The 57,671-nt window shown below is 40.1% G+C and carries 54 protein-coding genes and 1 tRNA gene (1 of these 55 running past the window's edge); 28 read left to right on the top strand and 27 right to left on the bottom strand.

All coding sequences use genetic code 11. The features are described from left to right. Positions 1 to 33, top strand: the 3' portion of a protein-coding gene (locus A0J48_RS07740) for a chemotaxis protein CheB (protein WP_200321863.1). The gene continues 5,610 nt to the left of window position 1, outside the view; the window shows 33 of its 5,643 coding nt (coding positions 5,611–5,643); its start codon lies beyond the left edge, outside the window; it ends in the stop codon at positions 31 to 33. A gap of 4 nt (positions 34 to 37) precedes the next feature. Here the strand turns inward: A0J48_RS07740 and A0J48_RS07735 are convergent, their stop codons facing one another. From A0J48_RS07735 to A0J48_RS07725, 3 genes are all read right to left on the bottom strand, one after another. Further along, a complete protein-coding gene (locus A0J48_RS07735) occupies positions 38 to 1,063 on the bottom strand; it encodes an ABC transporter permease (RefSeq protein WP_200321861.1) in 1,026 nt (341 codons plus the stop codon). Positions 1,064 to 1,205: 142 nt separating this feature from the next. Continuing rightward, entirely contained in the window at positions 1,206 to 2,840 is a 1,635-nt protein-coding gene (locus A0J48_RS07730; RefSeq protein WP_411841121.1) for an ABC transporter substrate-binding protein, read from the bottom strand. 149 nt (positions 2,841 to 2,989) lie between these two features. Next, positions 2,990 to 3,148, bottom strand: a complete 159-nt coding sequence (locus tag A0J48_RS07725; protein ID WP_200321857.1) for a hypothetical protein — start codon at positions 3,146 to 3,148, stop codon at positions 2,990 to 2,992. Between the two features lie 694 nt (positions 3,149 to 3,842). Between A0J48_RS07725 and psbB the strand changes: the two genes are divergently transcribed. From psbB to A0J48_RS07695, 6 genes are all read left to right on the top strand, one after another. Continuing rightward, on the top strand, positions 3,843 to 5,372 hold the full coding sequence (gene psbB / locus A0J48_RS07720) for a photosystem II chlorophyll-binding protein CP47 (RefSeq protein ID WP_200321855.1): 1,530 nt from the start codon (positions 3,843 to 3,845) through the stop codon (positions 5,370 to 5,372). 106 nt (positions 5,373 to 5,478) lie between these two features. Further along, positions 5,479 to 5,586: a photosystem II reaction center protein T gene (locus tag A0J48_RS07715; protein WP_013192567.1), complete on the top strand. Its 108-nt coding sequence runs from the start codon at positions 5,479 to 5,481 to the stop codon at positions 5,584 to 5,586. Between the two features lie 365 nt (positions 5,587 to 5,951). Then, the gene (locus tag A0J48_RS07710) at positions 5,952 to 7,031 is read left to right on the top strand and encodes a 30S ribosomal protein S1 (protein ID WP_200321853.1); all 1,080 of its coding nucleotides are present in this window, start codon (positions 5,952 to 5,954) and stop codon (positions 7,029 to 7,031) included. 163 nt (positions 7,032 to 7,194) lie between these two features. Continuing rightward, positions 7,195 to 7,929, top strand: a complete 735-nt coding sequence (locus tag A0J48_RS07705) for an HAD family hydrolase (RefSeq protein ID WP_200321851.1) — start codon at positions 7,195 to 7,197, stop codon at positions 7,927 to 7,929. A gap of 38 nt (positions 7,930 to 7,967) precedes the next feature. After that, positions 7,968 to 8,534 carry a zeta toxin family protein gene (locus A0J48_RS07700; protein ID WP_200321849.1) on the top strand — a complete coding sequence of 189 codons (567 nt, stop codon included), beginning with the start codon at positions 7,968 to 7,970 and terminating at the stop codon, positions 8,532 to 8,534. Continuing rightward, positions 8,497 to 8,724, top strand: coding sequence for a hypothetical protein (locus tag A0J48_RS07695; protein ID WP_200321847.1), 228 nt, complete (start codon positions 8,497 to 8,499; stop codon positions 8,722 to 8,724). The genes A0J48_RS07700 and A0J48_RS07695 overlap by 38 nt, the downstream gene beginning before the upstream one ends. Before the next feature lie 34 nt (positions 8,725 to 8,758). On the opposite strand, the gene A0J48_RS07690 is transcribed toward A0J48_RS07695, so the two are convergent. Continuing rightward, positions 8,759 to 9,424, bottom strand: a complete 666-nt coding sequence (locus A0J48_RS07690; RefSeq protein WP_200321845.1) for a helix-turn-helix transcriptional regulator — start codon at positions 9,422 to 9,424, stop codon at positions 8,759 to 8,761. Positions 9,425 to 9,527: 103 nt separating this feature from the next. Here A0J48_RS07690 and A0J48_RS07685 point away from each other — a divergent pair, with 103 nt between their 5' ends. Further along, a complete protein-coding gene (locus A0J48_RS07685; protein WP_200321843.1) occupies positions 9,528 to 10,172 on the top strand; it encodes a DUF3386 domain-containing protein in 645 nt (214 codons plus the stop codon). 140 nt (positions 10,173 to 10,312) lie between these two features. Here A0J48_RS07685 and A0J48_RS07680 read toward each other — a convergent pair whose 3' ends face one another. The 3 genes from A0J48_RS07680 to A0J48_RS07670 form a co-directional block, all read right to left on the bottom strand. Continuing rightward, a complete protein-coding gene (locus A0J48_RS07680) occupies positions 10,313 to 10,714 on the bottom strand; it encodes a GFA family protein (protein WP_234300781.1) in 402 nt (133 codons plus the stop codon). A gap of 63 nt (positions 10,715 to 10,777) precedes the next feature. Then, a complete protein-coding gene (locus A0J48_RS07675) occupies positions 10,778 to 11,665 on the bottom strand; it encodes an alpha/beta fold hydrolase (RefSeq protein ID WP_200321841.1) in 888 nt (295 codons plus the stop codon). Positions 11,666 to 11,686: 21 nt separating this feature from the next. Continuing rightward, positions 11,687 to 12,193: a HugZ family pyridoxamine 5'-phosphate oxidase gene (locus A0J48_RS07670; protein ID WP_200321840.1), complete on the bottom strand. Its 507-nt coding sequence runs from the start codon at positions 12,191 to 12,193 to the stop codon at positions 11,687 to 11,689. A gap of 141 nt (positions 12,194 to 12,334) precedes the next feature. Between A0J48_RS07670 and A0J48_RS07665 the strand changes: the two genes are divergently transcribed. The 3 genes from A0J48_RS07665 (at position 12,335) to A0J48_RS07655 (ending at position 15,076) form a co-directional block, all read left to right on the top strand. Next, the gene (locus tag A0J48_RS07665; protein WP_200321838.1) at positions 12,335 to 13,819 is read left to right on the top strand and encodes a CIA30 family protein; all 1,485 of its coding nucleotides are present in this window, start codon (positions 12,335 to 12,337) and stop codon (positions 13,817 to 13,819) included. 23 nt (positions 13,820 to 13,842) lie between these two features. Beyond that, positions 13,843 to 14,193 carry a hypothetical protein gene (locus A0J48_RS07660; protein ID WP_200321869.1) on the top strand — a complete coding sequence of 117 codons (351 nt, stop codon included), beginning with the start codon at positions 13,843 to 13,845 and terminating at the stop codon, positions 14,191 to 14,193. A gap of 253 nt (positions 14,194 to 14,446) precedes the next feature. Then, the gene (locus A0J48_RS07655) at positions 14,447 to 15,076 is read left to right on the top strand and encodes a hypothetical protein (RefSeq protein ID WP_200321836.1); all 630 of its coding nucleotides are present in this window, start codon (positions 14,447 to 14,449) and stop codon (positions 15,074 to 15,076) included. 88 nt (positions 15,077 to 15,164) lie between these two features. Here the strand turns inward: A0J48_RS07655 and glgB are convergent, their stop codons facing one another. From glgB to A0J48_RS07635, 4 genes are all read right to left on the bottom strand, one after another. Further along, on the bottom strand, positions 15,165 to 17,456 hold the full coding sequence (gene glgB, locus A0J48_RS07650; protein WP_200321834.1) for a 1,4-alpha-glucan branching enzyme: 2,292 nt from the start codon (positions 17,454 to 17,456) through the stop codon (positions 15,165 to 15,167). Positions 17,457 to 17,667: 211 nt separating this feature from the next. Continuing rightward, the gene (locus A0J48_RS07645) at positions 17,668 to 17,982 is read right to left on the bottom strand and encodes a hypothetical protein (RefSeq protein ID WP_200321832.1); all 315 of its coding nucleotides are present in this window, start codon (positions 17,980 to 17,982) and stop codon (positions 17,668 to 17,670) included. A gap of 31 nt (positions 17,983 to 18,013) precedes the next feature. Beyond that, on the bottom strand, positions 18,014 to 18,682 hold the full coding sequence (locus A0J48_RS07640; protein ID WP_200321830.1) for a glutathione S-transferase family protein: 669 nt from the start codon (positions 18,680 to 18,682) through the stop codon (positions 18,014 to 18,016). 542 nt (positions 18,683 to 19,224) lie between these two features. Next, complete coding sequence (locus tag A0J48_RS07635; protein WP_200321828.1) at positions 19,225 to 19,521, bottom strand: hypothetical protein; 297 nt, start codon at positions 19,519 to 19,521, stop codon at positions 19,225 to 19,227. A 530-nt stretch (positions 19,522 to 20,051) separates the two neighbouring features. Between A0J48_RS07635 and A0J48_RS07630 the strand changes: the two genes are divergently transcribed. Further along, positions 20,052 to 20,720, top strand: coding sequence for a hypothetical protein (locus tag A0J48_RS07630; protein ID WP_200321827.1), 669 nt, complete (start codon positions 20,052 to 20,054; stop codon positions 20,718 to 20,720). Positions 20,721 to 20,891: 171 nt separating this feature from the next. After that, complete coding sequence (locus tag A0J48_RS07625) at positions 20,892 to 22,721, top strand: peptidoglycan D,D-transpeptidase FtsI family protein (RefSeq protein WP_200321825.1); 1,830 nt, start codon at positions 20,892 to 20,894, stop codon at positions 22,719 to 22,721. Between the two features lie 171 nt (positions 22,722 to 22,892). Here A0J48_RS07625 and A0J48_RS07620 read toward each other — a convergent pair whose 3' ends face one another. Then, complete coding sequence (locus A0J48_RS07620; RefSeq protein WP_200321823.1) at positions 22,893 to 23,990, bottom strand: glutamate--cysteine ligase; 1,098 nt, start codon at positions 23,988 to 23,990, stop codon at positions 22,893 to 22,895. 110 nt (positions 23,991 to 24,100) lie between these two features. On the opposite strand from A0J48_RS07620, the gene A0J48_RS07615 reads away from it, so the two are divergent. From A0J48_RS07615 to A0J48_RS07595, 5 genes are all read left to right on the top strand, one after another. Next, positions 24,101 to 24,760 (top strand): Mo-dependent nitrogenase C-terminal domain-containing protein, encoded by a 660-nt coding sequence (locus A0J48_RS07615; protein WP_200321821.1) that lies wholly within the window; start codon positions 24,101 to 24,103, stop codon positions 24,758 to 24,760. A 295-nt stretch (positions 24,761 to 25,055) separates the two neighbouring features. Next, positions 25,056 to 26,093, top strand: coding sequence for a GTPase ObgE (obgE, locus tag A0J48_RS07610; RefSeq protein ID WP_200321819.1), 1,038 nt, complete (start codon positions 25,056 to 25,058; stop codon positions 26,091 to 26,093). Positions 26,094 to 26,217: 124 nt separating this feature from the next. After that, on the top strand, positions 26,218 to 26,712 hold the full coding sequence (locus A0J48_RS07605) for an ureidoglycolate lyase (protein ID WP_200321817.1): 495 nt from the start codon (positions 26,218 to 26,220) through the stop codon (positions 26,710 to 26,712). A gap of 330 nt (positions 26,713 to 27,042) precedes the next feature. Beyond that, complete coding sequence (locus A0J48_RS07600) at positions 27,043 to 27,462, top strand: BlaI/MecI/CopY family transcriptional regulator (protein WP_200321815.1); 420 nt, start codon at positions 27,043 to 27,045, stop codon at positions 27,460 to 27,462. Between the two features lie 4 nt (positions 27,463 to 27,466). Further along, positions 27,467 to 28,306: a M56 family metallopeptidase gene (locus A0J48_RS07595; RefSeq protein ID WP_200321813.1), complete on the top strand. Its 840-nt coding sequence runs from the start codon at positions 27,467 to 27,469 to the stop codon at positions 28,304 to 28,306. A gap of 351 nt (positions 28,307 to 28,657) precedes the next feature. Here the strand turns inward: A0J48_RS07595 and nifH are convergent, their stop codons facing one another. The 5 genes from nifH to A0J48_RS07570 all read right to left on the bottom strand — a co-directional run bounded on the left by nifH (position 28,658) and on the right by A0J48_RS07570 (position 33,303). Next, positions 28,658 to 29,557 (bottom strand): nitrogenase iron protein, encoded by a 900-nt coding sequence (nifH, locus tag A0J48_RS07590; protein ID WP_200321811.1) that lies wholly within the window; start codon positions 29,555 to 29,557, stop codon positions 28,658 to 28,660. Positions 29,558 to 31,201: 1,644 nt separating this feature from the next. Then, positions 31,202 to 31,273, bottom strand: a tRNA-Asn gene (locus tag A0J48_RS07585). A 180-nt stretch (positions 31,274 to 31,453) separates the two neighbouring features. Then, positions 31,454 to 32,002, bottom strand: a complete 549-nt coding sequence (locus A0J48_RS07580) for an NYN domain-containing protein (RefSeq protein WP_200321809.1) — start codon at positions 32,000 to 32,002, stop codon at positions 31,454 to 31,456. 333 nt (positions 32,003 to 32,335) lie between these two features. Then, positions 32,336 to 33,013, bottom strand: coding sequence for an ABC transporter ATP-binding protein (locus A0J48_RS07575; protein WP_200321807.1), 678 nt, complete (start codon positions 33,011 to 33,013; stop codon positions 32,336 to 32,338). A gap of 14 nt (positions 33,014 to 33,027) precedes the next feature. Beyond that, on the bottom strand, positions 33,028 to 33,303 hold the full coding sequence (locus A0J48_RS07570; RefSeq protein ID WP_200321805.1) for a hypothetical protein: 276 nt from the start codon (positions 33,301 to 33,303) through the stop codon (positions 33,028 to 33,030). Between the two features lie 347 nt (positions 33,304 to 33,650). Between A0J48_RS07570 and psbD the strand changes: the two genes are divergently transcribed. After that, positions 33,651 to 34,706 (top strand): photosystem II D2 protein (photosystem q(a) protein), encoded by a 1,056-nt coding sequence (psbD, locus tag A0J48_RS07565; protein WP_200321803.1) that lies wholly within the window; start codon positions 33,651 to 33,653, stop codon positions 34,704 to 34,706. After that, positions 34,690 to 36,075, top strand: coding sequence for a photosystem II reaction center protein CP43 (psbC, locus tag A0J48_RS07560; RefSeq protein WP_200321801.1), 1,386 nt, complete (start codon positions 34,690 to 34,692; stop codon positions 36,073 to 36,075). Before psbD ends, psbC begins: the two co-directional genes overlap by 17 nt. A 171-nt stretch (positions 36,076 to 36,246) precedes the next feature. Here psbC and A0J48_RS07555 read toward each other — a convergent pair whose 3' ends face one another. From A0J48_RS07555 to fabI, 4 genes are all read right to left on the bottom strand, one after another. Then, a complete protein-coding gene (locus tag A0J48_RS07555; protein WP_200321799.1) occupies positions 36,247 to 37,677 on the bottom strand; it encodes an SLBB domain-containing protein in 1,431 nt (476 codons plus the stop codon). A gap of 418 nt (positions 37,678 to 38,095) precedes the next feature. Continuing rightward, positions 38,096 to 39,076, bottom strand: coding sequence for an ABC transporter ATP-binding protein (locus A0J48_RS07550; protein ID WP_200321797.1), 981 nt, complete (start codon positions 39,074 to 39,076; stop codon positions 38,096 to 38,098). 129 nt (positions 39,077 to 39,205) lie between these two features. Next, entirely contained in the window at positions 39,206 to 39,802 is a 597-nt protein-coding gene (gene hisB, locus A0J48_RS07545; RefSeq protein WP_200321795.1) for an imidazoleglycerol-phosphate dehydratase HisB, read from the bottom strand. Positions 39,803 to 39,904: 102 nt separating this feature from the next. After that, a complete protein-coding gene (gene fabI, locus A0J48_RS07540) occupies positions 39,905 to 40,681 on the bottom strand; it encodes an enoyl-ACP reductase FabI (protein ID WP_200321793.1) in 777 nt (258 codons plus the stop codon). A gap of 695 nt (positions 40,682 to 41,376) precedes the next feature. Here fabI and ntcA point away from each other — a divergent pair. The 3 genes from ntcA (at position 41,377) to A0J48_RS07525 (ending at position 44,603) form a co-directional block, all read left to right on the top strand. Beyond that, on the top strand, positions 41,377 to 42,048 hold the full coding sequence (ntcA, locus tag A0J48_RS07535) for a global nitrogen regulator NtcA (RefSeq protein ID WP_190564903.1): 672 nt from the start codon (positions 41,377 to 41,379) through the stop codon (positions 42,046 to 42,048). A gap of 356 nt (positions 42,049 to 42,404) precedes the next feature. Then, positions 42,405 to 43,895: a DUF3084 domain-containing protein gene (locus tag A0J48_RS07530; protein ID WP_200321791.1), complete on the top strand. Its 1,491-nt coding sequence runs from the start codon at positions 42,405 to 42,407 to the stop codon at positions 43,893 to 43,895. 270 nt (positions 43,896 to 44,165) lie between these two features. Further along, the gene (locus A0J48_RS07525) at positions 44,166 to 44,603 is read left to right on the top strand and encodes a pre-16S rRNA-processing nuclease YqgF (protein ID WP_200321789.1); all 438 of its coding nucleotides are present in this window, start codon (positions 44,166 to 44,168) and stop codon (positions 44,601 to 44,603) included. 11 nt (positions 44,604 to 44,614) lie between these two features. Here A0J48_RS07525 and A0J48_RS07520 read toward each other — a convergent pair whose 3' ends face one another. The 3 genes from A0J48_RS07520 to A0J48_RS07510 all read right to left on the bottom strand — a co-directional run bounded on the left by A0J48_RS07520 (position 44,615) and on the right by A0J48_RS07510 (position 47,843). After that, positions 44,615 to 44,878 carry a DUF3146 family protein gene (locus tag A0J48_RS07520; protein WP_062287265.1) on the bottom strand — a complete coding sequence of 88 codons (264 nt, stop codon included), beginning with the start codon at positions 44,876 to 44,878 and terminating at the stop codon, positions 44,615 to 44,617. 488 nt (positions 44,879 to 45,366) lie between these two features. Beyond that, positions 45,367 to 45,585 (bottom strand): hypothetical protein, encoded by a 219-nt coding sequence (locus tag A0J48_RS07515; protein WP_234300780.1) that lies wholly within the window; start codon positions 45,583 to 45,585, stop codon positions 45,367 to 45,369. Positions 45,586 to 45,686: 101 nt separating this feature from the next. Next, positions 45,687 to 47,843 carry a polyribonucleotide nucleotidyltransferase gene (locus tag A0J48_RS07510; RefSeq protein WP_200321787.1) on the bottom strand — a complete coding sequence of 719 codons (2,157 nt, stop codon included), beginning with the start codon at positions 47,841 to 47,843 and terminating at the stop codon, positions 45,687 to 45,689. Between the two features lie 150 nt (positions 47,844 to 47,993). On the opposite strand from A0J48_RS07510, the gene A0J48_RS27715 reads away from it, so the two are divergent. From A0J48_RS27715 to A0J48_RS07485, 5 genes are all read left to right on the top strand, one after another. Beyond that, entirely contained in the window at positions 47,994 to 48,137 is a 144-nt protein-coding gene (locus tag A0J48_RS27715; protein ID WP_200321785.1) for a helix-turn-helix domain-containing protein, read from the top strand. Between the two features lie 290 nt (positions 48,138 to 48,427). Then, positions 48,428 to 48,601 carry a transposase gene (locus tag A0J48_RS07500; protein ID WP_200321783.1) on the top strand — a complete coding sequence of 58 codons (174 nt, stop codon included), beginning with the start codon at positions 48,428 to 48,430 and terminating at the stop codon, positions 48,599 to 48,601. A gap of 345 nt (positions 48,602 to 48,946) precedes the next feature. Continuing rightward, positions 48,947 to 52,189 carry a DEAD/DEAH box helicase gene (locus tag A0J48_RS07495; protein ID WP_200321782.1) on the top strand — a complete coding sequence of 1,081 codons (3,243 nt, stop codon included), beginning with the start codon at positions 48,947 to 48,949 and terminating at the stop codon, positions 52,187 to 52,189. After that, positions 52,186 to 53,037 carry an SWIM zinc finger family protein gene (locus A0J48_RS07490; RefSeq protein ID WP_200321781.1) on the top strand — a complete coding sequence of 284 codons (852 nt, stop codon included), beginning with the start codon at positions 52,186 to 52,188 and terminating at the stop codon, positions 53,035 to 53,037. Before A0J48_RS07495 ends, A0J48_RS07490 begins: the two co-directional genes overlap by 4 nt. 422 nt (positions 53,038 to 53,459) lie before the next feature. Further along, positions 53,460 to 54,302, top strand: coding sequence for an SPFH domain-containing protein (locus A0J48_RS07485; protein ID WP_200321780.1), 843 nt, complete (start codon positions 53,460 to 53,462; stop codon positions 54,300 to 54,302). Between the two features lie 33 nt (positions 54,303 to 54,335). Here the strand turns inward: A0J48_RS07485 and folP are convergent, their stop codons facing one another. The 3 genes from folP to A0J48_RS07470 all read right to left on the bottom strand — a co-directional run bounded on the left by folP (position 54,336) and on the right by A0J48_RS07470 (position 57,342). Then, on the bottom strand, positions 54,336 to 55,199 hold the full coding sequence (gene folP / locus A0J48_RS07480; protein ID WP_200321779.1) for a dihydropteroate synthase: 864 nt from the start codon (positions 55,197 to 55,199) through the stop codon (positions 54,336 to 54,338). Positions 55,200 to 55,360: 161 nt separating this feature from the next. Next, the gene (tpiA, locus tag A0J48_RS07475; RefSeq protein ID WP_200321865.1) at positions 55,361 to 56,107 is read right to left on the bottom strand and encodes a triose-phosphate isomerase; all 747 of its coding nucleotides are present in this window, start codon (positions 56,105 to 56,107) and stop codon (positions 55,361 to 55,363) included. Between the two features lie 41 nt (positions 56,108 to 56,148). Beyond that, positions 56,149 to 57,342, bottom strand: a complete 1,194-nt coding sequence (locus A0J48_RS07470; RefSeq protein WP_200321778.1) for an IS110 family transposase — start codon at positions 57,340 to 57,342, stop codon at positions 56,149 to 56,151. Positions 57,343 to 57,671 lie beyond the last annotated feature (329 nt).

The raw sequence follows: 57,671 nt of genomic DNA, 5'->3' as shown, positions 1-57,671 counted from the left end.
CAGATCATGCAGCAATGGTTAAATCGAGAATAAGCACCTAATATCTAATTCGCGGATCTACATAAGCATTAAGAATATCAATTAAAATACTCGCAGTCACAACGATCGCTCCAAAAAATACCAAAACTCCCTGCACCGTGGGATAATCCCGGTCAGAAATAGCTTGATATAATCTATTTGCTAAACCAGGCCAGGAAAATGTTACCTCTGTTAAAATTGCCCCACCCAATAGGGAAGCAAATGTTAACCCTAAGACCGTAATTACGGGAATTAAGGCATTTTTCAAGGCATGGGAAACTAAAATTTTATTTTCAGGAATTCCTCGCGCTCTAGCCGCTTCTACATAATCAGCTTTTAATGTTTGTTTTAAGTTAACTCTGACAATACGCTCAAAAATGCCACTCAGCAAAATTCCTAAAGTTAGACTCGGTAAAGCTAAATGATGTAACGCTGTGAAAAATTGGCTGAAATTACCACTTAATAAACTATCAATTGTATATAAACCAGTAATATGTGTAGGTGCAGAAAGATTGGGGGGAAAACGGTTAGAATTGGGAAACCAACGCAGTTGCACTGAGAAGATTAATTGTAATAACATTCCCGCCCAAAACATGGGGAGTGCATAGGTAATGATTCCAAATAAACGTCCACCGATATCAAAGGATGTCCCTGGACGAGAAGCAGAAAGTGTACCTACTAAAATTCCCACAATTAAGGCCACCAACATACTACAAACGGCTAACTCTGCTGTGGCTGGAAAATGTTGGCTAATAATTTCCCACACATTTTGTCCCCGACTTGTTAAGGAACTACCTAAATCAAAACGCAGGATATTTCCTAAATAATTGAGGTATTGTAACCAGATAGGTAAATCTAAACCTAGTTGTTTTCTTAATTCTTCTTTGGCGCTTTCTGGCGCACGTCCACCCAGAATTGCATCTGCTGGATCTCCTGGTGTTGCTCTCAATAATAGAAAAACAATGGTGATAATAGTTAATAGTTGCAGTGGCGCAAATAGTAACCGAGAAACTATGTAATACTGTAAAGCTTTGGAACGGGACATATTTGAAGGAGTTCAGGAGTTCAGGAGTTCAGGAGTCAGTAGGGGCGAACGGCCGTTCGCCCGTACAGGAGTCAGGAGTCAGAAGTCAGGATAAATATCACTAATAACTAATAACTAATGACCAATGACTAATGACCAATAATTACTTTTTAATTGTTTTGTAAATCAAGTTTTGAGTAGGATCAAGTTTGACATCAGTTACACCTTTTTGGGCAAATACATAATCTTTGTTTTGCCATAGGGGAACGTAGGGAACATCTTTGACCACTAGGTTTTGAATGTCAGCAAAGATTTTTTTTCTAGCTTCTGGATTTTGTTCTTGACGTTGTTGGGCAATGAGTTTATTCATTGTTTCACTATAGTAAAAAGAACCCTGAGTTTGACTTCCGCCTTCTTCACATCCTTTAGCATCTGAACCTTTTGGACAGTCTAAAAATGGTTGGACGTAATTATCTGGGTCTAGAAAATCTGGATACCAATCTAGTAAAGCTATGGGATATGAACCTTTGGAAATTTCTTTAAAGAATGTAGCACCTTCTACTGTTTTTACTTCTAGTTGTAATATCCCATCCATTTTAGTATCAGCTAAAGATTTTAAGGTTTGTGCTGCTAAACTGCGGGTAGGTGAACTAGCAGGATACCAAACTTGAATTGTGGCAGGATTTGTTTTAGAAAAACCAGCAGTAGTTAAGAATTTTTTCGCTTCTTCAAACTTACCATCCCCATATTTATCTTTAAATAATGGTTGGGAAACATTAAAGGTAGTAGGAATCATGCTGTAAAGCGGATCAGCTTGACTAAATAAAACTCGCTCATTTAATAATGGACGATCTATTAGTGATGCGATCGCACTTCTCACTTCTGGTTTATCTAAAGGTTTCTGATTCCGGTTTAACACCATATAACTAACTACACTACCTTGAGCAGTTATAGCTTGCCAATCTCCTTTTTTCGCACCTGCTTCTAAACTGCGAATTTGGTCTGGTTGTAGGGAAAGATAAGCTACATCTACCGCACCAGTCCGAAAAGCATTAAATAAATTCACGGGACTAGTTTGAATTTGAAGATTAATACCTTTATTAGCTGGTTTTTCTCCCCAATATTGATCAAAAACATCAAACTTGAGCGAATCTGCACCATACTGAGCTAATTTATAAGGCCCAGTCCCGACAAAGATATTAGGTTGGAATTTTCCAGCACCAAGTTGATATGCTTTAGGTGAAACTGGACACACTCCAGAAAATGCCAACAGTGAGGGAAAAGCAGCAAAGGGTTTTTTCAACTTAATTGTTAATTCATAGTCCCCTGTGGCTTTCACTGAAGCTACGGTATCGGAAAGTAGGAAAGATGGTTTACCTTTATTTTCGATAAAGCGTTGAATGCTAAATTCCATTGCTTTAGCGTTAAAAGGAGTTCCATCGTGAAACACTACCCCTTGGCGCAAAGGAATAGTGTATGTTAACCCATCTGCACTCACTTTAGGTAAAGCTGTAGCCAGTTGGGGTTTAATTTCTGTACTGCCTGGTTCGTAAGTATATAGGCGATCGCTCATATTAAACACTAAACCCAAGGCTGCTAATTCATAAGCATCAGCCGGATCAAGGGTTCTTGGCTTTGCTGTTGTCCCTATAGTAATCCTTCCATCGCCAGCAGGAGTATTGACAGCACCAGGAGTAGGTGGTGTAGTGGGTTGTGGACTGGGAGTACAGCTAACAGCCAACAATAAACATAGAGAGAACAATGATAGGAATTGTGTTACCTTACCCCACCGTCTCATAGACCTGAAAAACCCAGTTATGACCATTAATTTTTCTAAAATCAGCAGTTAATTATTTTAATATATGTGTTCTGGTTATTATTTATTTTTAAAGTCAAAGATTGTAAAGTCTGGATTAATCTGGACTTGTCGTAAAATTTATCTACAAGTTACAGAAGAATATTTAACCACGTTCGCCGTAGTGTCCCGTAGGGATAGACACGAAGAACACGAAGGAAATAGGGTTTGAGAGATATTTTGCGTAAGTCCTGAGTCTCTTGAAACCACAAATAATCTTGCCATGTAGCTTCTGTAAATGTGAGTTTCATTAACAAATATCTTCATGGTAATTTTTTCTTCATTGGCTCATACTACTGCTTCAATTTATGATTCCCATTATTTATGTTCAAACATAACGATATTAAGAAAACTTCTGGGTCAAAGTCAATGTATCATAATTGATTTTAAGTATACACATTTAACTGTGTATTGAATTACAGGTTTTTGCGTCTATTCATCACCAACTACCAGAATTATTGTGTATAAATCTCATTTAAAATCAAATCTGTAATTCTTCAACAAGCGATCGCCAGGTCAAATAACACTACGCTTTTATCCCCAACATTATGGAATTAAACAAACATCAACATGACAGATGCGTCAGATGATAATCAGCAGCATTTTGGGGATTGATAGGGATATTTTAGCCACAAACTAGGTAATCCCATTTATTTAGAAGCTTGCAAAGCGTTCCATCAATAGTTACACTTTTTAAAATATTCTCATTTTTGCTTGGCGAATGCCATAACCGCTCAAACAGCAACTTCCCAAAAGTTAACAACTCCACGGAATACAGCCATTTCAGCGGATAGGCACAGCTAAACCACAGGCTCATCTGTGGTAAAACTCAAGACTGGCAATAACAAAAAACTCAGAGAGTTCTCCAAGTTACGGCTTCCGTTTCTGAGAACCTCAGTAAGAAAATTGCTTTGTAAACTAACTCATCTAGGAGGATTGTAGTCGATGGGACTACCCTGGTACCGAGTACATACAGTTGTTCTGAACGATCCAGGCCGACTGATTTCTGTACACCTAATGCATACAGCCTTAGTTGCTGGCTGGGCTGGTTCAATGGCATTGTACGAACTAGCTGTTTATGATCCTAGTGATCCAGTCCTCAACCCCATGTGGAGACAAGGGATGTTCGTACTTCCCTTTATGTCACGTCTAGGCGTAACCGAATCCTGGGGCGGTTGGAGCGTTACTGGTGGCACAGCAGTAGATCCTGGCTTCTGGTCATTTGAAGGAGTTGCTGCTGCTCACATCGTTCTTTCTGGTTTGTTATTCCTAGCAGCGGTTTGGCACTGGGTTTACTGGGATTTGGAACTGTTCAGAGATCCCCGTACAGGCGAACCTGCATTAGACTTGCCAAAAATGTTTGGCATCCACTTATTCTTATCTGGATTACTTTGCTTTGGCTTCGGTGCTTTCCACCTCACAGGACTATTTGGTCCGGGGATGTGGGTTTCCGATGCCTACGGTATCACTGGCAGCATTCAGCCAGTATCACCAGAATGGGGTCCTGCGGGCTTTAACCCCTACAACCCTGGTGGCATCGTCGCTCACCACATTGCAGCTGGTGTAGTTGGTATTATCGCTGGTTTATTCCACCTCACAGTTAGACCCCCCGAAAGGCTGTACAAAGCCCTACGGATGGGTAACATTGAAACCGTACTTTCCAGCAGTATCGCGGCTGTGTTCTTCGCTGCTTTCGTCGTAGCTGGAACTATGTGGTACGGTAACGCCGCTACCCCCATTGAACTGTTTGGACCTACCCGCTATCAGTGGGATCAAGGCTACTTCCGTCAAGAAATTGAGCGCCGTGTGCAAACCAACGTTGCCCAAGGTGCAAGCCTTGCTGAAGCTTGGTCACAAATTCCCGAAAAATTGGCTTTCTACGATTACGTAGGTAACAGCCCAGCAAAAGGCGGTCTATTCCGTACAGGGCCAATGGTTAAGGGTGATGGTATTGCCCAATCTTGGCAAGGTCACGCAGTCTTCACAGATGCAGAAGGACGTGAGTTAACTGTACGTCGTCTGCCTAACTTCTTTGAAACCTTCCCAGTAATTTTGACCGATAAAGATGGAGTTGTCCGCGCTGACATTCCTTTCCGTCGGGCTGAATCTAAGTACAGCTTTGAGCAAACAGGCGTTACTGTTAGCTTCTACGGTGGCGATTTGAATGGTAAAACCTTTACAGATCCCGCTGATGTGAAGAAATACGCTCGTAAGGCTCAAGGTGGCGAGATATTTGAATTTGACCGGGAAACCTTGAACTCTGATGGTGTCTTCCGTACATCTCCCAGAGGTTGGTTTACCTTTGGTCACGCTGTCTTTGCGCTGCTGTTCTTCTTCGGACACCTCTGGCACGGTTCTCGGACAATCTACAGAGACGTATTTGCTGGTGTGGAAGCGGATCTAGAAGAACAAGTAGAATGGGGTCTGTTCCAGAAAGTTGGTGACAAGACCACTCGTGTTCGTAAGGAAGCTTAAACTAGGATCAAGTATGAAGTATGAAATTATGAAATTTTATTACTTCATACTTTTTCCCAGGCTTGGTAAACTAAGATTACTGGCTGGATAGGCAGGAACTCCTAATATGGAAAGCGTTGCATACATTTTAATTTTGACCTTGGCAATAGGTGTTCTCTTTTTTGCGATCGCATTTCGCGAACCTCCCCGCTTTGAGAGAAAAGAGAAAGATTAAGCAGTTAAAAACTAAAAACTGGCATTTTTTCTCAATATTCACCACTTAGCAATTTTTCAAGTCAGATTCTAATTACCAGACTTGTAAAAAAAACTTCAAAATTATATCCGTTGCTACCTAAATAGGCGGCAACGGATAATATTGTGAATCTTTATTGCTAAAATTTATGCGGAAGCAAAAGACAACAAGTGAAAAAATTTTTGGTGTGTGATATAATATCCTATCTGGAAGATAATATGTGTGAACCTAGCTCTTCTGCGCTAGGATTAACAAAGATGTAAGTGTAGACTTATTTAAAAGCCCTCGCATATACATCAATAATTGTGACAAAAACTTACGGAGACTAGAACCAGGAACAAATCAGCATGGTCAATCAGAATTTAACCGCTACAGAAATTGGATTTACTCACGAAGATTTCGCTGCTCTACTTGATAAGTACGATTATCACTTCAGCCCTGGTGATATTGTACCAGGTACAGTGTTTAGTATAGAGCCGCGCGGCGCTCTGATTGACATTGGTGCTAAAACAGCAGCATACATACCTATACAGGAAATGTCTATTAACCGGGTCGATGCCCCGGAAGAAGTCTTACAATCAAACGAAACACGGGAATTTTTCATCCTCACTGATGAAAACGAAGATGGTCAGTTAACCCTTTCCATTCGTCGTATTGAATACATGAGGGCATGGGAAAGAGTACGGCAGTTACAAGCAGAAGATGCTACTGTCCGTTCTGGTGTGTTTGCTACTAATCGTGGTGGCGCATTGGTAAGAATTGAGGGACTACGTGGCTTTATCCCCGGCTCCCACATTAGTACCCGCAAACCAAAAGAAGAATTAGTAGGAGAAGAACTGCCCTTAAAATTCCTAGAAGTAGACGAAGAGCGTAACCGCTTGGTTCTTTCCCATCGTCGGGCGCTGGTTGAGCGGAAGATGAACCGTTTGGAAGTTGGCGAAGTGGTAATTGGTACAGTTCGTGGGATCAAACCCTACGGTGCATTTATTGACATCGGTGGTGTGAGCGGACTACTCCACATTTCTGAGATTTCCCACGAGCATATTGACACACCTCACAGCGTGTTCAATGTCAATGATGAAGTGAAAGTGATGATCATTGACTTGGATGCAGAAAGAGGTCGGATTTCTCTGTCTACCAAGCAGCTAGAACCCGAACCCGGTGACATGATTAAGAACCGCGATTTGGTCTACGATAAGGCCGAAGAAATGGCAGCTAAGTATAGGGAACAAATGTTAGCTAAACAGCAAGGTATTGCTGCTGCACCTGTGGAAGCTGTAGAAGCTGTAGAAGCTGCTGCACCTGTGGAAGCTGTAGAAGCTGTAGAAGCTATGGAAACTGTGGAAGCTGTAGAAGCTGTAGCTGAAGAACAAATTCCCCCAGCAACTGAAGTTGAAGAAGAAATACCAGCAGCCGTTGAAGATTAATATATCTGTAGTTGTAATTATCTACAACAAAGTATTTGATCAAGAGGGAATTTTCCCTCTTTTTTTATGCTAGTTGAATTTGCTAATAGGGTGTAGGGAGAGAAAAAAATTCTGACTCCTGACTCCTGACTCCTGACTCCTGAACTCCTGAACTCCTTCTAATATGGCTACTATTAAATGTAGAAACAAGACCTTTCCTGATATTCAGGCGATTTTATTTGACAAAAATGGGACATTAGAAGATTCAGAGTCCTATTTGCGATCGCTCGGACAAAAAGGGGCGAGAATTATAGACGCGCAAATTCCCGGTATTGGTGAACCATTGTTAATGGCTTTTGGTATTAATGGCGATCGCCTAGATCCAGCCGGTTTAATAGCTGTAGCTAGTCGCAGAGAAACCGAAACAGCTACAGCTGCTTATATAGCCGAAACTGGGAGAGGATGGTTTGAGTCTTTAAAAATCGCCCGTCAAGCATTAGCTGAAGCTGAACAATACGTTGGTAAAACTCCCTCACCTCTTTTTCCTGGTAGCTTAGAAGTTTTAAAATTACTATCATCAGCAGGGTTAAAACTCGGTATTCTCTCAGCCGCAACAACTGGAGATGTGCAGAAATTTGTCATCACTCATCAGTTAAGAGACTACCTCCAGCTAGAAATGGGAGTTGATGAAGGGCCAAGTAAACCAGATCCCATTTTATTCTTACAAGCTTGTCAAGCTTTAGGTGTAGAACCCAGAACTACTTTAATGGTAGGCGATTCCGTTGGTGATATGCAAATGGCGCGTGATGCTAAAGCCGCAGGTTGTATTGGTATTACTTGGAATGGTAATTCTAGTAATGTTCAAGGTGCAGATGTGGTGATTCATCAACTTGATGAAATTCAGGTGGTGGAAATATAGAAAAATAAGTCATTAATCACCGATTTACCATTATCATCATGCCTCATCTGTACATTATCGGCGGTGCAAACGGTTCTGGAAAAACTACGGTTGCTTTGCAAATTCTCCCATATTTTTTAGAAGTATTTGAATATGTAAATGCTGATCAAATAGCAGCCGCACTTTCTCCTTTTAATCCTGACAATGTGGCGATTGAAGCAGGAAGATTAATGTTACAAAGATTAGAATTTTTGGTTAATAACAAGACTAATTTTGCTTTTGAAACAACTTTATCTGCTCGTAATTTTGCGCGTTTTATTAGGGAATGTAAAGAACAGAGTTATATAATTAATTTAATGTATTTTTGGTTAGAAACTCCAGAATTAGCAATAGCGAGGGTAAAGAGACGGGTAGCCAGTGGAGGTCATAATATACCTGAAGATGTGATTCGTAGACGCTATGAACGTGGACGCAGAAACATAACTGACCTTTATTTGCCTTTGTGTGATACTTGGACAGTATATAATAATTCTGGGGATGAACCTAAATTAGTTGCTCAATTAGGTATAAATCAGGAAGTGATAGTTTATGAACACAGAATCTGGAATCAAATTACAGCAACATAAGGAAGCTGAAATTAATCGTACAGAACTTTATCAAAAAATAGATGCTGGAGTGAAGTTTGCTATTGCTAATGCGATAGAAAGACATCGCAGGCTAGGAGAATCTATTAGTATTTTGCGAGATGGTAAAGTGGTGACGTTGACAGCAGATGAAATACCAGCGCGAGATGTTGACTTACGTTCCCATCCTTGAGAACCTGCACCTTCTGTCTTCTACCTCCTGTTTTTCACGAAACCAAACGATCTTGAAGTTTTGCCACCATTTCCGCACGGGCAGAAACCCCCAATTTTTTAAACATTCTTTTCAATGCTTGCTTAACGGTATTTTGGGTAATCCAAAGTTTAGCTGCAATTTCTCCATTAGTTAAACCTTGGGCTACTAATTCAGCAATTTCTAATTCCCTAGCTGTGAGGAGAGAATTAACAGCAGATGATACAGTTTTAGGTTTTGCCTGTAGGGTAGCCAGCTTGGCTGATAAATGAATACATACTGCACTTAAATCCGCTAAATCATTACCATTAAAAGGGGCGCTACCAGGGTCACGGGCAAAATTCAGAGTTCCCACTAACCGACCATCACAAACTATCGGGCCAGTCATAATATGCTCGTGACGAGTACAAAAATTTTTCCAGTCTTCTGGTGATAAGATTAATTGCTCATGGGTGGGGGCGTGGCGTTCGACCACATAGCGACCGACGGGATTAGCTTCCAAACATACCGCCGGCATTTCGGGAGTTTCTATCTCCGTTAATAACTCGTCATCTAGGAAAGAAATACCCCAGTGTTGCACGCCAAAATGTTCGCCAATGGTATCCATAAGCGCCTGTTGTAATTCTTGCTCATTTTCCACATTAGCGATCGCTTCAAAAATGGCGTGGAGAGTTTTTGTCATAAGAGTACCCAGTTGGGGACTATCCAAACCTCGATAATTACTTCTATCCTAATATCATCAACGATAAAACGCTATTATCACTCGTAGCCAGAGGACAAGCATCATGACAGTTACTCAAATCTCTGCCCAAGAACTTTTCCGGGCTGCATATCAAAACCGTTATACTTGGGATGAAAATTTCCCCGGTTACACCGCAGATATCACTTATAAATATGATGGCCAGGAGTTCACTGGCAAAATTCGTATTGACGCTAATCTCAAATGGGAAGTTACAGGAGTAGAAGACGAAGCTGCCAAAAAAGCTATTGACAGCCAAACTTGGGAAATAGCCGTTCACCGAGTCCGTCGCAGTTTTGAACAAACTCACGGCGAAAATACCTTTACCTATGGAGAAACAGACGAAACTGGGGCTGTAGAAATTTTTGTTGGTGGTAAATCAGCAGGTGACAAATATAAAGTTCGCAATGATGTAGTGACTCTTGTTCATCGTCAAATTCATGGAGTTGTTGTGACTATTAACACTTTCAGCATTCACGAAACCGGCGCAGGATATCTATCTCACACCTATGATTCTGTATATCATGACCCTAAAACTGGTGTCCAAAAAGGTGGTCGGAGCGAGTTTACAGACGAATATGAAAAAGTAGGAAATTATTACATTCTCAACCGTAGGGAAATTCGCACTGAAACAGACGGAAATCTCTCCATCCAAGAGTTTATTTTCGGTAATCTTGAATTATTGGGTTAGGCTTTTTGGCTTGTAGATAATTCACAATTTTTCTAATTGATGTAGGGGTTTAGCACTGCTAAATCCCTCATATTATTGAGGATATGAATTAAACGCAGATGCACGCAGATTAACGCAGATGAAAAAAGATGAATTTATAATCAATTAATCAATTTGTGAATATTATCCTCCCAATTTGCACCATCAAAAGGTACAATTTCAAAATTACCTATTACATCTCCATCTAAACACCTGACGTTTACATCAATACCATTAGGATGACTGCGGGGAATATAAAAAGAATGTATTCCACAAATACGACAAAATTTATGTTGTGCAACACCTGTATTAAATTGATAGGTTGTTAAAACATCTTCACCTTGTAGTAAAGTAAATTTATCTTTAGGGACAATTAAATGTAAAAATCCCTTTTTACTACAAATTGAACAGTTACAATCATCCACTTTGTGGTGATCAACTACTACCCGAAAGCGTACTGCACCACAGTGACAACCACCTTCATAAGTCACCGTTTTATTAATATTATTAATATTTTTCATCATCCATCACCTCAACAACAATTCATCCTGCTTTATCTGCGTCCATCTGTGTGCATCCGCGTTTAATTATTGAAGATACTTAGATAACAACCCAATAAAAACTCCAGGTGTTTCCAGATGTGGTAAAATTCCCGTATCAGCTATACCATAAAAATCTCTAATTGCATCTTTATTTAAACTTGCTAATCTTTGACCTAATTTGATATTAGTAAATTGTGCTTTTTCACCCCAAAAAAAGACAGTGGGTATTTTTAGTTGGGGAAGATATAAACTCAAATCGAAATAAAGATCACCTCGTAAAAATGCTAAAGCCGCAAACTTAGCATTTGGCTTTTGTGCAGAAGTTAAATAAGCTTCTACCATTTCTTTTGTCAATCTTTCTGGTTTAGCAAAAAGAAAACTTTGTAAAAAATTACTGACAGCAAGTTCATTTTCAGCACCCAAACCATAAATTAAATGATCCAAAAAAGGTGTATTAATCACCGAAAGCGGTAATCTGCGTCCAGCACCCTGTCCAAAATCATCAAACCCAGACGGAGAAACTAAAAACAATGCTTTAAATAAATCAGGTTGAGAAATAGCAAGACGAATAGTAAAAGCCGCAGTTAAAGAAGAAGCTACCACCGTCACAGGTTGTTCACAAGTTTGGTGAATAAATTCACTAATAGTAGTCAAGTAATCTTGAATTTGATAATCTCGTGTCGAATGTTCAGACTCTCCCCAACCAATTAAATCTGGTGCTAAAATTCGATATTTATTTGCAAAAGCCGGATAAACTTTAGACCATTCATAAGCAGAAGCACCACCACCAAAGTTATGTAAAAATAACAAGGTTGGTAATTTTTCAATTTCAGAAATATCCCAAGGTTTACCAATTTGGGTATAGTAAGCCATTGCACCCAAAGAAGTATTAATAACCTTTTGACCAAAACCAGGGGGATGAAATTTCAGCATAGATAATTTATGAAATATCAATTATGAATTAGAAAGATTATCTTTAGTAACTGGTACAAGTTGATGGAGGTTATCACCATCAATATTGTAAGCTGCACCAAAACCGATGACAAAACGTCCTTGAGTTGGAGTGAGTTGAAAAATTCTAAAATCAGCCAAACTGCGTAACATTTCAATAATTTCTCCAAACCGTGCTTGAAATTGCTCAACAACTTGATTCCATTGTTCAGTTTCCCTCTCAATTAAAGTAGCTGTACAATCAAAATTCAATCTACGACGAGCAAAAATATTCGGACTTTTAGCTTCATCTTCAATAAATAAAACACTCACATAGGGATGAGCATGAATATTAACAGTGTGACTAGCTAAACCACTAACATAAATATAAATATTTTTAAATTCATCTATTACAAAAGGAGTATAACTAGCGTTAGGGATTCCCTTTCCATTAACTGTACTAATCATAATGCTGGAAACTTCTTGAGGAAATTGCTCATACTCAGCTTGAATTTTTGCCAATTGACTCATAACCAATAACTTCCTGTTTAGTTATTAATGTATTATATGACATAATCTGCTCATATCCTAACTTCTCTGATAAATCAAGGATATGGTTGTTCATAATTGCTACAATTAGACTAGAATACACAAAAGTTATAAAAAATAATTATGACTGAAAACAATCGTTCTCAATGGGATTTGTGCAGATTCATCAAAACCCTCACCTACTTTGAGGTATTTCCTGTCCTGAACTGGGTGCAAAATTTATTTCCAAGTCGTCCGGAAAATTATCAAAATCAACCAAATGGGGGAATAAAAATGGGTGTTGTTTTAGTAGCAGGTGCGACTGGTGGTGTTGGTAAGCGAGTTGTAAAACGATTGTCAGCACAGGGTTACAAAGTTCGCTGTTTAGTCAGGGATATTGACAAAGCACGGTCAATTTTGGGTAATGATGTTGACTTGGTAGTGGGAGATATTACCAAACCAGAAACTCTCAATAATTTAGTCTTGAGTAATATTCAAGCTGTTGTTTGTTGTACAGCAGTGCGTGTTCAACCAGTAGAAGGAGACACACCTGATAGAGCAAAATATAATCAAGGTGTGAAATTTTATCAACCAGAAATTGTGGGTGATACACCAGAAAATGTTGAATATAAAGGTGTAAAAAACCTAGTAGAAGCTGCGAGAAGATATTTATCAAACACAGGTGAAAAAGTCATCTTTGATTTTACTCAATCATCAGAGGAATTAAAAAATATCTGGGGTGCTTTGGATGATGTAGTCATGGGTGGTGTTAGTTCTAGCAATTTTCAAATATTAGAAAAAACAGCCTTATTTGCTGGTAATGTTTCTACAGCTAATTCGGGAGGATTTGCATCTGTAAGAACAAAGAATTTTTCACCAACAATTAATTTATCCGGTTATGCAGGGGTAAAATTGCGCGTCAAAGGTGACGGACAACGTTATAAAATCTTTTTAAGAACCGAATCAACATGGGATGGAATTGGTTACAGTTATTCCTTTGATACTATAGCTAATACATGGATCGATATTACCATTCCCTTTGTCAATTTAACACCTGTATTTAGAGCTAAATCTGTGAAAGATTGTCCACCGATTGATGCTAGTAAAGTTTGCTCTTTCCAATTAATGTTGAGTAAATTTGAATATGATGGTGCTTTAAATCCTAAATTTAACCCTGGTAGTTTTGCACTAGAACTAGAATCAATCAAAGCTTATGGTGGTGAAAATTTACCTCAATTTGTTTTAGTTAGTTCTGCTGGTGTCACCCGTCCCGGAAGACCAGGAATTAATTTAGATGAAGAACCCCCAGCCGTAAGATTAAACGACCAATTGGGAGGAATTTTAACATGGAAATTAAAAGGAGAAGATAGTTTAAGAGAAAGCGGAATACCCTACACAATTATTCGACCTTGTGCTTTAACTGAAGAAGTCGGAGGTAAAGAATTAATATTTGAACAAGGTGATAATATTCGGGGAAAAATTAGCAGAAATGACGTTGCAGAAATTTGCATTGAATCCCTTAAACAAACCAAAGCACGGAATATAACCTTAGAAGTCAAACAGGGAGAAAATAATGTTAACTCTATCAATTGGGAACAGTTATTTTCTAACTTGCAACGTGATAAATAATTGGTAGTAAACCAATCAATACAATTGTGAAAAAATTATTGTTTGCTGGGGTTGTAGTGATAATTCTATGGAGTGGGGTTTTTTCTAATCCTGCTTCTTCACAACAGGTAGATTTTCGTGTTAATAACCTAGAATCTGATGTACGTCGTTTAGAATTGCGGTTAAACCAAATAGAATTATTGCTACGTCAAAATCCCCAGATTCCATCATCTAAAATTCCTCAAACTCCCACAAAACCTCCAGGTTCTCAGAGGAATTTATCACAGTCGGAACGGGACAAAATGTTTGATAGATTATCAACTTTGGTTGTGGAATTAAAGCAACAAGTTAATGATTTAAGAAAGCGGGTTACAAAATTGGAGTCTGGGAAGTAGTGAAAATGTCTGAATCAGGATATCCAGGACACCCTTCGGGAAGTCAAAAGTCAAAAGTCAAAATTAAGAAATAATAAATGATGTCCAGGATTTAAGGATTTTCAGGATCAGAACGCAGATAGACGCGGATAAACGCAGATTGTCTGATAGCGTGGCGTAAGCCATTTCTGACAAAATTTCTATCTCCCCATTCTTGTATATATTTGATAAATTATCATCCAGTAATCCGTTTTTAGCCTAATTAATTATAACCATGCCTTACAGTGATTTTACACTTAAAAAAGTCCGCCAAGATTTAGCAATTATTATCCATGAAGGAGGAAGATTTTTTCCAGACATTCCTCCTGTAGAACCAGATGATTTATTACATCAAGAACTAGAGGATGGTTTACCTTTGGTACTTGCAAGGGGTAGCGAAAAAGCTCGTTCTGAATGGATTATTAGCCCTGTATTAACAGCAGTGAGACGATTATTAAATCGCCAAATTAGCCTCTTTTCTGGAGAAGATTTTACTGTTGATCCCAACCTAGGACTTAATGGTATTTGTGACTTTCTGATTAGTAAATCACCCACCCAATTAGAAATTCAAGCTCCAGTTATTATTATTATAGAAGCGAAAAAGGAAAATCTTAATGGTGGTTTAGGTCAGTGTATCGCAGAAATGGTAGCTGCTCAAAAATTTAATGCTGCTAATAATATAAATATTCCTACTATTTTCGGTTCAGTCACCAGTGGAACAGCTTGGAAATTTCTAAAATTAGAAGGTAATTCAGTCACTATTGATATTACCGAATATCCATTACCACCCGTTGAGCCAATTTTAGGATTTTTGATGTGGATGTTATCACCAAATTCAGGAATTCCACATCCTGTAAATCCTTAAATCCTGGACATCCTAATTCTCACAAAAATAAGGACACAGCATTGCTGCATCCCTAAAAATTGCCAATTTATCTGAACAAAATCAACCCTTACTTCATCGCTTCCGCAGTCTTGTCTTTATCCAGCTTGAGAATCAAAACCCCCAAAGGTGGTAAACACAAATCCAAGGAATAAGGACGATTATGTAAAGACCAATCATCAGTCCACTTACCGCCTAAATTGCCCATATTGCTACCGCCATACTGACGCGCATCGCTATTGAACAACTCGGTATAAAATCCCTTTTCTGGTACACCGATACGATAGTGAGAATGAGGTTGAGGAGTAAAATTACAAACTACAACCACAAACTCATCAGCATCCTTAGCACGACGGACAAAAGAAACTACGCTGTGACGGTTGTCGCTACAGTCAATCCACTCAAACCCTTCCCGTGCAAAATCTTGAGTATACAAAGCAGGTTCAGAACGGTAAAGATGGTTGAGAGACTGGAAAAATTCCTTTAGCTGTTGGTGTGGTTCATACTGGAATAAATGCCATTCTAAATCAGCCCACACATTCCACTCACTCCACTGGCCAAATTCCATACTCATAAACATGGTTTTCTTACCAGGGTGCGCGAACATATAGGTAAATAAAGCCCGCACGTTAGCTAACTTCTGCCATCTATCACCGGGCATTTTACCGATGATATTGCTCTTACCATGCACAACTTCATCGTGAGACAATGCCAGCATAAAATTCTCACTGTGGTTGTACCACATACTGAAAGTGACATTGTTTTGATGGAATTGACGGAACCAGGGATCCATGCTGAAATAATCCAACATATCGTGCATCCAACCCATGTTCCACTTCAGGTTAAAGCCTAGACCACCTGTATAGGTAGGCCAAGACACCATAGGCCAGGAAGTAGATTCTTCGGCAATGGAAAGCGCACCAGGAAAATAACTAAAGATATTGTGATTTACTTGACGCAAGAAATCCGCAGCTTCTAAATTTTCTCTACCACCGTATTGGTTGGGCAACCATTCCCCATCTTTACGGCAATAGTCGTTGTAAAGCATGGAAGCTACAGCATCCACCCGAATTCCGTCAATGTGGTATTTATCAAACCAGAACAGGGCATTAGCTACCAAGAAATTTCTAACTTCGTTACGGGAATAGTTAAATACTAAAGTTCCCCATTCCTTATGTTCACCTTTGCGGGGGTCAGCGTGTTCGTATAGGTGAGTACCATCGAAGAAGGCTAAACCGTGACCATCTTTCGGGAAATGTCCAGGAACCCAATCTACCAGTACACCAATGCCATTTTCGTGACATTGGTCTACAAAATACATGAAATCTTCAGGACTACCAAAGCGGGAAGTGGGAGCATAATAACCAGTGACTTGATAACCCCAAGAACCATCAAAGGGATGCTCGGCAATTGGTAGTAATTCTATATGGGTATATCCCAATTCTTTGACATAAGGAATCAGTTTTGCCGCTAATTCTCGATAAGTCAGGAAACGCGCACCGGTTTTGAGTTCAGAAACTACTACTACTGGTTCAGTTTCTCCATTGGGTAATTTTGCTGGTTCTGCACTAGCAGCGTGTAACCAAGAGCCTAAATGGACTTCGTACACGGAAATGGGTTGGGTGAGGGGGTCTGTATGTCGCCGCACTTCCATCCAGCTTTCATCGTTCCAGGTGTAAGCATTTAAGTCGGTGACTATAGATGCTGTTTTGGGACGTGGTTCTTGCTGGAAACCGTAGGGGTCAGATTTTTCGTAAATGTGTCCTTCAAAATTTTTGATTTCGTATTTGTAATGTTCTCCCACACCCAGTTCAGGAATAAATAATTCCCAAACGCCTGTATGTCCTTTCCGCATCTGGTGTTTACGTCCATCCCAGAGGTTAAAATCTCCCAGAATAGAAACGTTACGCGCATTGGGAGCCCAAACGGCAAAATAAACACCTTTGACACCATCGACTGCTGTCAAGTGCGCTCCCAGTTTTTCGTAAATGCGGTGATGGTTGCCTTCTGCAAACAAATGCAAGTCAAAATCTGTTAAGTGGGGAGAACGGAAGGCGTAGGGGTCATAAATGACACGCTCATATTCACCTTCTTTAATCCTTAATTGATAGTTGGTAAGTTCTGCTGTTTCTATAGTGCATTCAAAAAAATGGGGATCATGCACTGTGTACATCGGGTATTCTTTTCTGTCTTCTGGAACTACTACCCATGCTGAACTGGCATTTGGTAGGTAGGCTCGCACAGCCCAGACATTTTTCCCATTTTGTTCAAAGAGATGTGAACCAAGAACTTCAAATGGATCGTGATGCTGATTCCAAACTATACGGTTAACCTGCTCAGGGGCGATCGTGCTGATGGACATGAAGCTACCTACGTGAAATAATGTGATTAAGTAAATCTAGTTTTTTATAACTATATATATTCTTTACATTTATTTGCATTTTTGTCGTCACGGTTATCCTACATCAGAATGTATATTATTGGTGACAGGTGACAGTAGAGATAGGATGATAGGGAGGTGGGGAGAATAATCTTTTGCCACTGACAACTGACAACTGACAACTGACCATTAACTAAATATCCAAAAATGGAAATAGCTGTAATAGTACCTGCCGTATCCGCAGCAGAAATATTTGTTCTCGAATTTGAGCATTCAGTTTTGGTGGTGGACTTGTTTGCAGTTGCGCTTGTAATTCTGCATATTCAGCAGCAGTTAGGCGTTTACCATCAATGGGCGATCGCGCTGCGGTAATAATTTCTGTTCGCAATATTTCTTCTGGTATTTCCTCCACTGGTGGTAATGCCATCACCTTTGTTCCCCAATGGCTACTCACCACAACTAAAATAGTGGTACTAATAACCAAAATCAGAAATTTTACACATTTCATTCTTTAATTTTAAATTTTGAATTTTGAATTTCTAAAGCCCCGGTGGTAATTTCTCCCCACACAACTGATGAATTTCCATAATGCGCTCAAATAGCCAGGGATATCCCTGACGATACTCAGGAATAAGTGCTAAAGGACTCAATAAAGCCGCAGCCGCAATATCAGCCACACTCAGATGATCACCCACTAGATATTTACTTTTTCCCCAGCGGATAGATAATTCTTCTAGAGCTATAGTTAATCTTTTAGTAGCTATTTCTACAGTAGCATTATTAATACCATACTGTTTTCTAACTACATTAATCACCATCTGACTCAAGAATGATGGGTCAATTTGTTTACCTTCAGCAGCCCGAAAATGATAATAAACAAACCTTGTTGCTGTTCCAATACTTTCATCTAACCAGTCTTCCAGCATCAAGGCTTGAGTTTGTTGTTCGTGGTTAGTGAAAAATAGCGGAGGTTCTGGTTGATAGGATTCTAAAAAACTTAAAATCTGTGTAGAGTCACCAATAACTTGTGTTTGTCCTTCAATTTGCGGTAATAAAACAGGCAGAGTAGTTAACCCGGTAAGTGGCTTTAATCTCAAAATATGTAATCCAGGAGTCAAATTTTCTACCTGGTATTTAATTCTTTTATAGCCTAGTGCCAGACGAGCTTTACGACAATAATGAGACGTACTAAATTGCAGGAGTAACATAAAGCTACTGTTGCGGAAATAAAAATTTTTTTCGTTTAAATCAGAATGTGGACACTTAGAAGAGGTATAAACCATCTATTCTAGTGTCCTACAGTTGCTGCTTCAATTAAACAACAGTTTAGCTCTCTAATGCCGAGGTAACTGTTGCCTCAAGTCGATGCCTGACTAAACTATGTGACATACTTCCTCGTCCTAAAGGAGCGAGGACTCATTAACGTTTCACAAAAACTCGCTACTAGGTAGTCTTACAGTTTCTCCACGTCCGTTTAGAGTCTCCCCATGCCTTAGAGCGACTTGTTTCTATTGTTGCCAGCTATCGTTGACATACTCTTTGCCCTAAAAGTGCAGAGATTCTGGGTTCAAACAACAGTTGCAGTTTTATACCGTCTTATACTATCTCGCCCAACAGACAATGCCCTGACTGTTTCAACTATTTTATCAGCAAGCCATCCTAGAAGGACGGGGAACCTCAAACTTATTTTTTTGGTAAAGCCGTCCTAGAAGGACGGGGTTTTAAACCCAATTTTTCGATCAACGCTATCCTATGGAGTTGCAGTAGGACTAGCGGCTGGGCTGGCTTCAGGTGCGGTAGTAGCAGCAGGGCTGGCTCCAGGTGCAGTTGTAGCAGCAGGGCTGGCTCCAGGTGCAGTTGTAGCAGCAGGGCTAGACTCAGGTGCAGTCGTAGCAGCAGGACTGGTTCCAGTATCAGCAGGTTCACCAGCAGCAGGTGTAGAAGCGGGGGTACCACTAGTTCCAGCAGGTTCACCGCCACCCTCACAAGCTCCGAGCATAGTAGCGAGACTTAACACGAGAGCCAAACCAAAGACTTTTGTTTTCATAACTCCTCTTTCACCAATAAAGGCAATAGAAATATTGCTTCTGTTGAATACGATAGCTTATTTGTTGACTTTTGTTAAATGCTTGCAAATTACAAATTTACACCCCTAAACCCCAATACCGCCTGGTTAGTGGGAAAAGGGGAAGGGAGCAAGAAAAACCTTTCACCTCAAACCATTCAGGAGTACCGAGTAACGAGTACCGAGTAGTGAGTAACCCCATAACTAAAGTGAGGGGCTAGTAACTGAATCAAAATATCTATCTAAATCTACTCATATCTAATTAAAGGAGCTAGGTGTTGCCTCTAACCACTCCACATTGCCATAATCTTTAATTGTATGGAGCTTACATATTGAAAACAAAAATTAATAAACCTCTTGTAAAAGTCACTTTTGCAAGAATTGGCAAAAGATGAAAGGCCACGAACGGAAAATACTCCCCCTTTTCCTCTGCGGCTTATCCCCACCGAGTGGGGACACAAACTTATCCTCTCCCCAAGGTCTTTTTTTTTAATCTACCATTCACAACAATTATGGCTGTTGCCCGCAAATCAGCGGTTTCTACAAAAAATTCTTGGTTCAAGCGTAATTCAGACCTACCTTTGGGTCAGCAACGCTCTCGCGCCCAGGGAAAAAGTACGCAAACCTCTTCTACACTAGCAAATGAGTCTACAGGATTGCACTCTAGAAGAAGACGGAATTCTTCTAGAAATTTATTATTTACTTCCACAAAAGAGCCTGTAGCACCCACTTTAGTCCCAGGTTCTGGCAAACAACCAGCCGCTAATATTGATGGTCAGGTAAATGAACGCTTACCTATGATGTCTGCTGCCGGGGCTGCACCTGTGTGGTTACTACGCCTATATACTATCTATCGTTATTCTTCCGCAGCGGCGTTTTTGGTTGTGGCGGCAACACTTATGGTTTATGGTTGGACGGTATATTCCCAAGAGCTTTGGAGTCAAGCTTATCGGACACTGCAAAGTTTACAACGTAATGAACGTCAGTTGACCACCACCAATGCCACCCTGACTAGCAAAATGGCTGATGAGGCAGAACAACCATCAGCAGGACTAGTATCACCAAGTCCTGGGAATACAATTTTCTTACCACCAAACTCTGACCGTCCTAATTCGGCATCCTCCCATAAAATTCCCAATTCAGAAGCACAACCCCAAACTCTTTCACCTCTGGGATATTAACAAGACAGGAGTTCAGGAGAAAGAGGTGATAGGTGACAGAAGAAATAAGGGTACGGGGATAGGGGCCAGAGGAGAAAATTTTCACCCTTGCTTCTTGCTAGAAAGCTCCTTTTCCTCTTCTCCCCAAAACCTACACTCTACAAACTACTACACACCACAATCTACACCCCAATGCAGAAGTCACCAAGCAGAACAAAATTTAGAAATTTGCGAAATTTAGAATTCACAAGACAGAGAAAATTTTCCAGACCCGCTGTATCTAACAATGGTACTGCTAAAACCACAGTTTCGACACCAAACCTTAAGTCTCGACTGTTGATAGTTTGGGGTGTCTTAATGGCTGCTGGGTTGGGGTTAGCTTTTAATTTGTATCGCTTACAAATTGTTGATGGAGCGAAGCTGACACAAAGAGCTAGAAACCAGCAAATGGTTAATTTACGCCCTTTTATGCCCCGTCGGCCAGTGGTGGATCGGAATAACAATGTCTTGGCTATTGATCGTCCAGTTTATACTTTGTATGTCCATCCCAAGCTGTTTGATAAATCTAATGAAGAGATGGCACAGCAAATTGCACCCGTACTCAATAAAGATGCTGATAAGTTAGTCAAAATATTTCAAAGTAAAAGAAGTGGCATTCTTCTTGCTGATGGTGTGGCGGAGAATGTTGCTGATCGCTTGATTTCTTTTCGCTTGAATGGCTTGGAATTTATTCAAAAATATTCCCGTTTTTACCCACAAGATGATTTAGTTGCTAATGTGGTGGGCTATGTTAATCTTGACCGTCGCGGTCAGGCAGGGGTGGAATATAGTCAAGAGAAGCTGCTAGAACGCTCTGGACAAACGGTGCGCTTGAGTCGGGCAGGTAACGGGGCTTTAATGCCAAATCATGCGCCAGAGGGATTTCTGCATTTTGATGATTTAAAACTGCAATTAACTCTTGATAGTCGCTTACAACGAGCCGCCAGAATGGCGCTGAAAGAACAAGTTGATAAGTTCCAAGCCAAGCGTGGGGCAGTAATTGTTATGGATGCTATGGATGGTTCTTTATTGGCTTTGGTTTCTGTGCCTACTTATAATGCCAATGAATACTCCAAGGCTGATATTGGACTGTTTAAAAACTGGACTGTAGCTGATCTTTATGAACCTGGTTCAACTTTCAAGCCTTTGAATGTGGCGATCGCACTGGAAAATGGTGTTATTAAACCAGATGATATGTTTAACGACCCCGGTACAATTAAAGTTGCTGACCGCACTATTAAAAACGCTGAAATAAATAGTTATAGACGAATTACTATTGCTCAAATTTTACAAACTTCCAGTAACGTTGGTATGGTACAAATTATCCAACGCATGAAGCCCACACTCTACTACAACTGGTTAGAAAAACTAGGACTGGGGCAAAAAATGGATATAGATTTGCCTTTTACAGTGGGTGGTCGCCTCAAAAGTCAAGAAGAATTTCTGTCCTCTACTATAGAACCAGCAACTACTTCCTTTGGTCAAGGTTTTTCTTTAACTCCATTACAATTGGTGCAAATGCACGGTGCTTTAGCTAATGGTGGTAAACTAGTAACACCCCACGTAGTCCAAGGGCTAATTGATAGCCAAGGTAAAATTCACTATTTACCTAATTTACCAGCACCACGCCAAATTTTTTCACCCACTACTACCCAAAAGGTAGTGGACATGATGGAGACTGTTGTTTCTCAAGGTTCAGGCAAAGCATCAAAAATCAACGGATACAGTATTGCTGGTAAAACAGGTACAGCCCAAAAAGCTAGTCCTAATGGTGGATATATTCCGGGAGCCAGAATTACAAGTTTTGTAGGTATTGTGCCAGCAGAAGCTCCCCGATATGTAGTTTTGGCAATAGTAGATGAACCAAAAGGTGCAAATGCTTATGGTGGAACTGTTGCTGCACCAATTGTTAAAGCTGTAATGGAAGTGCTGATACCATTGGAAAAGATTCCACCCAGTAAGAAGGTGACAGGTGATAATTGATAATTGATACTTGATAAGTAAGTCGACTTGAAAAAACCGAGGTATGTTACAAAAAGTCAAGTCCCTGAAAGTTTCTTCCCTCTTGCCTTTTACCTCTTGCCTTTTGCCTTGCCACAACGATAAATTTCAACGCCTACCTACTTAGTTGTTTTTACCCAATTACCAATTATCTCAACCGTAGGTTTTTTTGAGTGTTTCTTCAATTGAACCTAGATTTTGAAAGGTTTCAATTAGTTGATGTGATCTGGTTATTTTGTGTGCCAAAATAGCTTTTAGGGGTGTTAAAAATTTAATATCCGGGTCATTTTTTAAAGCATCTTCAGCAACTTGTAAAATTTTGGTTGCATTCTGGAAAATTTCTTCATGTTCAAAGCCTAATTTGGCGGAAATTTGGTGTAAATTAGCATCAGGTATAATAGCTCTACCCTCTAAAGTTTGATCTAATGCTAAACCTTTTAATAATGCCAGTAAACCTGCATAAATAGAAAAATCATCACAGCTATCACAGGCTTTGAATTCGATGCGGCCTACTTCTGCTGGAATGCGGGCAATTTTAGTTAAAGAAGGTACACTTTTAATTAATTGTTCTTGCTTTTCTACAAACACTAATGTGGCTGATCTTTTTCCAGTTCTGATAAATGTCCTTACTGATAAACCTTCCCATAAACTGCCATTATAAAAAGGAGAACTATAACTAAAAGGAACTATATAAGGGCTGTAATAAGTCAATTTTTGACCAATATCAATTACACTTGCAATTGGTAAATCTGCTAAGGAAATATTTAAATCTGGCCCATAAGAAACCATGTAAATATAAGCAGTTTGTTCATCAGGATAAGCTTGTAATTGCTTTATTTCAAAATCATTTAATGGCGGTTGTGGTTCAAAAATGCTAGTATAGGGATTAAAGCTAACTAAAATAGGCGAGAAACCAAAACTACGGGCTACCTCACTCAGTAAAGAAAAACTTGTTGTTAATTCATCAATTGCTCCTTGGATAGTCGAGTTGATAGTGGTTCTGATTTCGATGCCTTTAGCTAAACAGTCAATTACCTCTTCTGAATCGGCAAATCTTTCAAATCCCTCAATATACCACCGCTTCTTTTTAATGCCAGCATCACCAACTCTTAATTGTGGGTAATCATGAGGATAGAACGGTAATTTATCAACTATTTGCTGAAAATCGGCAAATTTTGTGCAGGAGAAATCAGCAAACTTTCCTTCATGGTTAAGGAATGCAACTTCATGTTCAATTCCGAAAAAAAACATATAGTAAATAGGAAAAATTCTCAATAATTATTGCCACAGGGATTCTAACACAAAACTGACGATTCAGGTAGCTTAATATTGATTTAGAAAAATTTGAGGTGTGAGTTTTTATGACAAGTGCTGTTCCCACCCCTTACAGTAGTGAACAAATTTCTGCTTGGTTACGAGGACTACTTACGATTGCTTGGTCTGATGGCAATTTTGATGCTCAAGAACAGGATATCATTACCAATATCACCAAAGATGAGTTAGCACCTTGTATTGACTGGAATTCTTTAGAGATCATTACACCAGAGGAATTAGCAGCTGTTTTGGGTAAAGGTACACCCATAGCGGAAAATTTTTTGCGAACAGCGGTAATGGTAGCGATCGCAGATGGAATATATTCTAAGAGCGAAGAAGAAATTTTACAACAGTTTTGCCAAGTTTTAGAACTAAATACAAAAGCCTTAACTGCACTACGTCATACCCTAGAAGATACAGAACAAAGACAAGACCTAACCTCTACCCCACCAGACATACTTCATCCCATGCGGGAATGGTTGGATGGGTTAGAAATGCACGATCCCAGAGTTGCCAGATTTTTGTGTAAAATGATTCCTTCCCAGTGTCCTTTTGAGCGGGATGTCACCCTATTTGGACGGAAAATAGTTCATATTCCGCCAATGTGTAAAATTAATCCTTTGTATGAACAATTAGTAGGTCTAAGGTTTCGCGCCCTTTCCTACCTTGCAGATGAATGTGGTGAGGATGTTTCACCTTATATTTAGTCACTGGTTATTAGTGATTAGTCAGTAGTTAGGTGAGATAATGAAGAGTAGGCGGTTTCAAGAATTACGAATATCAATTGTCATAAAAATTGGTTGATGAGATTTGCAAAATCGTGAACGAATGGAAGTCACTAGCGCAAAATAATGACTAATGACTAATAACCAGGACTTACGCAAAACAGAACGAAAGTAGAGGTAATTCATGAATTACCTCGACGTAATCATAAGGTTTTCAGCCAGATGTGGCGTAAGTCCTAATAACTAATGACTAATGACCAATGACGAATAATTCATTATGCAATTTATTGATCAAGCATTAATTGAAGTAGAAGCTGGTAAAGGTGGCGATGGTATTGTCGCCTTCCGCAGAGAGAAATATGTTCCCGCCGGCGGTCCATCTGGCGGTAATGGGGGTCGGGGTGGTTCGGTGGTTTTTAAAGCAGTGGAAAACCTGCAAACTTTGCTAGATTTTAGATACAAACATCTTTTTAAAGCAGAAAATGGTGGTCGCGGTGGACCGAATAATTGCACAGGTGCATCAGGAAAGGATTTAATGATCGAAGTTCCCTGCGGTACTGTGATTTATGACGCGGAAACTGATGCAATTTTAGGTGATTTAATTCAACCTGAACAAACTTTACTCATCGCTGAAGGTGGTAAAGGAGGTTTAGGAAATCAGCATTTTTTAAGTAACCGCAACCGTGCGCCAGAATACGCACTTCCTGGCCTGGAAGGAGAAAGGAAGATGTTACGTTTAGAGTTGAAATTATTAGCAGAAGTGGGAATAATTGGTTTACCAAATGCTGGTAAATCCACTTTAATTTCATCTTTATCTGCTGCACGTCCCAAAATTGCCGATTATCCGTTTACGACTCTCATTCCTAACTTGGGTGTGGTGAAAAAACCTACAGGTGATGGGACAGTTTTTGCTGATATTCCAGGATTAATAGAAGGTGCTTCTCACGGTGCTGGTTTAGGTCATGATTTCTTGCGTCATATTGAACGCACCAGGGTTTTATTACACCTAATTGATGCAACAAGCGAAGATGTAATTGGTGATTACCATACTATTCAAAAAGAACTAAAAGCATATCGTCGGGGTTTAGAAAAACGTCCTCAAATTTTAGCATTAAATAAAATAGATGCTGTTGATAGGGAAATGGTGGATTTAGAGGCTTTAGCTACTCAATTAAATCATCTTTCCTATGCGCCTGTTTTCATAATTTCTGCTGTTACTCGTAGTGGTTTAGAGCCAATGTTACAGGAAATTTGGCGAGTTATTGATGAAATGAATGCTCTGGAAGCAGCCGAGTTACAAGAAATAGGGAGTTAAGATTTAAGGGAGAAAGGTAAAGGGGAAAAGGGGAAGATAAAACCTTTAACCTTTATTCTCAATCCTGAATTATTACAGTTTGAGTTTTTCTATAATTTTTATAGCCATATAAACAGGATTTTTTATGAGTGCATCCCATACAGTTCAACAATTACAAGCAGAATGGATAACACCAGAAAATTTTCAGCGTTATGGACAGGTGATATTTCCTAGTCAAGATGGTAAGACTTTTGATACAGAAGATGCAAAGTTAAATTTACAAAATGGTATTCCTCGCTTTTATATTATGCGATTGCAGAGTAAAGGGCTAAAGTTTAATAAAATTACTCGTCATGAAAAATGTACTCAGTGTTTAGGTTCTTTGGCAGGAAAGGATTGGTTAATGGCAGTTTGTCCACCTGAGAATGATCTCAAAGAACCTGTTTTAGAACAACTTTGTGCTTTCCGCATTCCCGGAAATTGTTTTATTAAATTAGAAGTCGGAACTTGGCACGCTGGACCATATTTTGAGCATGAGTTTGTGGATTTTTATAATTTGGAATTAAGTGATACGAATGTAGTAGATCATTTCACTCATGATTTTATTAAAAGTCATAAGTTAGCATTTGAGATAGTGTAAGGTAAATCGGACTTCAAGCACTCAGATATAGCAGTTGTAACGGAATAGGTGACAGTGCTAAAAATCTTTGGGTGTTTAAGTTTGGTCATCCATTGCTATATAATAACGCAGTGGATTATCGGAATTTTCTCACCTCAGCCCAAAACTGTCCTACTAACAGCATTGTCACTCTTTTTCATCAACGTAGAAATCACAAAAATAATTCCCTAATTTTTAATTATTGCTGCGGTAATTAAATTTACAACCTTTAAATTTGATAAAAAAAACTCAAAATATTATCCCATCTTGTAATCTAAAAAGATAAAGAACACCCCCGCCAAAAATATCAATATGGCTCCTTTACCTGATTACCGTCCTAAACAATTATCCGTCGGTCCTTTAGAAGCAGAAATTCTCAGTATCGTTTGGGAACTGGGTTCTGCCACAGTCAAGGATGTACACGATCGCATTCTAGCTGATCCCAACCGTGAATTAGCTTATACTTCCGTCACCACTGTTTTACGTCGTCTCACCGAAAAAGGTTGGTTAGCTTGCGACAAACAGGGGAAAGCTTTCTATTGGCGGCCATTGCTAACCAAGCAACAAGCTGAGATGATTAAAGCCCATGATCAATTACAGCGATTTTTAGCAGTGGGAAATCCTGATGTAATTGCTGCCTTTGCTGATAGTTTAGATCAAGCCGCTAGTGACCAAATAGAAGCGATCGCCAAACGCATTCAAGCTGCACGTCAAGCCAGGGGAGAAAAATAAAATTATGCATATACTCATGATTCTCACTGCTGTCACCATTGCCTACAGCTTAAGATATTTCGCCAATATACCCACAGGAAATTGGCACTTACGATGGCAGCAATCACTTTTTTTATTCCTATTTCCCCCCCTACTTCTTTTCATGACAGCAACAGCAGTAGTCTGCATGGGTACACAAGGGAAAATGGGAGGAATGTATACTGGTTCTTTTAGCTATTTGCTATCCTTAATTTTCCTAGGCTTTTTTAATATTTTGGGAATTAAACTGGCTTTTCAAGGTTGGAAATCAGTAAAATCTGCCCGTGAATGTCCACAAATCAATCTCATTGGTAAACAAGTCCGACTCCTACAAACTGGGGCTTTATTTGCCGGTCAAATGGGTTTTTGGCAACCAGAACTGGTAGTTAGTCAAGGATTACTAGAAACTCTCTCTCCAGACCACCTAGAAAGCGTGTTTGCACATGAACAAGGACATTACCACTATAGGGATACATTCTGGTTTTTTTGGCTCGGTTGGGTACGTTCTTGCACCGCTTGGTTGCCTAATACAGAACCTTTATGGCAAGAATTGTTAATGTTGCGGGAATTACGGGCTGACAGTTATGCTGCATCCCAAGTCGATCCGTTGATATTAGCGGAATCTTTATTGTTAGTGGTGAGTAGTCAACCTCTAACATCTGAAGTTTGCTGTGCAGCTTTGGGTTCTTCTGGAGTTGATAGATTGGAACAAAGAATAAATGCTTTATTAACACCACCAGAACCGAATTCAGAACGTCAATTACAATCCTGGCATATCTTTTTATTTGCTTTTCTACCCTTAATTACAGTAGTTTTTCATACTTGAATTGACAATTGTTTCATTCAAGGTTAAAAACCTCAAGGGTGTGCATCTTCACTCCTTATAAATTGGGGAAAGGGTGGAATTCAGGAGTACCGAGTATCGAGTACCGAGTAATCCCCTAACTTTAGTTATGGGATTGAAACAAGGAAGCATTATTTCTCGTGCAATCATCTCGTTCGCGCAGCGTGCCGTAGGCATAATAAATCTTTGTTCCTTCTTCCATAAATGAATTCAGGGGCTTTAGACCCATTTGTGCTGAGTTCTCATCTGGGATCTCACTCATTACTCATTACTCGTTACTCAGCACTATTTCAATAACCCTCCCCAAAATCAAGCCTTAATTGCTTCTAGGTACTATTTCTTGACTGGAACTTCAATAGCTGGTTTACCAACCATCTTTTCTGTATTTTCGTCACTTTCTAGAATACCAAACTCAATCAACAACTCTTCTAGTTCTTCCATTTCAATAGGTGTGGGAATATTCAGATTCGTGTTGTTGATGATTTTCTTAGCTAATATCCGATATTCATTACCCTGATTACTATCAGGTGCATACTCGTTAACAGTCATACGACGCAATTCTGCGTGTTGAACAATATTGTCACGAGGTACATAGTGAATCATTTGGGTGTTCAAGCGTTTTGCCAGGGTTTCAATTAATTCGATTTCCCGGTCAACGTTACGGCTATTACAAATCAAGCCACCTAACCGCACACCACCAGTATGAGCATATTTTAAAACACCACGAGCAATGTTGTTTGCAGCGTACATCGCCATCATTTCACCTGATGTAACGATGTATATTTCTTGCGCTTTTCCCTCCCGAATGGGCATGGCGAAACCACCACACACAACGTCACCTAATACGTCGTAAGATACGAAGTCTAAATCTTGGTAAGCACCGTTTTCTTCTAAGAAGTTAATAGCGGTAATAATACCACGACCGGCACAACCTACACCGGGTTCTGGACCACCAGATTCTACGCACCTAACACCACGGAAACCGGTTAACATGACTTCGTGAAGTTCTAAATCTTCAACAGCACCTCTTTCAGCAGCCAAGGAAAGAACTGTAGTTTGAGCTTTGGAGTGTAGCATTAAACGGGTAGAGTCAGCTTTAGGATCGCAACCTACAATCATAATGCGTTGACCCATTTCAGCCATAGCTGCGAGGGTGTTTTGAGAAGTGGTAGATTTACCAATACCACCTTTACCGTAGAAAGCTATCTGTCTGATATTTGCGTCAGTAGTCATTGTTGGTGTTTTCCTACAATTATTTTGTTGATGGGTGCAAAAATTGCTTGGAGATTTAGATTAGGAAACAGAATTTGTATAGCGACTTAATGCATATTCAAAGCATGACCAAACGCAAATTCAGATTTTTTAAGAAAATAAGATCTGGATACTGGAAATGTATTGAGAAGAAATTCACATCTCCTAAATTAAGAAATATTGAACAGCTTAAATTTGACAGTATCGCTTATTGTCACGGCATCCTCTGAGGATGTTTAATCTTGGAGAGTGGTTACAATAGGGATTCACCTTTATGCAGATTTTCCCCTAAACCACCAATCAACCAACATTGCATTTCACTCTCAATGATTGCTACAATTTATGCGATCTTGTTTTGGTTATTACTGTCAAAAATTTCTAATTTCCAGCCCAATGAACGATTTTCCTAAGTTCTGGAAAATTGCTATATTGATGTTGCTTTTATAGCAACCGCCAAGGTGCTGAGGACATCAACAGATGATAAAATGTAGACAGTAAAAGCCTTTTAAATCTGTCAACTGTCACCTGTCCCCTGCTATATAGATGTTTCAGAATCAATAGATCTCACCGTGATTGATACAACAAGATAAATCCTATTGTGATCATATTTCACGGCTAAAAATACTTTTTCTTACTTATGCTTAGTCGCTAACAATTCTGATGACAATATATGTACCAGACAGCCTCAAAGAGTCTTTCTTCCCAAACTCCAAGGTTAATATCATCTGATAGATAATGTTATCTAATTAGCCAATTTTTATTGGCACATACTCAAAGGAATTCTGATTTAATTCAAGTTGTTACGAGGGTAACTCTTCTAATTCATCTGGTTTTATCTTGACCTAAAGAAAAGATAAATAATTTGCAGTCAATTTACCAGAAAAAAAGAAACTGATTGAGTTTACCTCAATTTCCACTTGAAGTTTTTTTGAAGTTTTTTGAACCTTCATGTTTTTGATTCCTATCCTCACAATAACATGAATATCAAGATTTTCTAAGCCTCAGAATAAATAATTTTTCTCCCATCTAAAATATTATTCTTATTACCTTTAATGGTCATGACTTAGCAGTCATTAAGTGCAATTTAGGCAAACATTTGATCAAATATCATTTGTGAAATAAGCTACTTTTACAATCCAGTTGAAAAAGTGATAAGTAGGGTTTGCTGAAATAGCGTAGGGTGACATAAATCATGGACAGGGAACAGGGAATAGTTTCAGCTATCTGGTATAGATAACGTCATCTGATTGCTAATTGTTTAAAAGCAACCTAACTCCCAATACTTGTCGTTAAACTAATAACAATGAAATTATGTAGGTTGGATTGAGGAACGTTCACGAAGTGTGGCGAAGCCATAACCCAACATTTACCAAAAAACTGGGTCTCAAGCCCCGTCCGGAGACGGCTTTCTCATAAAATGGTGGAAGCAGACAGGGCATTGTCTGTTGGGCGAGATAGTGTCAGACGGTATGAAACTGCAACTGTTGTTTGAAACCAGAATCCCCGCGCTTTTAGGGCAGAGAGTATGTCAAATCACTTAGTAAGTTTAGTAACTTTAAAAGTCAAAAGCATGAAGTTTGAAATTTATGCTTTCTTGCTTCATGCTTTATACTCTATTTTTTTTAACTCCCCAGGCCGGATTCGAACCAGCGACCAATCGATTAACAGTCGATCGCTCTACCACTGAGCTACTGAGGAACGCTCACAACGATTACTATATTAAACCGAAAATCAGAGGTTGTCAACTACTTTGGGAAAATTTTTTTGATTTTGTTGTTTATCCGGTTTGCTGGCTGCGGCAATATGTATTTTTTGATAATTTTTGGCAGCGCAAAGCCATTCCATAAGAGGAATCCGGAAATTTCTGGATGTTTTTATCTACAATCCCATTCGCAGTTGTGCTAACTTCTGCCTAGCTTGAGCATCAATAGCATTAGCTAAAAACCTGCTTTTAGATTGTTTGCGTGGTTGATATCTGTGACGCATCCGACAAGTAGTAGACTCAACTTCACCGCATAGTTGCTGCGCTGACAACCATTCAGCACCATACCCCTGAACCATCAACTGCTGCGCTCGATCTGATGTAGCCACAATCACGCGAGAAATTAAACATTGTGCGATTTGGTGACGCAAACCAGCACAGGCTTTTTCTATATAGGTGTCTGCGGTTTGACCAAAATCTGTGTAATGAACTGAGAGAAACTCTGTAATCATTTCTCTATTGCTGGCGGTGTTTTGATATTGAGCATCAAAAACAATTTGAGTCTCATATCCTTGAAACGCGCTGTAGTTCGTCATTGCTTCAACTAATTCCCCACGTGCTGCCTCTAGTCCGGCATCATCACGAGTTTTTTTCAAGCAAGACCAAGCGCCTATAATGTTGTAGCCATCCACTAACAAAATGGATGGAATAATAGAACGGGGCATGGGTTTGAATCACAATTATCTAGAGTTAACAAAAATCATTCATAAAACTCATAGTAATTGAAGCATTACCTGTAACACTATGTTACAGAGAATAAAAAATGTCTCCTGTGAGCAAAAATAAACCTCAAGACAGAAGTCAGAAATTGCCAAAAGTCCCTAAAAATAAGCCCTGTCTTAGTCTTAGAGAATTAATAAAAACTTTTCCTACTTGTCAAAATTCCATACCAAAAAACCAGATACCTAAACAACAAAAAGTTTTCTGGTATCTGGTCATTAATTAGCAATCAGCTATTAGCAGTCAGCAATCAGCACTCATAACTCGGTACTCAGGACTCAGGACTCAGGACTGTGCAGTTCCATCAATCGCTGTTTAAGACGTTCCGCTTCACCACAATCGACTAAAGAGCCTCTTTCTAATAAAAACGCGCCATCACAGTAATTTAACTCATCTAAGCGATGAGTCACCCATAAAGCTGTAATACCCCGATTTTTAACCAAACGACGTACACCAGCCACCAAGTCTAGTTGACTATCGGGATCTAATAAAGCAGTGGGTTCATCCAATAATAAGACTTCACAGTGACGAGCGATCGCACCAGCAATTGCCACACGCTGTTTTTGTCCACCAGAAAGGGCATAAATAGGTCGTCTTTGCAAAGACAGCAAATTAACCGCCCCTAATGCTTCCTCAACCCTAGCTTTCACCATAGCTGGAGACAATTTTTCAGCCACCAATCCAAAAGCCACATCAGCACCAACAGTAGGCATAACTAATTGATGGTCAGGATTTTGGAAGACAAAACCCACAGGAGGTGAAATACCAATTTCGCCAGACTGGGGAGCCAATAGCCCTGCTATCAGTCTTAGGAGAGTTGATTTCCCACTGCCATTAGTACCCAAAAGCATCCAAAATTCGCCTTTAGGGACTTTGAGAGAGCAAGATTTGATGACTTGCTCCCCATTAGGCCAAAAGAAGTTTAAATTATTAACTTCGATGCCTACTGCTGTCATGTTTACACCTTTGGTTACTCAGCAGCAGTAAAAGCAGCAAAGCCTGGTGGTTTACCACTGCTGGTAGCTGCACCATCTTTCTGCACAATTTGTACTCCCGAAATTTCACTAGCGCGGACAGCAATTTTTTTCTCTGTTTTGCCTTCGCACTTGAGTTCTACAATATCAGGATTACCAGAACGCATGGCCGCCAAAATCAGCTGATAGACAGCCTCTGCATCTTCAGTAGACTTACGTTGTACGGAAATCGGGAAAGCAGTATTTCTGATGCTTAAGTCGATGGTAAACATTTAACATTCATCACATTTCACTGTAGGAACAATTCTAGCGTCAGTTGTCAAGGGAATAGGGAATAGGGAATAGGGAATAGGCAAAATCAGGAGTTCAGTAGAAAAAAGAAAGAATAAATTTTTTCTCCCTGCACCTGTGTACCTCTGCTTTTTGTCTCCAATATTAAATTTTATCTCCAATACCACTGGAAAAATTAGAGATTTGCACTTATTATGATTAGAGACAGTAAAAAATTGTAAACTAGATTGACAATCTGGTTAAATATCTGTTTATGGGCGGTTATGTCATAGCCATCTATAAAAACAGATAAAAATCTGTACTTATAAACATTTGGAGATTCTTTCTAATGACCATCGCAGTTGGACGCGCCCCGTCAAGAGGGTGGTTTGACGTACTAGACGACTGGTTAAAGCGCGATCGCTTCGTATTCGTAGGTTGGTCAGGAATATTATTATTCCCTTGCGCCTTCCTCGCACTAGGCGGTTGGTTAACCGGCACAACCTTCGTCACATCCTGGTACACCCACGGATTAGCCTCCTCCTACCTAGAAGGAGCAAACTTCCTGACAGTAGCAGTATCCACACCAGCAGACAGCATGGGACATTCCCTGTTGCTATTGTGGGGACCAGAAGCACAAGGTGACTTTACCCGGTGGTGTCAACTAGGTGGTCTATGGCCATTCGTAGCACTACACGGAGCATTTGGACTGATTGGCTTCATGTTACGTCAATTTGAAATTGCCAGACTAGTAGGGATTCGTCCATACAACGCTCTAGCATTCTCAGGTCCAATCGCTGTATTCGTCAGCGTCTTCCTGATGTACCCCTTGGGGCAATCAAGCTGGTTCTTTGCACCCAGCTTTGGTGTAGCAGCAATCTTCAGATTCTTGTTATTCCTGCAAGGATTCCACAACTGGACACTCAACCCCTTCCACATGATGGGAGTAGCGGGTATTCTCGGTGGAGCATTACTGTGTGCGATTCACGGTGCAACAGTAGAAAACACTTTATTTGAAGACGGCGAAGCATCCAACACCTTCCGCGCCTTCAACCCCACCCAAGCAGAAGAAACCTACTCAATGGTGACAGCAAACCGCTTCTGGTCACAGATTTTCGGGATTGCTTTCTCCAACAAACGCTGGTTACACTTCTTCATGTTGTTTGTACCAGTCACAGGCTTGTGGATGAGTGCCGTTGGCATCGTCGGCTTGGCTTTAAACCTGCGGGCTTATGACTTCGTGTCCCAAGAATTACGGGCAGCAGAAGACCCAGAGTTTGAAACATTCTATACCAAAAACATTTTGCTGAACGAGGGTATCCGCGCTTGGATGGCTCCTCAAGACCAACCCCACGAACAATTTGTATTCCCTGAAGAAGTATTACCACGTGGTAACGCTCTCTAATAGATCAGTTATAGGCGGCGGACGCGACCAAGAATCAAGCGGTTTTGCTTGGTGGTCTGGAAACGCTCGTTTAATTAACCTATCCGGTAAACTACTTGGCGCTCACGTTGCCCATGCTGGTTTAATCGTTTTCTGGGCTGGAGCAATGACTTTATTTGAAGTTGCTCACTTTATCCCAGAAAAGCCCATGTACGAACAGGGCTTAATTCTTCTACCTCACCTAGCTACCCTCGGTTGGGGTGTTGCTGCTGGTGGTGAAGTAATTGATACTTTTCCCTACTTTGTTGCAGGCGTACTGCACCTAATTTCTTCCGCTGTTCTGGGTTTTGGTGGTATCTATCATGCCGTCCGCGGTCCAGAAACCTTAGAAGAGTATTCCTCTTTCTTCGGTTACGACTGGAAAGACAAGAACAAAATGACCAACATCATTGGCTTCCACCTGATCATCCTAGGATGCGGTGCGTTGCTATTAGTGCTGAAGGCAATGTTCTTCGGTGGTGTATATGACACCTGGGCTCCTGGTGGCGGTGATGTGCGTGTAATTACTAACCCCACACTCAACCCTGCTGTCATCTTCGGTTATTTAATCAAATCTCCTTTTGGTGGCGCAGGCTGGATTGTTGGTGTAGATAACATGGAAGATGTTATCGGCGGTCATATCTGGATTGCTTTAATTTGTATTTCCGGTGGTATTTGGCACATCTTCACCAAGCCTTTTGCTTGGGCGCGTCGTGCTTTCATCTGGTCTGGTGAAGCTTACCTCTCCTACAGCTTGGGCGCTTTGTCCTTAATGGGCTTCATAGCTTCTTGTATGGTTTGGTATAACAACACCGTTTACCCCAGTGAATTCTTTGGACCTACTGGTCCTGAAGCTTCTCAAGCACAAGCTTTAACCTTCTTGATTCGTGACCAACGCTTAGGTGCTAACGTTGGTTCTGCTCAAGGTCCTACTGGTCTTGGTAAATACTTGATGCGTTCTCCAACCGGTGAAATCATCTTCGGTGGTGAAACCATGCGCTTCTGGGATTTCCGTGGCCCTTGGTTAGAGCCTCTGCGTGGACCTAACGGTCTTGACCTAGAAAAAATCAAGAATGATATTCAGCCTTGGCAAGCTCGTCGTGCGGCTGAATACATGACTCATGCTCCTCTGGGTTCTTTGAACTCTGTAGGTGGTGTGGCTACCGAAATCAACTCCTTCAACTATGTATCTCCCCGTGCATGGTTGGCAACCTCTCACTTTGTGTTAGGTTTCTTCTTCCTCATTGGTCACTTGTGGCATTCTGGTCGCGCTCGCGCTGCTGCTGGTGGTTTTGAGAAAGGTATTAATCGTGAAACTGAACCAGTTATGTTCATGAACGATCTCGACTAAGTGATTTTAAGATTTCTTTGATCACTGACAGTCAATTAATCTTCTTACTCTTGACTCTTGCTTTACAGCAAGAGTTTTTTTATCCCTAAAAAAGTCAAGCCTGCTAATGCAGGCTTAAATACATTATTATGTTTTGGGAAAATGGAAAAGACCTCAAGCGTGAACAGTAAACTAGAATCCAAAAAACAACCTGACAATACCCAAGATAGTGCCTAAAGGACCAGATACAGTACCTACTGTATCGCTAGTCTTAGCAATACCAGAACGTTGAACTACGACTACATCATTGTTGCGTAGTATAGGATTGGTTTCCTCGTTAATTCCCTTGGAGAAATCTATTTTTACTACCCGCTTAGTAACAGTACCATTGGGATTGAGGCGAATCAAATCTACAGCACCGCTACTAGCTCTAGCATCATTAAAGCCACCAGCCGCCAACAAAGCCTGATTTAGAGAGCTATTCGGCTGTAAATCTGTTAATCCAGGTTTTTTAACTTCTCCTACTACCCCGACTTGAATTTTTGCAGGTGATAAAGTAGTGGTAGCTAATTGAGTTGCTTCTGCTGTGTTAATATCGGTGGCGGTGGGAACAGCTATTGTATCTCCATCTTGCAATACCACGTCTTGATTCAGATCCCCAGTTTGCAGTAATTCCCAGAGATTAATATTTAAAGTTTGTTCTGAGCCAGTTCTGGTAGGACGGCGAATTTGAATACTCCGAACATCAGCTTGAGATGTAATTCCTCCGGCTAACTGAATTGCCCGCATCACAGTTGGTAAGCCAGTTCCTGGCGCTCCACCCTCGCCACCACTAGAACCTGGTGTCACTAAATAAGAACCAGGACGGTTAACTTGACCTGTAATGGCCACAGTGCGCGGTGCGCTTTGACTAGCCGCATAGTTAGCAGCGAACAAATTCCGGGCTTCAGCAACGTTGAAGTCTGTGGCTGTGGGTACAACGATGGTGTCTCCATCCCGTAAAGTAATGTCTAGGGGGATTCTTCCTGTTTGGGTGATTTCCTTTAAGTTGAGACTAATAAGTTGTTCACCCGAACGTCCGATCTTACGACGTAGTTGTACTCTACTTACATCTGCTGCTAATGTTACTCCTTGGGCTGTGGTTAGTGCCGCTAATACTGTTGGGTACTGTACACCTGGATTGTTTCCTCCACTTCCTTCCAAGTTAAGAGTGTAAGAACCAGGTCTTGTAACTTCTCCTGCTACAAAAACATTAATGGGACGTGATGATAACAAATTCACAGAAATCAGGGGACGTTTGAGAAAACGAGCATATCTTCTAGCTATTTCATCTGCTGCTTGTTCTGTTGTTAATCCCAGAACGGAAATACTACCAATTAAAGGTAGATTAATCGCGCCACCAGGAGGAACTTGGTATTCGCCTGTATATTCGGGTACTTCAAACACATTGACACGAATGCGATCGCCTCCGCCTAATAAGTAATCTGTGGATATACCTGAAGTGTTTGATACTGTTTGTTTCTGAGCTAGACTGACAGATGGTAAAGCAATATTAACAGTAGTTAATAGAACTACAGCTGTAGTTGAATGGGTGAAAATTTTCCACAAATGTATATTAAGCATATTTACCTGAGACTGTGAGACTAGGATCTGTAAAGTATTGTCTAAACATTTTAACGTTGACTATACTTAATTATTCAAGTTCCCCAACAATGTTATTTTCGTAAGTAATCTTGATTTTCCGGATCTAATTTAATGAGGAATTCAGGATTTTTAGTGAAGCTAATTTAAAGCTGAACTCAGTGAAATAAATTAATTGTTCACGATTAGAGCAAGTTTTCTGACAATAGTCAATAGTTAAGAATCAAAATTTAGATTTATATTGCCTATGTTCTAGTAGCTGGTGCTGTCACTTATTCTCTAAATTAATATCAACATGACATTTTGAATTAACTCTAATAAAGTATCAATATGATACGGCAATTAGCAGAAATATAATTTTTATGCTGCTAGTTTAACTCTAAAAAACTGTGCTAAATACTTACTGTGAATCATTTTGCTGTTGGATCTTTTGGATAAAGAACTCCTCTAAAGATTGACGAGCTAAGTTGATGGTGATGATTTCACCTCCCATTAACCTGAGACTAGCAAGGAAATCATAGTAATCGTCTTGTAATATACCGTGCCAATGTCCATTCGGTTCAAATTCTAGATCCGGTATTCTTTTTTTGAGAAGTTCTGCATCACCTCCATGACCCTTAACATGATATGTATTTTCTGTGCCTAAGAGTTCATGGAGAGAACCAGAGCAAATTAATTCTCCTTTTGCCAGAATGGCCACGCGATCGCAAATTTGTTCTACTTCACTCAAAACATGACTATTGAAAAATATCGTCTTTCCCGCACCTTTGAGTGAGAGAATAATTTCCCGCATTTGGTAGCGTCCCAAGGGATCTAGTCCAGACATGGGTTCATCCAGAAATACCAAATCAGGATCATTAATTAATGCTTGAGCCATGCCAACACGCTGAAGCATACCTTTAGAATAACGCCGCATTTGTTTTTTACGAGCGTCAGCTTGGGATAAACCAACTAATTCTAGTAACTGAGGAATGCGTTGACGTTGTAGCTTGTGGGTAATTTGGAATAATCCAGCAGCTAATTCCAAAAATTCCCAGCCAGTGAGATAGTCGTATAAATAGGGATTTTCTGGTAGATAACCGATACGTTGCTTAACTGAGCGATCGCCTAGTGGCTTACCCAATAATAAACCCCTACCGGAAGAAGGTCGAATAATTCCTAGTAAGAGTTTTAACAGGGTAGTTTTGCCCGCACCATTGGGACCTAGCAAACCAAAGGTTTGTCCTGGGTAAACTTGTAAAGAACAGCTTTTGAGAGATACAACTTTTTGATTTAGCCAAAAACCAGTGCGATAGACTTTTCGCAACTCAGAAGTTAGGACTACTGGTGGTTGATCTACAGGATTCAGTTGAGGTTCGGGAGTGTCTGCAACAGAATTCATTGTGGTTAAATGACTAATTCCTGGCTAGGTGTGATTAATTACAGATGTAAGTAAGACGATAATAACTATCACTATTTGCTCTGTCAATTATCGCCAACATAGTAGCTTTTTGATCCGGACATCAGTAACTCATAACACTCCCTTGGAACTAGGAATAGTCTCAGCACGACGAGGATCAATTTCTACAGCCATTCGCATAGCTCTAGCAAAGGCTTTAAAAGTTGCTTCAATAATATGATGGGAATTAATACCATCAAGTTGGCAAATATGCAAGGTAATTTGGCTATGGTTTACCAAAGCCACAAAAAACTCCCGCACCAGTTGAGTATCATAAGTTCCTACCCGTTGAGTAGGAATTTGTAATCCATAGGAGAGGTGAGGCCGTCCAGAAAAGTCTAAAGCCACCTGAATTAAAGCTTCATCAAGGGGTGCAAGGAAATTACCAAAGCGGACAATACCTTTTTTGTTACCTAATGCCTGATGTAAAGCTTGCCCCAAGGTAATACCTACATCTTCATTAGTATGGTGGTCATCAATTTCCCAGTCTCCTTTGGCTTGGATATCTAAATCAAACAGCCCATGAGAAGCGATTTGATGCAGCATATGATCCAAAAAAGGAATGCCAGTAGCAGCTTTGCAGATGCCTGTACCATCAAGGTTGATAGTTACTTTTACATCCGTTTCTCCAGTAGTGCGGTGAACTGTAGCAATGCGGTTGTTAGTCATTAGTCATTAGTCATTAGTCATTAGTAGTTAGTTATTGGGAATTGGGCATCGGTAAAAATCTTTTCACCTACACCCTAGCCCCTACACCCTACACCCTATTCTCTACATACCCATGATTTCATATCCTGCATCTACATACAGGATTTGCCCGGTAATACCGCTTGCCAAATCACTAGACAAGAAAGCTGCTGCATTGCCTACCTCTAGCTGTGTGACGGTACGACGTAGGGGAGCAACTTGTTCAACATGATGAATCATATCTAAAATGCCACCTACTGCTGAAGATGCCAAAGTGCGAATGGGTCCTGCTGAGATACCATTGACGCGAATATTTTGAGATCCTAGTTCTGCGGCTAAGTAACGGACACTGGCTTCTAATCCGGCTTTAGCTACACCCATGATGTTATAGTTTGGGATTGCTCGAACTGCACCTAAATAGGAGAGAGTAATAATACTGCCGCCGTCTGTCATCAAAGGTTTAGCAGCACCGCTTAACTGAACGAGTGAATAGGTGCTAACTTCCAAAGCTTTATTGAAACCAGCACGAGAGGTCTGGCTAAAATCCCCAGTTAAATCTTCTCTATTGGCAAAAGCCAGACAATGAATAAGAATATCTAGTTTACCCCACTGCTGACGGACAGTATCAAAAGTAGCTTGAATTTGCTCCTCGTTCTCAACGTTACAGGGAAGAAACAAGCTAGGTTGGAGGGGTTCTACTAATTCTGCAACTTTTTTCTCAAATTTACCTTTTTCATCTGGCAAGTAGGTAACACCCAAGTTAGCACCTGCTTGATGAAGTTGTTGGGCAATACCCCAAGCGATGGATCGGTTATTGGCAATACCTGTTACTAAGGCGTTTTTTCCGGACAGATTCAGCATAGAAATTGTTAATTTGATCAATCATTAGGAGCATACTAGAATCTGAGCCTATTTTGACCAATAATTCCTTAATAGCACAAGCATCTGGATTTATCCGTTGCATCAATCCGCAATCCAAAATCCTCAAGCACCCAGTCAATCCAAAATCCTTTTAGAGGATGACTTTGTTAGGAATATGATTTTGAAAAAAATAATTAAGTAGCCATCATCAACTGCATTACAGCAACCCATGAAATAGAAAAATGTAAGAATTCAGGACTCAGGAGTCAGAATATTTGATAAACCAAAAAAAGTAAGTTTGGGTGTAACCGTGAAAAAGCTAACCGCTGACTGCTGAATACTGATAGCTAAATGCTCACATAAATATTTCCTTTTACCGCTTACGCTTTTACCCTTCCCATATTTTCTAGTCAGGGTGTTGATTACAACAAAATTTATGCTGATTGATTAAGAAGTTATAAAGATATCGAAAAATTTTAGGCAAAAAAACCTTTGTAGTTGAGCTTCTGAAACCACTGATCAATAAGTGCTGGCTAAAAATAACAAGAATTGGGTATCATGATAAACATAAGAAGAAAAAGTGATAGATTTGAGTATAGGAAAAAACAGAAAGGTTGACGGTGCTTTCTTGATTTTTCAGGTGTATTCTTAGGTAATCAGTTTTTATTTTTCCGGCATTGGGTAGGGGAAGGGAGATGATCGTGACACAAGATAAAGCCCTAGCAAATGTTTTTCGTCAGATGGCAACTGGAGCCTTTCCGCCAGTTGTGGAGACGTTTGAACGCAACAAAACGATCTTTTTTCCCGGCGATCCCGCCGAACGAGTTTATTTTCTTCTCAAGGGTGCTGTAAAACTTTCCAGGGTATATGAGGCAGGAGAAGAAATAACGGTGGCACTGCTGCGGGAAAATAGTGTTTTTGGTGTGTTGTCATTGCTAACGGGTAACAAGTCAGATAGATTTTACCATGCAGTGGCCTTTACTGCTGTAGAATTGCTGTCTGCACCAATTGAACAAGTAGAACAAGCATTAAAGGAAAATCCAGAATTATCAATGTTAATGCTGCGGGGACTTTCTTCCCGGATTCTCCAGACAGAGATGATGATTGAAACCCTTGCTCACCGAGATATGGGTTCTAGGTTGGTAAGTTTTTTATTAATTCTTTGTCGAGATTTTGGTGTACCTTGTGCGGATGGGATCACAATTGATTTGAAGTTATCTCATCAGGCGATCGCTGAAGCAATTGGTTCTACTCGCGTGACTGTCACCAGGTTACTTGGAGATTTACGCGAGAAAAAAATGATTTCCATCCACAAGAAGAAGATTACCGTACACAAGCCTGTTACCTTAAGTAAGCAATTTACCTAATCACCCAAATTGCTTGTGATTAAGAGTGCTGTTAGCGGTAGCGGGGCGTTTAGCCTGTGCTGAGTTAAGACTGCTCTGGTTTTGTGGGGAATGGAAAAAGGGGAAAAGGGAGAAGAAAAAACCTTCATCTTTTACCTTTTTAACCTTTTCCCAAACCAACTACAAATTTCTAGCCTCTTCAACGAGCAGTATTGTCACCGCTTGTATATTGAAAATACCCACAATCGGAGGTAATTGAAAAATTGATTAATTTCTGCCCTTGGCAATCTCCTTTCACCCACAGACAATGGTTGAAAGTAGTAGGCTGTATCTGGAAGCATTATGCCTCCGGCACACCACGTGAACGGTAGTTAAAGATGGCGACCGGGTACATCCTGATAGCAGCAATTTTAATTTTGGGAGGTGTGATTGCCACAGTTGGCGATCGCATCGGCACACGAGTTGGCAAAGCACGCCTCTCACTATTTAAGCTGCGTCCCAAAAATACAGCAGTATTAGTAACTATTTTTACTGGCGGGTTAATTTCTGCATCAACCCTAGCAATTTTATTTGCTGCTGACGAAGGATTGCGGAAAGGCGTATTTGAGTTAGAAGATATTCAAAAAGACCTGAGAAACAAACGAGAACAACTGAAAACCGCAGAAGCTGAAAAAAGCCAGGTAGAAAAGCAGCTGACGGAAGCCAGAAAAGAACAAACTCAGGCACAGCAAGATTTACAGAAAATTAATCAGTCTTTACAAGCTGTCAATGCCAAACAACGGATAACACAAGCTCAACTTAACCGCACTATTAGTCAACAAGCTAAAACCCAAGCTCAACTGCAAGGAACTCAAAGCCGACTAGGTGAAGTAGTGATACAGTATCAACAAGCTATAAATGAACTGCAAACTCTTTATAATCAGCGTCAGGCATTGCAGAAAGCAGTTGAAGAATTAAAGACAGAACGGCAGCGACTTTATGCAGAAGCAAAAACAGCGATTGACGAAGCAAAAACAGCTATTGAAAAACGCGATCAGGAACTTGCTAATCGCCAAGAAGCTATTGAAAAACGCGATCAGAAAATTACTCAATTAGACCAATTAATTCAAAGTCGTAATCTAGAAATTAAAAAGCGAGAGCAAGTAATTGCTATTAGAGAATCTCGCCTCAAAGAATTAGAAAAACAACAAGATTATTTAGAACAAGAAGTAGCAAGGCTGGAAAAATATTATCAATCTTACCGTGACCTGCGTTTGGGTAAATTAGCTTTGGTACGTGGCCAAGTTCTAGCTGCTGGTGTAGTCCAAGTCAATCAACCTAATGCTGCTCGTCAGGTGGTAATCCAAATTTTGGGCGAAGCTAACCGCAATGCCAATATAGAATTAAGCGAACCTGGGACAAATCCTGCAAATACAGAACTATTGCGTGTTACTCAAGATAGAGTCGAGCAACTGATTAAGCAAATTGATGATGGTAGAGAATATGTAGTGCGAATTTTTTCTGCGGGTAATTACGTCCGGGGAGAAAAGCAGATAGAATTCTTTGCTGATGCTACGCGCAATCAATTGGTATTTTCTGCTGGTCAGATTCTAGCAACAACTTCTGCTGATATGAAAACTATGACATCATATCAATTAAGGCAAAGGCTAGATTTATTGATTTCTGCTTCTCAATTTCGCGCTCGCAATGCAGGAATTATCGAAACTGTGCAAATAGACGGTACTTTTTTGCGCTTTTTTGCTCAATTGCAGCAGTCTGAGCAACCATTAGAAATTAAAGCCATAGCTGCTGAGGATACCTATACAGCCGGACCCTTAAGAGTGAAACTGGTGGCAATTTTGAATGGACAAATTCTGTTTAGCACTTAAAAAATTGAAAATTGAAAATTGAAAATTGAAAATTAAGTAAGAATTCAGGAGTCAGTGGTTCGACTTCGCTCACCAACCGGAGTCAGGAGTTAGAATGCTTATGAAATGAAGAATCGTCCAGAAGTGAGATTTTATCCAAATCATCAAACTTGACTAAAACAGCCTTCATTCTCCTGACTTGGAGTATTCTCTATCCTGAATACTTACAAAATTAAAAATTAAAAAACTTCTGACTGTTCCCTATTCCCCGTTCCCTGTTCCCTTTTTCCCATGACTAACACACAACCAGCAATTTTAGGCTTTGATCCCGGTCGAGATAAATGTGGTGTAGCTGTAATGGGACTGGATCGACAATTGTATGATCATCAAGTTGTTCCAGCGAATGAAGCGATCGCTCACATTGAAAAACTACGACAAAAATTTCCCATTTCTTTAATTGTCATGGGTGATCAAACTACTGCCAAAAAATGGAAACAGCAGCTAAATCAGGAATTAACAGATACGCTAAATATTATTTTAATAGATGAGCGTTATACAACTTTGGAAGCACGCGATCGCTATTGGCAGATGTTTCCACCAACAGGACTAACCAAGTTGTTACCCAAAGGTATGCGACAGCCACCAAGACCAATAGACGATATTGTGGCTATTCTCTTAATTGAACGCTACCTGAATCGTTTAACTGCCAACGGTCTCACTGACAATTGACAACTGACTAATTACAATTCAGCCCGAATCGTAAAAGCATAATCTCCCCCTGGTTCTAACTGGTAATCTTGTTTTTCTAAAAAGCGGCCAAGAGGTTCTTTAATTAAAGCGCGACCCTGGGAAGGCTTCACAGATAGTTCTCCCCGGCGGAAATGCCATTGAAAATGCCATTCAAAATCACCTGCACTCACTTCACCTTCAAGAAAGCCATGTTGCCAGGATTGGCGCGTGATTCTGACATGGGCAGTAGTTTCTGGTAGACGTTTAGCACTCACTATGCTGGGTGTCCAATGAGGGATAAAAGTAAACCGTGTAGGTTACTTAATTTTTATGTACCAAAAATCCCGGAAATTGACAAATTGGCAAATATGGCAGGTGACAGGTGACAGGTGACAGGTGACAGAGTTAAAGGTCTGTTTATGTCTAGGTTTTCTTATCTGTATGATGTCCCAAGCAGCTTAAAAATGGTGTAAGTATTGGAAGAATTATTAAACCTGGCTCTTTAACAATTCCAAGTACAGCACATGAAATCATAATTGATAGCCCCGGTAGGATTTCACTCGCAGCAGCAACAACAAGACCTTCTTTACCGGAAGATGCAAAAAATTGTGATGTTCGTATATCAATTCATCTTTTGCCAACTACTGCTAATCGTCCAGTTGTGTTAACAAAGATTTTATCTTACCCAGAAGAAAAATATCCATCATAGTGCAATTTATAAAATAGAATCTAAAATTTCAGGCGTTAAACCTTGAGCCTGTGCTTATTTACTAACTTCATCCATCATTTTTCTGAGACGTTGCACAGCATCTTGTCTAGAATTTAAAAATTTTAATTGCATAATTGATGCAAATTTGAGTTGAATTTGTTCTTGTTCTTCCTTTGTTGCTTGGCGATAGGCTTCTGCAATTTCTGAAGGCACTTTAATGGTGATTTCTTCTGTATTAGCCATATCTTGCTTGCCTCTAATATCTCTATTCATAATATTTTAAAAAATCATACGGCGATGCCTACTGGCAAGGCATCGCGGATTTTAGATTTGCGATTTATCTCTAATCCAAAATCTAAAATCCTTAATCGTTATTAACGATTCACTGCCGCAGCTTCCCGCGCCGCAGCTGCTTGATCTGGGTGGATACCCAAGCGTGTCAGGTTAATTCTGCCCTTATTGTCAATTTCGCGCACTTTGACAATCACTTCATCACCGACTGCTACTTCATCTTCAACTTTACCAACCCGATAGTCGGCTAATTGAGAAATGTGAATCATGCCTTCTTTTCCTGGCAAGAATTCCACAAACGCACCAATAGGTATAATCCGTGTTACACGACCTACGTAAACATCGCCTTCATGCAGTTTGCGAGTCATGCCTTGGACAATGTTACGCGCTCTTTTTGCCCTGCTTTCATCGACTGCGGAAATGGTGACTGTGCCATCGTCTTCGATGTCAATTTTTGCACCTGTTTCCTCAGTAATTCCCTTGATGGTTTTACCACCAGGTCCGATAACTAGACCAATCATTTCGGGATCAATCTTGATCGTCAACAGGCGTGGGGCAAAGGGTGAGGTTTCCAATCTGGGTGTTTCGATGGTCTGGAGCATTTTCTCCAGAATGTGCAGTCGGGCAGCTTTAGCTTGATCAACAGCTTGTTTAATCACATCTAAAGACAAACCGGATATTTTCATATCCATTTGTAAAGCTGTGATACCCGTATCAGTACCAGCAACCTTGAAGTCCATGTCACCCAAAAAGTCTTCAATGCCTTGAATATCGGTGAGGACGCGCACTTCGTCCCCTTCTTTAATCAAGCCCATTGCTGCACCGCTCACAGGTTTGATAATTGGCACACCGGCATCCATGAGGGCGAGGGTAGAACCGCAGACTGAACCCATTGAGGTCGAACCGTTAGAAGAAAGCACTTCTGAAACTACGCGGATGACGTAGGGGAATTGTTCTTTGGGCGGTAGTATGGGTAAAATCGCTCTTTCTGCCAAAGCCCCGTGTCCGATTTCCCGTCTTCCTGGCGCACGCATGGGCTTGGTTTCGCCCACGGAGAAGGGTGGGAAGTTGTAATGATGCAGGTAACGTTTAGATTGATCTACTTGTAGGTCGTCATTGAGGTTTTGGGCATCTCCTGGTGTTCCTAAAGTGCAAGCTGATAATACCTGGGTAAGTCCCCGGTTAAATAAACCGCTACCATGTACACGCCGAGGTAAAACGCCTACTTGACAAGAAACAGGACGAACTTCATCTAGTTTGCGACCATCAACGCGAACGTTGTCTTCAACTATTTGACGGCGCATAAAGTATTTGGTGATATCCTTAAAGGTATTACCAAGAGCTTTACTATCTGCTGTAGCCGCTAGACGAATTGGATCTTCTTCCGGTAGGGCTTCAATTTCAGCTTTGATCCCATCCTTAACGACATCTAAAGCTTTATCACGCTCGGTTTTGGTTAACTCAAATTGCGCCAGGATTTTTTTAATTTCAGCACTTGCGCGATCGCGGATATAGTTTTCTAGTGTTTGGTCTACTTCTGGTGGTGCTTCTTGCACAATTTTTAGACCTAGTTCTTCGACTAAATCTAACTGCGCTTGGATTAAATCCCGCACTGCTTCGTAACCAAAATCAATCGCCTCGATAATATCTCGCTCTGGCAACTGATTTGCTCCTGCTTCCACCATGATCACACCATCTGGTGAACCAGCAACAACTAAATCCAAATCTCCCGCTTCAATTTCTGCATAGGTGGGGTTAATGATGAAATCATCACCTACTAAACCTACCCGCACTGCTGCCATTGGCCCATTAAAGGGAATTTGGGCAATGAGGGTAGCAATAGAAGCACCAGTTACAGCTAACACATCGGGCGGTACTTGCTCATCCATTGATAAGGTGAAAGCAATTACCTGCAAATCATCTCGTAACCATGAAGGGAACAGAGGACGTAGGGGACGGTCAATCAGACGGCTGGTAAGAATCGCTCTTTCTGGTGGACGACCTTCTCGGCGCATAATACCACCAGGGATTCTACCTGCTGCGTACAATCTTTCTTCATAATCTACCGTGAGGGGAAGAAAATCAACGCCTTCTCTAGCTTCTGACCGTGTAGCTGTAACCAAAACAGCTGTGTCCCCCGATTCTATCAATACCGACCCACCAGCTTGGGGGGCTAACAGTCCAACCTTCAGTCGAATATCCCGTCCATCAAAGGATATTGACTTATCAACTTCTGCCATTCAGTTTTTTTTCCTTCTATGCACGCTATTCTCTCTCTGTGGCAATCCTAACATTTATCTAAAATTTGAGTTGAAAACCTTGTCCTAGAAGGACGGCTTTACTTTTGTCAAATCTTCGTTTACCATAATGATGCCTGTTTGTTAAATGCAATGTTAAAAGCCTATAAGCACAGAATCTATCCGACTGGGGAGCAGTCTATATTGCGTGCCAAGTCGTTTGGTTGGGTGCGTTGGTTTTACAACTTTGCTCTTGACCTCACCTTTCGTATTTATAAAGCAACTGGCAAGGGCTAAAGCCGCAACGACACCATTAATCTGTTATTTGCCCTGAAAAAAGAATACGAGTAGTTAAAAGAAGCACCATCCCCATGTTTACAGCAGGTAGTATTAGATTTGTCTAGTGCTTTTCTGAACTTCTTTGATAAGCGAGGTAAGTAACCGAACTTCAAAAAGAAAGGACAAAAGCAAATAGATTGCTTTCCTCAGCAGGTAAAGCTAGACGGTAACTATCTCACCTTGCCAAAACTAGATAAAATCTACTGTAAAGTATCTCACTTACCACAGGAAAACTTAAATCTGTTACTGTGTCATTAACTCCATCAGATGAATACTACGCAGCTTACCTCGATGATGACGGTAATGATAAACCTGTTTTATCGTCACAAGGTAAAGCTGTTGGTATAGATATAGCGGTAAGTCACTATGCTGTTACTTCTGATGTAACTAAACATGGTAATCCAAACTATTACCGTAAATAGGAACTAAAACTAGCTCAGAAACTAAAGCAGCTTAGTCGTAAACAGAAGGGATCTAAAAACCGCAATCAAGCCCGGATTAAAGTTGCTAAAGTTCACGCAAAATTACTAGATGTCGTGAGTATTTTCTGCACAAACTAAGTTGTAAATTAGTTGACGAAAACCAAGTCATAGTGGTAGAAAATCTAGCAGTTAAGTACAAGTCTGAATGGGAAGAAAAAATCTACATTGAATTGTCTAAATTCTTAAATGAGAATTATTGTTATCTAAAAGCTCAGATATATCAAATATAAATTATCTAATAAATATTAACTTATTAACTTCGTCAAAAATTAGCGTAATATAAAAATGGCAATTCTACACGGTGTTTGGTTAAATAAAAAACAAGATAATTCTGAGAATTGTTTATTTATTTGGGGAGAAACTTGGCGTACTTCCCAGATTAATCTTGAATTTATTACTCTAGCAGAAATCCCCATCAATCCCTTGGCAATGACACCAAAGGAGTTGAGTGAATGGTTGACAGTAAATAATTTAGCGATTTCTAATTATATTCAAGATCTTCAAAATCTTCAAACATCTTCAGTTTCTTTTACTCCAGTCAAAGGACGTAAAACAGCACCCAAAACCGAACAAACCTTACCCAAGCAGTCACAAATTATTGCTTTACCAACCTCCTTTATAGAACAGGATAAAGCAATCTCTCCTGTACATTCTGCTAGTTTAAATATTGATAGTAATTCACCACAATACTTACAACCTTGGAAAATTGAAGGTTTTTGTCTTCAACCCAATGCAGCCATAAAATTACTCACGGCTTTACCATTGAGTTCCACTGATGGTCAAAACGCATTTTTGGGAGGCGATTTACGTTTTTGGGTACAAATAGCACGTTGGAGTTTAGATTTAATTTCCCGTTGTAAGTTTTTACCAACCATTCAAACAGAAGCAGATGGTTCTTTAGTTGCCCAATGGAAGGTACTTTTAGATAGTGCTTTAGATACAACTCGGTTAGAAAAATTTGCTGCAAAAATGCCATTGATTTGTCGTACATATCAAAAAGATAGAGATAAAAATCAGCAAAATTTAGCAGTTGATTTACCACCATCAGCACAGGAATTAATTCTGGGATTTCTCAATAGTGTAGTAGATGCCCAAATGCGGGATATGCTGGTTTCTAAATCTCCCATTGACAATAGGTTAATGATGTCTTTACCACCTGCTGTACAACAGTGGTTACAGGCTTTAAATAGTGCATCGAATAAAATTAATAGCGATGCAATGGGATTAGACAGGTTAGAAGCAGCCCTCAAAGCTTGGACTCTACCTTTACAATATCAATTAACAGGAAAAGCTTTATTTAGAACCTGTTTTCAACTTCATGCCCCGGAAGCAGGAAAAACAGATTGGCTATTAGCTTACTTTCTGCAAGCAGCAGATGATGCAGAATTTTTAGTAGATGCAGCAACTATTTGGAATCATCCTGTAGAAAAATTAGTTTATCAAAATCGGACAATTGAACAACCCCAAGAAACATTTTTGCGTGGTTTGGGTTTAGCTTCTCGATTGTATCCAGTTATAGCCCCTAGTTTAGAAACTGAATCTCCACAATTTTGTTATCTCACCCCTATGCAGGCTTATGAATTTATCAAATCTGTAGCTTGGAGGTTAGAAGATAGCGGTTTAGGAGTTGTTTTACCACCAAGTTTAGCTAACCGTGAAGGCTGGGCGAATCGTTTAGGTTTGAAAATTAGCGCCGAAACACCCAAGAAAAAACAGGGACGTTTGGGTTTACAAAGTTTGTTAAATTTCCAGTGGCAATTAGCAATTGGTGGACAGACAATTTCTAAAGCCGAATTTGATAAATTAGTCGCTTTAAATAGTCCTTTGGTAGAAATTAATAGTGAGTGGGTAGAACTGCGTCCTCAAGATATTAAAACTGCTCAAAACTTTTTTGCATCGCGTAAAGAACAGATGTCTCTATCATTAGAAGATGCTTTAAGGATTAGTACAGGAGATACTCAAGTCATTGAAAAATTGCCTGTCGTGAGTTTTGAAGCCTCTGGTGCATTGCAGGAATTAGTTGGGGCTTTAACTAATAATCAAGATATTCAACCTTTACCAACTCCTAGCAATTTTCGCGGACAATTACGACCTTATCAAGAACGTGGTGCTGCTTGGTTAGCGTTTCTGGAACGTTGGGGTTTGGGTGCTTGTTTAGCGGATGATATGGGACTGGGAAAGTCGGTACAATTTATTGTTTTTCTACTCCATCTCCAAGAACAGGATGCACTAGAAAACCCAACTCTCTTAGTTTGTCCCACGTCCGTTTTAGGTAATTGGGAAAGAGAAGTCAAGAAATTTGCCCCTAACCTGAAAGTTCTAGAATATCACGGTGATAAACGTCCCAAAGGTAAGACATTTACCGAAACTGCAAATAAACACAATTTAGTAATTACTAGTTACTCCCTGGTACAACGAGATATTAAGTTATTACAAACCGTTAATTGGCAAATAATTGTATTAGATGAAGCGCAAAATATCAAAAATGCAGATGCAAAGCAATCTCAAGCTGTGCGGAAGTTAGAAACCTCATTTCGTATTGCTTTGACAGGTACGCCAGTAGAAAATAGATTGCAAGAATTATGGTCTATTTTAGATTTTCTCAATCCTGGTTATTTAGGTAATAAACAATTTTTTCAAAGACGGTTTGCCATGCCAATAGAGAAGTATGGTGATACAGCTTCTTTAACACAATTACGCTCATTAGTCCAACCTTTTATTTTACGGCGTTTGAAAACTGATAAATCAATTATTCAAGACTTGCCAGAAAAGCAAGAGATGACAGTGTTTTGTGGTTTGACTGCTGCACAAGGGCAATTATATCAAAAATTGGTTGATGAATCTTTAGTTGAAATTGAATCAGCAGAAGGTTTACAGCGCCGAGGTCTGATTTTAGCTTTATTAGTTAAGTTAAAACAGATTTGTAATCATCCTGCACAGTATTTAAAAGAATCAAGTTTAGAAAAACAGCATTCTGCCAAATTGCAGCGTCTAGAGGAAATGCTAGAGGAAGTTTTAGCAGAAGAAAACCGCGCCTTAATTTTTACCCAATTTGCTGAATGGGGTAAATTGCTTAAACCCTATTTAGAAAAACAGCTAGGAAGAGAAATATTCTTTTTATATGGTAGTACCAGTAAAAAGCAACGGGAAGAAATGATTGACCGTTTCCAAAATGATCCTCAAGGGCCACCCATTATGATTTTGTCCTTAAAAGCTGGTGGTGTAGGTTTGAATTTAACCAGGGCAAATCATGTCTTTCATTTTGATAGATGGTGGAATCCCGCTGTAGAAAATCAAGCCACAGATAGAGTATTTAGAATTGGACAAACTAAGAATGTCCAAGTACATAAATTTGTCTGTACTGGAACATTAGAAGAAAAAATTAATGACATGATTGAAAGTAAAAAACAATTAGCAGAACAGGTTGTTGGTGCTGGTGAAGAATGGTTAACTGAATTAGATACCGACCAATTGCGTAATTTATTATTACTGGATCGAAATGCAATAATTGATGAGGATGAAGAATGACTAATTTTACCCTGCAAGCAAGTAGAGAATGGTGGTCACAGCGATGGCTAGATTTACTAGATTCTTATCGGTTTAAAAAGCGGTTAGAACGAGCGAGAAATTATTCAAGACAAGGAAATGTTTTGAGTATTGAGTTTAAAGGTGCAAAAGTTTTAGCACGGGTGCAAGGTAGTGAAGTAGAACCTTATAAAGTTTCTCTTTTCCTCGATTCTTTCAGTGATGAAGAATGGGGTTATGTAATTGAAACAATGTCCCGAAAGGCGATTTTTGCTGCTAAGTTACTAGCAGGAGAAATGCCACAAAATATAGAAGAAGTCTTTACATCTAACGGACTTTCATTATTTCCTTTTACTTTAGGTGACGTTCACGGTAAATGTTCTTGTCCTGATAAAGCAGTGCCTTGTAAACATATTGGCGCTGTGTATTATCAATTAGGCGATCGCTTTAGTGAGGACCCTTTTGTTTTATTTCAATTACGAGGGCGCACCAGAGAGAAAATTATTAGTGATTTACGTAATTTACGCAGCAATAAAAATTTAGATCAATCTGACGAAAAAACTAAAAAAACAGAAACTTCTGAAATTCAACCAACAACTTCCGAACATCAATATTCATTAAACTTAGATAATTGTTGGCAATATAATGAACCATTAGAATCATCTTTAGTGGTCATTTCCCCTAGTGTTAGTGAGATAGTATTAGAAGTTTTAGGGACAATTCCCCTAGCTAAAGATGAAGAAAATTTAGTGAATTCATCTGCTACTGAACTGACTATGAATTATTTACAAACTGTTTACAAAGATGTCAGTCAAAAAGCTTTTTTAGCAGCTATGAATGTAGGCGGATGAATTGGATGAATAAGAGTAATTTTCAGTCTAGCGTTTCCTAATCTAATGAGGTACAAATTTATCTGCGTTTATCTGCGTCCATCTGCGGTTAATTCTTTCTTCCTGTACCTCACCGGAATGTGGGCTATAAGTGTTAAAAAATGTCCTTTACCTCCATCAAAGTTAGTGTTAAAACAATACCTTACCCCTGCTGATTCCTGAATTTTGGCATTGAAAATCTTTGATTGTGCTATTTTATGCTTAAATTTAGAGGACACCTGAACAGCTTTTATGTTGTAGCTGCTGCTAAACGCTTACAAATATTTTTGTGAGTGATTTATACAGGAAGTCTAGTCAGTCTTTCTGAATGTAAAGATTTAAAATTCAAAATGGTATCATTCGGTTTTACACTCAATTCTTCCAAACCCTAAGTAGGAGCATATATGGAACCAATTATTGCTATAGTTTTAGCACTCATAGGTTATGCTTTAGGATCTGCCAAAATAATTAACCAAGGTAATGAAGCCCTAGTTGAACGTCTGGGGCGGTATCATCGCAAACTTATACCAGGACTCAACTTCATTGTTCCCTTACTTGACCAAATTGTGATGGAAGATACAACCAGGGAGCAGGTTTTAGACATCAAGCCTCAGAATGTCATCACCAAAGATGGTATCTACCTGGAAGTAGATGGAGTTGTTTATTGGCGGATCATTGAGATCGAAAAAAGCTTTTATGAAGTTGATGATCTACAACAAGCACTATCTAATTTAACTACAACTACCCTGCGAGAAGTTATTGCCCAGAATACTTTAGACTATGCGAATATGTCTAGGGCAGATATGGATCGTAACATATTAGGTCAGTTAAATCCAATTACAAATAAGTGGGGTGTAGAAATTATTCGCATAGACCTGCAAAGAGTTACACCGCCTGAAAGTGTACGCAACTCGATGCAAGAAGAACGCGCTGCTGAGAATAAAAAAAAGGCGCTGATTTCTGCTGCTGACGGAGAACGACAAGCAGCGATTAAAAAAGCTGAAGGAACGAAGATGGCGCTGGAAATAATTTCTGAAGCTATACGTTCCCATCCAGAAAGCAAGGAGCTTTTAAGATATCTGATTGCTCAAGATTATGTACAAGCCAGCCAAAAACTGGGAGAAAGTAATAACGCCAAAATTGTATTTGTAGATCCAGCGAACTCAACCGATATGTTTCAGGAATTGATAGCTGAATCAGTAACTAAAGAAGATGATGGTAAAACTGCTGGGAATGGAACAAATTAACAGTTCAGTTATCAGTTATTAATCTCTGACTTTTTACTGTTCATTGTCACCTGTCACCTGCCGATAAATAGCATCAGCAACTAAGGAGACATCACGCATTTCTACAACATCGTGAACTCGGAGGATATCAGCACCATTAAAAATGGCTGCACAACACGCCGCTGCTGTTCCCCATACTCTGGCTTTTGGTTGAGGTTGATTTAAAATTTTACCTATAAAACTTTTACGGGAAGCTCCCACCAGGATGGGACAGTTAAGCATTTTTAAGGTTTGCAAGCGGCGAAAAATTTCTAAATTTTGCTCATAGTTTTTAGCAAAGCCAATACCAGGATCAATAATAATTTTGTCCTGTTTAATACCTGCTGCAACTGCGGCTGCTATTTGCTGGGATAAAAAACTAGAAATCTCACCCATGAAATCTTGATAATCTGTTTGTTTTTGCATCGTTTGGGGAGTTCCTCGGATATGCATTAACATAATGGGTACATCTAACTTGGCCACAGTTGGCAACATTTGGGAGTCATAAGTACCTCCAGAAATATCATTAACTATATCAGCCCCCGCTTCTACAGCAGCTTTCGCTACTTCGGCTCTAGTTGTATCTACAGAAATGGGAATGGAAATTTTTGGTCTGATCACTTGCAAAACTGACAGAACTCTGTCAAGTTCTTCTGTGAGGCTTATTTGTTCTGCTCCTGGCCTTGTTGATTGACCACCGATATCAATAATATCAGCACCAGCGGCTACCATTGCTTGCGCCTGAGCTAAAGCCGCTGAAGCAGTGTTAAATTGACCACCATCACTAAAGCTGTCTGGGGTGACATTTAAAATTCCCATCAAATATGTTCGCTGTCCCCAAGCAAAACAACGTTCTCGAATAATTAATTGATTTGACATAATTTATAGGAGTCAGCAGTCAGCAGTCAGGAGTTGGAATTTTGAATTTTGAATTTTGAATTTTGAATTTTTATGTTCAGTTTCATACCGCCTCGGAATGAATTCCGAGGCTAATAGCAAAAGTCCGTTGAAACGGACTAAACTTAGTTGATGAGCAGTTATCAAAGATTTGCTACTGATACTACTGAATAATTGACAATTCTGGCAAAACTCTCAGCTTCAAGACTGGCTCCTCCCACGAGAACGCCGTCAATTTCTGGTTGAGCCATAATTTCATCAATATTATTCGGTTTAACAGAACCGCCGTATTGAATAGATACGTTAGGATTCGTCAACTGAGAGCGAATTAAGCCAATGACCCGATTCGCTTCTTTGGTTTCACAGGTATCACCGGTACCAATTGCCCAAATTGGTTCATAAGCAATGACCAAATTGGTTTGATCCACATCTACTAAGCCTTTTTCTAATTGGCTGCTAATCAGTTGTTCGGTGTCCCCTGCGTCCCGTTGTTGTTTGGTTTCACCAACACAAAGAATGGGGGTAAGTCCGTGCTTTTGTGCTGCTTTCAAGCGTAGATTGACGGTCGCGTCTGTTTCGCCAAAGTATTGCCGTCTTTCACTGTGACCGACTATAACATAGCGCACACCAATTTCTGTGAGCATGGGAGCAGCAATTTCACCGGTGTAGGCTCCATTTTCTTCCCAGTGGACGTTTTGTGCGCCCAGTTGGATCAGGCTACCGTGCAAATATTTGGACATGACGCTTAAGTCAGTGAAGGGAGGACACAGAACTACTTCTCGTTCTGAGGGTGTTTCCTCCAAGAGGGGCAAAAATCCGCGTAAGAATTCTTCGGATTCTGCCTGAGTTTTGAACATTTTCCAGTTGCCGGCTATAACGATTTTTCGCACAGGTGATTTTGTCAAGATGCTAACGCTACTAGATGCATTTTTCAGTCTAGAACTTTTCTGGATGCAATTAGCATTTTAAACAGAAGTTTTACCGCTCTTACTGCTACTCGCATCCTCACCAGTTTGACTGGTTTACCAGATGCTTTCTCAGCATCCAAGAATTTACCCAGTTCCTTTAGCACTGGATTTGTGCGGCGGCGGGCGGGTTCAACCGCACTAAAAACCCATTGCCAGAGTGAACGACGGCACAAAGCAGAACCACCACTAACTTTAGATTTGGAAATATCACCGCTTGACTCTTGGGATGGTGCAACACCCAAAGCTTTTTGAAATTTCCTAAGTGATAAATGACGTTTGGTAGGTTTACCAGATTTTCTCCCCTTCCTAATTCTGATAACAGGTTTACCATCCTCACCTAAGAAATTTTCTAGGGGGAAAATTTGGGAGATGATAACAGCCTGTAGGCGATCGCCTAAGTTTAATTTCTGGAAAACTTCGCGGTAGTTGGTAAAGCGTTCGTCCTGGAGGAGTTGCGAGAGTTCATCCTCAATTAACTGTTCCTCTCGCTGTAAGCTACAAATGCGCTGCGCGTGAAATTTGACTGAGTTAGTTAAACCAATTCCAGCACTAGATTTATAAAGTTTGTCGTACCTGGTTGATTCTCTTTCCCCAGCAAGCCACCCCCACAACAGAGGGACTTTTCCAGAAACACCGCGACGTGAAACTACGAGCGCAACTTCTGGAAACTGCCAAGCTAAATCTTGTCTAGCCCTGTTAATTATCGGTGACTGAATTCTGGAAAGGTGGTTAAGCCTCAACACTAACTCACGAATTCTGGAAACAATGCGATCGCGCACCTGAACAAACCTGCTTAAATCATTTCCGTAATCAAACTGGTAACAGGCGATGGCTAGTGAATCAGCATCATCATCTTTATCAGGTAAGCCAAGGTGGTTTTCTCTGTAGTTCCTCAGTTGTTTATGTCCAATAAACCTCACTTCCACACCAGCACGGGTCAAGTGTTCCACCCAAAACCGTGAGTAATTAACGCCAGTCGGTTCAAGCAGTGCAATTTCTGGCTTTAGTGCCATCAACCCCGACAAACCAACAAGATTAGATTCAAATTTATAAAACCGACATTCATAGTAAAATTCCCTTGGAATATTCGGCTTTTCCGTGAGTAAGCAGCAAGAAACGCTGGACTTGGAAACATCCAACCCCAAAACTCTAGTCATTCTGTTTTTCTTGTAGGTGTGAACTGTGTCAACAACGCTTGTGAATCACCCAAAGGCCAACGAGCCTGATTCAGTCTCAAAGCAAAAACCAGTGCTGCAAACACTGGCAGACACATTTTGAAAGCACAAATCAACCGAGCTTACGAAAAATGAAAAGCCATGAGCTTACTTCACTGTGAAAGCCCTAAGCTGGTTGTGCTTTTTGCAAGATTGGTTTGGACCCAATCCGCGACACACCAAGGGGTGTGTTTCGGCTACCGGGTCTAAGCAGCCATCATCAGGCGGTTACATATAGTGTTCATCATCCTCATCCTCACCTTCGTAGCAGG

The organism is Sphaerospermopsis aphanizomenoides BCCUSP55, assembly GCF_001586785.1.
Taxonomy (GTDB): domain Bacteria; phylum Cyanobacteriota; class Cyanobacteriia; order Cyanobacteriales; family Nostocaceae; genus Sphaerospermopsis_A; species Sphaerospermopsis_A aphanizomenoides_A.
This window is presented reverse-complemented; position numbering and strand designations above follow the sequence as displayed.

What these genes read in the sequence shown, in the direction of transcription:
- A0J48_RS07530 (WP_200321791.1), top strand. Translation starts at nt 42,405, where the DNA reads ATGGCGACCGGGTACATCCTGATAGCAGCAATTTTAATTTTGGGAGGT.
- A0J48_RS07485 (WP_200321780.1), top strand. Translation starts at nt 53,460, where the DNA reads ATGGAACCAATTATTGCTATAGTTTTAGCACTCATAGGTTATGCTTTA.
- A0J48_RS07680 (WP_234300781.1), bottom strand. Translation starts at nt 10,714, where the DNA reads ATGATGAAAAATATTAATAATATTAATAAAACGGTGACTTATGAAGGT.
- A0J48_RS07670 (WP_200321840.1), bottom strand. Translation starts at nt 12,193, where the DNA reads ATGAGTCAATTGGCAAAAATTCAAGCTGAGTATGAGCAATTTCCTCAA.
- A0J48_RS07605 (WP_200321817.1), top strand. Translation starts at nt 26,218, where the DNA reads ATGAGTGCATCCCATACAGTTCAACAATTACAAGCAGAATGGATAACA.
- A0J48_RS07645 (WP_200321832.1), bottom strand. Translation starts at nt 17,982, where the DNA reads ATGAAATGTGTAAAATTTCTGATTTTGGTTATTAGTACCACTATTTTA.
- A0J48_RS07620 (WP_200321823.1), bottom strand. Translation starts at nt 23,990, where the DNA reads ATGTTTTTTTTCGGAATTGAACATGAAGTTGCATTCCTTAACCATGAA.
- A0J48_RS07675 (WP_200321841.1), bottom strand. Translation starts at nt 11,665, where the DNA reads ATGCTGAAATTTCATCCCCCTGGTTTTGGTCAAAAGGTTATTAATACT.
- A0J48_RS27715 (WP_200321785.1), top strand. Translation starts at nt 47,994, where the DNA reads ATGTTAAAAGCCTATAAGCACAGAATCTATCCGACTGGGGAGCAGTCT.
- A0J48_RS07600 (WP_200321815.1), top strand. Translation starts at nt 27,043, where the DNA reads ATGGCTCCTTTACCTGATTACCGTCCTAAACAATTATCCGTCGGTCCT.
- psbD (WP_200321803.1), top strand. Translation starts at nt 33,651, where the DNA reads ATGACCATCGCAGTTGGACGCGCCCCGTCAAGAGGGTGGTTTGACGTA.
- A0J48_RS07685 (WP_200321843.1), top strand. Translation starts at nt 9,528, where the DNA reads ATGACAGTTACTCAAATCTCTGCCCAAGAACTTTTCCGGGCTGCATAT.
- A0J48_RS07515 (WP_234300780.1), bottom strand. Translation starts at nt 45,585, where the DNA reads ATGAATAGAGATATTAGAGGCAAGCAAGATATGGCTAATACAGAAGAA.
- A0J48_RS07690 (WP_200321845.1), bottom strand. Translation starts at nt 9,424, where the DNA reads ATGACAAAAACTCTCCACGCCATTTTTGAAGCGATCGCTAATGTGGAA.
- A0J48_RS07555 (WP_200321799.1), bottom strand. Translation starts at nt 37,677, where the DNA reads ATGCTTAATATACATTTGTGGAAAATTTTCACCCATTCAACTACAGCT.
- A0J48_RS07715 (WP_013192567.1), top strand. Translation starts at nt 5,479, where the DNA reads ATGGAAAGCGTTGCATACATTTTAATTTTGACCTTGGCAATAGGTGTT.
- obgE (WP_200321819.1), top strand. Translation starts at nt 25,056, where the DNA reads ATGCAATTTATTGATCAAGCATTAATTGAAGTAGAAGCTGGTAAAGGT.
- A0J48_RS07570 (WP_200321805.1), bottom strand. Translation starts at nt 33,303, where the DNA reads ATGTTTACCATCGACTTAAGCATCAGAAATACTGCTTTCCCGATTTCC.
- A0J48_RS07655 (WP_200321836.1), top strand. Translation starts at nt 14,447, where the DNA reads ATGCCTTACAGTGATTTTACACTTAAAAAAGTCCGCCAAGATTTAGCA.
- A0J48_RS07495 (WP_200321782.1), top strand. Translation starts at nt 48,947, where the DNA reads ATGGCAATTCTACACGGTGTTTGGTTAAATAAAAAACAAGATAATTCT.
- ntcA (WP_190564903.1), top strand. Translation starts at nt 41,377, where the DNA reads ATGATCGTGACACAAGATAAAGCCCTAGCAAATGTTTTTCGTCAGATG.
- A0J48_RS07470 (WP_200321778.1), bottom strand. Translation starts at nt 57,342, where the DNA reads ATGACTAGAGTTTTGGGGTTGGATGTTTCCAAGTCCAGCGTTTCTTGC.
- A0J48_RS07705 (WP_200321851.1), top strand. Translation starts at nt 7,195, where the DNA reads ATGGCTACTATTAAATGTAGAAACAAGACCTTTCCTGATATTCAGGCG.
- A0J48_RS07630 (WP_200321827.1), top strand. Translation starts at nt 20,052, where the DNA reads ATGGCTGTTGCCCGCAAATCAGCGGTTTCTACAAAAAATTCTTGGTTC.
- A0J48_RS07575 (WP_200321807.1), bottom strand. Translation starts at nt 33,013, where the DNA reads ATGACAGCAGTAGGCATCGAAGTTAATAATTTAAACTTCTTTTGGCCT.
- hisB (WP_200321795.1), bottom strand. Translation starts at nt 39,802, where the DNA reads ATGACTAACAACCGCATTGCTACAGTTCACCGCACTACTGGAGAAACG.
- A0J48_RS07695 (WP_200321847.1), top strand. Translation starts at nt 8,497, where the DNA reads ATGAACACAGAATCTGGAATCAAATTACAGCAACATAAGGAAGCTGAA.
- glgB (WP_200321834.1), bottom strand. Translation starts at nt 17,456, where the DNA reads ATGTCCATCAGCACGATCGCCCCTGAGCAGGTTAACCGTATAGTTTGG.
- A0J48_RS07725 (WP_200321857.1), bottom strand. Translation starts at nt 3,148, where the DNA reads ATGAAACTCACATTTACAGAAGCTACATGGCAAGATTATTTGTGGTTT.
- nifH (WP_200321811.1), bottom strand. Translation starts at nt 29,557, where the DNA reads ATGACTACTGACGCAAATATCAGACAGATAGCTTTCTACGGTAAAGGT.
- A0J48_RS07735 (WP_200321861.1), bottom strand. Translation starts at nt 1,063, where the DNA reads ATGTCCCGTTCCAAAGCTTTACAGTATTACATAGTTTCTCGGTTACTA.
- A0J48_RS07525 (WP_200321789.1), top strand. Translation starts at nt 44,166, where the DNA reads ATGACTAACACACAACCAGCAATTTTAGGCTTTGATCCCGGTCGAGAT.
- A0J48_RS07490 (WP_200321781.1), top strand. Translation starts at nt 52,186, where the DNA reads ATGACTAATTTTACCCTGCAAGCAAGTAGAGAATGGTGGTCACAGCGA.
- A0J48_RS07550 (WP_200321797.1), bottom strand. Translation starts at nt 39,076, where the DNA reads ATGAATTCTGTTGCAGACACTCCCGAACCTCAACTGAATCCTGTAGAT.
- A0J48_RS07635 (WP_200321828.1), bottom strand. Translation starts at nt 19,521, where the DNA reads ATGAAAACAAAAGTCTTTGGTTTGGCTCTCGTGTTAAGTCTCGCTACT.
- psbB (WP_200321855.1), top strand. Translation starts at nt 3,843, where the DNA reads ATGGGACTACCCTGGTACCGAGTACATACAGTTGTTCTGAACGATCCA.
- A0J48_RS07625 (WP_200321825.1), top strand. Translation starts at nt 20,892, where the DNA reads ATGCAGAAGTCACCAAGCAGAACAAAATTTAGAAATTTGCGAAATTTA.
- A0J48_RS07640 (WP_200321830.1), bottom strand. Translation starts at nt 18,682, where the DNA reads ATGTTACTCCTGCAATTTAGTACGTCTCATTATTGTCGTAAAGCTCGT.
- fabI (WP_200321793.1), bottom strand. Translation starts at nt 40,681, where the DNA reads ATGCTGAATCTGTCCGGAAAAAACGCCTTAGTAACAGGTATTGCCAAT.
- A0J48_RS07615 (WP_200321821.1), top strand. Translation starts at nt 24,101, where the DNA reads ATGACAAGTGCTGTTCCCACCCCTTACAGTAGTGAACAAATTTCTGCT.
- A0J48_RS07730 (WP_411841121.1), bottom strand. Translation starts at nt 2,840, where the DNA reads ATGAGACGGTGGGGTAAGGTAACACAATTCCTATCATTGTTCTCTCTA.
- A0J48_RS07595 (WP_200321813.1), top strand. Translation starts at nt 27,467, where the DNA reads ATGCATATACTCATGATTCTCACTGCTGTCACCATTGCCTACAGCTTA.
- A0J48_RS07700 (WP_200321849.1), top strand. Translation starts at nt 7,968, where the DNA reads ATGCCTCATCTGTACATTATCGGCGGTGCAAACGGTTCTGGAAAAACT.
- A0J48_RS07580 (WP_200321809.1), bottom strand. Translation starts at nt 32,002, where the DNA reads ATGCCCCGTTCTATTATTCCATCCATTTTGTTAGTGGATGGCTACAAC.
- A0J48_RS07510 (WP_200321787.1), bottom strand. Translation starts at nt 47,843, where the DNA reads ATGGCAGAAGTTGATAAGTCAATATCCTTTGATGGACGGGATATTCGA.
- folP (WP_200321779.1), bottom strand. Translation starts at nt 55,199, where the DNA reads ATGTCAAATCAATTAATTATTCGAGAACGTTGTTTTGCTTGGGGACAG.
- A0J48_RS07665 (WP_200321838.1), top strand. Translation starts at nt 12,335, where the DNA reads ATGACTGAAAACAATCGTTCTCAATGGGATTTGTGCAGATTCATCAAA.
- A0J48_RS07710 (WP_200321853.1), top strand. Translation starts at nt 5,952, where the DNA reads ATGGTCAATCAGAATTTAACCGCTACAGAAATTGGATTTACTCACGAA.